Raw genomic sequence first — 56,020 nt, 5'->3', positions numbered from 1 at the left:
CAGCTCGCGGGTGCCCGCCTCGACCGCGTCGAGTACCGCCTCGGCCACGACCGACGGCTCGAGGCCCTGGGGCAGGCGCGGCGCCTCGCCCGAGAGGCCGCGCCCGACCAGCCCGGTCTCGGTGTGGGGCGGCCGCACGTCGATGACGTCGACGCCCGTGCGGCGCAGCTCCTTCACGAGGGCGCGGTCGGCCGCCGTCAGGGCGGCCTTGGTCGCCGAGTAGGCCGCCATCCCGGCCATCGGCTGCTCGGCCAGGACGGCGCTGAGGTTCACCAGGAAGCCCCGGCTCCGCGCGAGGGCGGGCACGACCCGGCGCGCGAGGAAGAGCGGGCCGACGACGTTGGTGAGGAAGAGCTCCTCGACGACGGCGTCCGGCGTGTCCACCAGCGCCCCGAAGGCCGCGACCCCGGCGGCGTTCACGACGCCGTCGAGGCGGCCGTGCGCGCGGGTGGCGGTCTCGACCAGCCGCTCGCCCAGGGTGGCGTCGGCGAGCTCGCCCACGACGACCTCCGCGCCGTCGAGCACCGCCCGCAGCCGCTGCCCGTCGCGCCCCACGAGGACGACGGAGGCGCCGCGGGCGGCGGCACCGCGCGCGAGGTGCGAGCCCAGCACCCCCGAGGCTCCGACCACGGCGACGACGGCTCCGGACAGCGGGTGTGCGCTCATGGGGCCACTCCATCGCGCGGCCGCCTCCCCCGAGCCCCGTACCGGCGGCTGGGCCGGCGCGCCGTCGAACCTGGACAGACGTTCGATTCCCCCGTACGGTGGGGGCATGGCCGTCCTCCAGGGCTCCCTCCTCGACCTCGCCGACGGGATCGAGGTGCGTCCCCTCGGCGCCACCGTCACCCGGCGCGATCTGACGCACGGCGCCTGGGTCGACCAGCGCACGGCCTGGGTGGGCGGCGCCGACGAGCTGTACGAGGCGCTGCGCCGTGACGTGCCGTGGTTCGCGGAGCGTCGCCAGATGTACGACTCCATCGTCGACGTGCCGCGGCTGCTCAGCTTCTACGGTGAGGGCGACCCGCTCCCGCACCTGGCGCTCGAGGAGTGCCGCGACGCCCTCTCGGCCCACTACGCGGCCGAGCTCGGCGAGCCGTTCGTCACCGCCGGGCTGTGCCTCTACCGCGACGGGCAGGACTCGGTGGCGTGGCACGGCGACCGCATCGGGCGCAGCCGTGAGCAGGACACGATGGTCGCCATCCTCTCGGTCGGCTCGCCCCGCGACCTTTTGCTGCGCCCGCGCGAGGGCGGGGAGTCGGTGCGGGTGCCGGCCGGGCACGGCGACCTGGTGGTGATGGGCGGCTCGTGCCAGCGCACCTGGGACCACTGCGTGCCGAAGACGGCCAGGTCGGTCGGCCCGCGCATCAGCATCCAGTTCCGCGTCCGCGGCGTCCGCTGACTCAGCGGTCGGCGAGCGCCCCGTCGCGCTGGGCCCGGTTGACCGCCGAGAGGATGGCGCGCAGCGAGGCCTTGACGATCGACTCGTGCAGCCCGACGCCCCACAGGACCCGCTCGCCGACGGCGCACTCGACGTAGGCCGCGGCACGGGCGTCACCGCCGGCCGACAGCGCGTGCTCGTGGTAGTCGAGCACCCGCACGTCGACCCCCAGCGTCGCCAGGGCCGCGGTGAAGGCGTCGATGGGGCCGTTGCCCCGGCCGCTGATGTCGGTCTCGACGCCGTCGACCAGCACCGTTGCCTCGATGCGGTCCATCCCGTCGTCGTTGCCGGTGATGGTCGAGCGCAGGGGCGCGAAGTGGGCCCAGCGCCGCTCGGAGTCCTCGGCGTGCAGGTACTCGTCTTCGAACATCTCCCAGATCTGCGGGCCGGTGAGCTCGCCGCCCTCGCTGTCGGTTCGGCGCTGGACCACTCCGCTGAACTCCACCTGGAGGCGGCGCGGCAGGTCGAGCCCGTGCTCGGCCTTGAGCAGGTACGAGACCCCGCCCTTGCCCGACTGGCTGTTGACCCGCACCACGGCCTCGTAGGAGCGGCCGATGTCGTGCGGGTCGATCGGCAGGTACGGCACGCCCCAGTCGAGGTCGTCGATACCGGTGCCGGCCGCCGCCGCCCGCTTCTCCATGTCCTCGAAGCCCTTCTTGATGGCGTCCTGGTGGGACCCCGAGAAGGCCGTGTAGACGAGATCGCCGCCCCACGGGTGCCGCTCGTGCACGGGCAGCTGGTTGCAGTGCTCGACGGTGCGCCGGATCCCGGCCATGTCGGAGAAGTCGATCTGCGGGTCGATGCCCTGGCTGAACAGGTTCATCCCCAAGGTCACGAGGCACACGTTGCCGGTGCGCTCGCCGTTGCCGAAGAGACAGCCCTCGATGCGGTCGGCGCCGGCCAGGTAGCCGAGCTCGGCCGCCGCCACGCCCTCACCGCGGTCGTTGTGCGGGTGCAGGCTCACCACCACCGACTCGCGCCGCTCGAGGTGGCGGATCATCCACTCGATGGAGTCGGCGTAGACGTTGGGGGTCGCCATCTCGACGGTCGCGGGGAGGTTGATGATCATCTTGTGGTCCGGCGTCGGGTCGATGACGTCGATGACCTCGTTGCAGATGCGCACGGCGAACTCGAGCTCGGTGCCGGTGCAGGACTCGGGCGAGTACTCGTAGTAGACGTCGGTGTCGGGGACGGTCTCCTCGAGCTTCCGGCACAGCCGCGCGGCCTGGAGGGCGATGTCGACGATGCCGTCCTGGTCCATCCCGAACACCACCCGGCGCTGCAGCACCGAGGTGGAGTTGTAGAAGTGCACGATCGCCTGCTTGCTCCCGCGGATGGCGTCGAAGGTGCGCTCGATGAGGTGGTCGCGGCTCTGGGTGAGCACCTGGATGGTCACGTCGTCGGGGATGTGGCCGCCCTCGATGAGCTCGCGGCAGAAGTCGAAGTCGGTCTGGCTGGCGCTGGGGAAGCCGACCTCGATCTCCTTGTAGCCCATCCGCACGAGCAGCTTGAACATCTGCATCTTGCGCTCGGAGTCCATGGGGTCGATGAGCGCCTGGTTGCCGTCGCGCAGGTCGACCGCGCACCAGCGCGGGGCCTGGGTCATGACCTTCTCGGGCCAGGTGCGGTCGGGGAGCTCGACCTGGATCTGCTGCTGGAACGGCACGTACTTCTGGGTCGGCATCCCGGAGGGCTGCTGGGGGTGGATCATCGCGTCTCGTCGCCTTCGTCTCGTCTGCGGGTGGGCCGACCTGGTGCAGCACGGACTCCGCGACGAGGGGCGGCCGGTGTCAGGCCCCGTCGCGGCAGCGAAGGAGGAGGCGAGTGGTTCGCACGGGTCGAGCATGCCACGCGCCCCGGACCGCGCCAACCCCGGGCGGGGGCCCGGCCACGATGCGGGACGGCGGTGCCGCAGGGGTCACCGGCCCGGCCACAGCGAGTGGTAGGCATTGATCGCGGGCTGGCCGCCGAGGTGGGCGTAGAGGACGGTGGAGTCCTTGGGGATGTCGGCGCTGCGGACGAGGTCGACCAGCCCGGCCAGCGACTTCCCCTCGTACACGGGGTCGGTGATCATCGCCTCCAGCTCGGCGCCGAGGCGGATGGCCTCCATCGTCGAGTCGACGGGGATGCCGTACCGGTCGCCGGCCCAGTCGGGCAGGAGGGTGAGCTCGTCCTCGCGCAGCTCACGGCCGAGCTCGATGACCTCGGCGGTGCGGCGGGCAATGCGCTCGAGCTGCGCACGGGTCTTCTCGAGGGTGGCCGAGGCGTCGATGCCGATGACGCGGCGACGCACGCCGATGAGGTCCTCGAGCGCCGCGAACCCGGCGACCATCCCCGCGTGGGTCGAGCACGTGACGGTGCAGACCACGATGGTGTCGAAGTGCACGCCGAGTGCCTTCTCCTGCTCGGCGACCTCGAAGGCCCAGTTCGCGAAACCCACTCCCCCGAGGGGGTGTTCACTGGCCCCGGCCGGGATGGCGTACGGGGTGCCGCCGGCCTCCTCGACCTCGCGGAGGGCGTCCTTCCACGAGTCGCGGATGCCGATGTCGAACCCGGCCGGGTCGAGCCGGGAGTCGGCGCCCATCATCCGGCTCAGCAGGATGTTGCCGACCTTGTCGTTGACCGGGTCGTCCCAGGGGACCCACTTCTCCTGCACCAGGCGGCACTTCAGGCCGAGGTGGGCGGCCACGGCGGCCACCTGGCGGGTGTGGTTCGACTGGTAGCCGCCGATGGAGACCAGGGTGTCGGCGCCGCTGGCGAGGACGTCGGGGACGATGTACTCGAGCTTGCGCACCTTGTTGCCGCCGAAGGCGAGGCCGCTGTTGACGTCCTCCCGCTTGGCCCAGACCTGCGCGCCGCCCAGGTGCTCGCTCAGCCGCTTCAGGGGATGCACCGGGCTGGGGCCGAAGGTGAGAGGGTACCGGGGGATCTCGGGCAGGCGCATGGTGCTGGTCTACCACCGGTAATGGGGATGCGGGGCCGGGCCGCCGTCCGCCACGCTGGTGCGCGTGAGCGACCCGACCCACGCGCTGAGCGACGCCCTGCCCGCCGGATACACCGCCCGTCCGCTCGGGCTCGCCGACCTCGACGCCGCGTACGCGGTCTACGCGGCGGCGCAGGTCGCGGACAGCGGGATGGTCGCGCTCGAGCGGGCCGACATCGAGGCCGACTGGTCGCGGCCGAGCATGGACCTGGCGCACGACACGGTGGGGGTGCTCGACGCCGCAGGGGTGCTGGTGGGGGCGGTCGAGGTGGCGCGGCGGGGGACGCGGGCCGAGGCGGCGGTGACGCGGGCCGCACGGGGGCTCGGGGTCGGGACGTGGCTGGCAGGGTGGGCCGAGCGTCGGTCGGCGGCGGTCGGCGCGGCCTCGGTGGGGCAGACCGTGCCCCGGGGCTCGGCCGGGCAGCGCCTGCTCGAGGGGCGCGGGTACCGACCCGGGTGGACGTCGTGGGTGCTCGAGCTGCCGGAAGGGGCCGAGATCACCGACCGCGCGCTGCCCGTGGGGTACTCGGTGCGCATGGCCGAGACGTCGCGCGACCTGGAGGGGGCGTACGAGGTCATCCAGACGGCGTTCGCGGAGTGGTCGGACCGCACCGGTGAGACGTTCGACGAGTGGGCCGCGGGGACGGTGCGCCGGCCGGGATTCGAGCCGTGGAACCTGCGGGTGGTGGTCGTCCAGGACGCGGTGGTGGGGGCCTGCTTCACCGTCGTCGACGAACGCGGGTGTGGCTTCATCGGCCAGGTGGCGGTGGCGCGCGAGCACCGGGGGCGCGGGCTCGCGCAGGCGCTGCTGGCCGACGGCTTCCGGGGCGCGCGCGAGCACGGCGCGGTGCGCAGTGAGCTGTCGACCGACAGCCGCACCGGGGCGTTGGGCCTCTACCAACGCGTGGGGATGCGGGTCGCGGCCACCTGGGTGCACCTGGTGCACGACCACGAGGCGGCGGACGGGCCCTCCCCCGCCTGACTAGGCCCGGGTGAGTCCCGCCACCAGGTCGACGTACCCGGCCCGAGCAGCCTCGGCGTCCATCCCGCGCACGCCGGCCCACGCGTCGTACTTGGCGCGGCCGACGAAGTCGATGAAGCCGGGACGGTCGCCGGTGACGTCGCCCTCGGTGGCCTGCTTGTAGAGCGCGTACAGGCGCAGCTTGGTGTCGTTGCCGGGGTCCTGGGTCAGCCCGGAGACCGACGCGACCGCAGCCCGGAACTCGTCCTCGGTGGTCATGCCGCCACTGTAGGCCCGCTCCCCTCGTCCCCTCAGGCGCCCAGGAGCGCCTCGAGATGTCGTTCCAGCGGTGACGGGGTCGGTGGGTCCGCTCCGCGCCGGGTCGGTGGTGGCGGGGCGTTCGTCGCGAGCTTCGGTGAGTCGCTGCCCCAGCCGAGCAGGGGCGGCGAGGTCGACCGGTAGCGGTGGCAGCTCGGGGTCACGGTCTCCAGGACCAGCGGCGACCCCCTTACCGGGCTCTTCACCACGCGCACGCGCCACCCGTCGGCCTCCTTGACCCCGTTGCAGCGGGCGCATCGGCCGCCGCCGTTGCCGAAGCTGGTCACACCACCCGCGCGGACCGGGTGCGTGTGGTCGGCGTGCACGATCGGCGCGTCACACCACGGGGTGCTGCACACGTCGTCACGCAGGACCAGCATCCGCCGCAGCAGACCGCCGAAGAGCCGCCGCCGCGAGTCCATCGCCACCAGATCCCGACCGCCCGGCGAGGTGTAGAGACGGCGCACCCAGACCGACGCCGGCCCGGCATCCCGCACCCACGACCGCGCCACCGGCGCCGGCACGCTCCCCTGCCCCGGGACCCGCGCCGGCTCGAACACCGACCTCGCACCGTCGCCGGTGCCCAGCAACGCCCGGTCGGTCATCACCAGCTGCACCTCCACCGGCTGCACCTGCCCCGGTGCCAGACCCGCCATCAGCCGCAGCGCCGTGTCGGCGGCCACCGCACCCACCCCGCGACCGTCCGCACCCTCGTCCTCGCACTGCCCCCCGACGACCGCCCGGGCCCGGGCCTGCACCGCGGCGTACGCCCCCACGACCTCCCGCAGCGGGCCCAGGACGGTCAGGTACGCCATCCCGTCGGGCGCCGGTCGCACCGACACCCGCCGCGAGCGCGCCGCCGTCTCCATCCGCCGCACCACGCTCGCCGCATCCAGCTCCGCGGCCACCCGGCGAGCAGCCCGCCCGGCGGCCCGCCACCCCAAGCGTGGCAGCACCCCCGCCAGCCGACGGTCGACCTCCACCCGGTCCTCCCGCGACAACGTCGCGGTCTCCCGCACCAGCTCCACCGCGTGCCGCTCCACGATCTCGCCCCGCCCCAGCGCCCCCAGCGTCTCGGGCATCTCCTCCACCAACGCCCGCGACACCCCCACGAACCGATCCCCCAGACTCGGCGACTCCCGCCGCGCGAGCGCCACCTCGGACCCCACCGACCTGCCCGCGTCCTGCGGAGACGACTCCTCGCGGGACACCCGGACCGCATCCGTGGCGCGCATCTGGCACGCGCTGGCGCTGCCCTTCAACCGCTCCAGCTCCGCCACCAACGCCAACCGGTCGTGGTCGCTCATCGTGCGGATGTCGATGTCCGCCAACGATTCCCGGAACCGCGCCACCTGCCCCACCGCGACGCACGTGGAACCCTCGACCGTCCCCCGGTCGAGCCCTGCGCTGCGGATCCCCTCCATGGACCAAACCTAGACGCGACCACCGACAGGGCCCCCGTGCCAGGCACGGGGGCCACCTCCCTCGTCAGACCGGGCGGTTGCTGCGGAAGAGTCCCGAGGGGTCGGTCTCGGCCTTCACCCGGCGCAGCCGCTCGCGGGCGGGTGCGCTGAAGGTGGAGCCGAGGTCGGACTCGTGCCCCAGGAAGTTGAAGAAGGCCCGTCCGGCGCGCTGTTCGCCGAGGGCGGCCCGCACGGTGTCGAAGGCGGCGTCGATCGCCTCCGGCAGGCCGGGCGCCACCGGGACGCCGAGGCAGAACACGGAGTACTCCTCCGGTACGGCCCCGTTGGGCCCGTCCTCCGTGGTGGCTCGCGCGAGCGCGCCACCGAGGTGGCGGATCTGCACGACGGCGAGGGGGAGCTCGACACCGGCACCCGCAGCGTCGACGAGGCGGTCCACGGTGGCGGCGTCCAGTGTCCGCAGCAGCTCGGAGTACTCCTGCGTCGGCATCGGGTCGACGGGTTCGGCCGCGATGCCGCCGAGCTCGGACAGCGGCACGCGGCCAACGGTGTCCAGGACGAGCACCGGCAGCTGCCGCAGGGGTGCGAGCAGGCCGTCGAGCTCCGCCGGCGCACCGAGGAAGGTCAGGTCCACCGAGATGAAGGCGCGACCGCGCAGCAGCTCGGGGAGCTCCGGCAACGGGGGGAAGCGGAACAGGTGCGCCCACAGGCTGAGCTCGTCGGGGGCTTCGGCGGTGATGCGCCGGAACGCCTGCAGCACCGGGCGGGCCATCTCCAGGGGCCACAGCAGGCGACCGCCGAGGAGCGGGCCGGCCTCGTGCAGCGCCACCTCGACGGCGAGGACGACGCCGAAGTCACCTCCGCCACCCCGCAGGGCCCAGAACAGGTCGGGGTCGCTGGCCGCCGAGATGCGTCGACGCACGCCCCGGGCGTCCACCAGGTCGAAGGCGACCGTGCTGTGCGCGCACAGCCCGAGCGCGCGGCTGAACCAGCTGAGCCCGCCGCCGAGGGTGAACCCGACCACGCTGGGGTCGGGGCTGCTGCCGGCCAGGGCCGTCAGGCCGGTGGGCTCCAGGGCGGCGAGCAGCGTGCCCCACTTGACCCCGGCACCCACGCGGGCGACGCGTCGCTCGACGTCGACGTCGAGGTCCTGCAGTGCGCCGGTACGCAGCAGGACGGTTCCGGTGAGGGCGGTCGTCGCTCCGTGCCCCACGGGCTGGGTGGAGACGCTGAGGCCGTGCCGGCCGGCGCACCGGACGGCGGCGACGACGTCCTCCGGGTCTTGCACGGTGACGACGGCCAGGGGCTGCTGGTCGACGTTGACGGCCCAGCCGCGGCGGGCCGACTCCCAGCCGGGGCCGCCCGGCCGGAGCACCTGCCCGGGCAGGACGGCCTCGAGCTCGCACAGCGCGGTCTCCGGCCCCGGGGCGGGGCCCCCCGCCGGCGGTCGGTCGGTCGTGAGGGATGGACGGGTGTCGATGTCGGTCATGGCGATGGCCTTTCTGAGGTCCGGATCGGGGTCGGTTGCGAGTTGGGGGTCGGATGAGAGGTCGGGATGAGGGGTCGGCTGCCGGTGCTCAGCAGTGGACCGAGGGGTTCCAGGGGGCGAACACGCCGTCCGGGTTGCTGTCGTAGAGCCAGACGTGCAGGTCGTAGTGGACGGGCATCATCGGGTCGTGCCCCGCCATCGGGCCGTTGAACGGCTGGCCGAACAGGCTCGGACGGTCGGCGTCGGTGCTGAGGTCCTGGTCCGCGTCCGCCTGGAACCACTCGGCACCCAGCAGGCGCAGGCCGCCGGTGCTCGTCGGGGCGTAGAGCAGGATGGCGGGACGGGCGGGGTCGGGCGCCTGAGCGGCGAGGGCGGGGTTGAGGTAGTGCACCCCCATGCCGCCGGCGTCGGAGACGGTGCACTCCGAGACGGGGATGAAGCCGGCCGCCGTCGCCGCGGTCACGTCCTGGTAGACGGCGAGGGACTTCTTCAGCGCCGCGAGCTGGGCGCCGGCCCCGTCGCGGGAGTGGGCGGAGGATCCGGTCGGCGTCGCCTCGGCGTCGTGCGCCATCGCCGGGACCCCGGCGACGGCGGAGGCCGCCAGCAGGGCGACACCGAGCGTGGACGCGACGGCCAGGCGCAGCAGGCCGGGGCGGGGGGTGGTGTGGGTCGTGCGGTTCATGGTGGGCTCCAGCGGTAGGTGGTTCGGATTCCCGAACCCTGGCCGCCCCCGCTTATCGACCTCTGTCCCTGTCGGGGCCCGTGCTTACCGTTCGCCAACCGGTGACCCCCCGGCGCCCGTCCGGTATCTTCGGCGCTCGTGACGAGCCTGTCCCTCTGTGTGCTGGGCCGGGTCTCGGTGCGGCAGGACGGCGTCGAGCAGGATCTGCGCGGACGCCGGGAACGCGCCGTCCTGGCCGTGCTCGTCGCGCTGCGAGGCCAGGTGGTCTCCGCCGAGAGGCTCATCGATGAGGTGTGGGGGGAGCGGCCGCCCGAGTCGGCGCGGGCCTCCCTGCAGGTCGCCGTCTCGCGGCTGCGCGCGGTGTTGGAACCGGGGCGCGCCACCGGCGCGCCGCCCACCGTCCTGGTGAGCTCGGCGAACGGCTACTGCCTCCGAGTCGGCCCGGAGGTGCTCGACGCCGGCCGGTTCGCCCTCCTCGTGGCCCAGGCCCTCGAGCTGGTGCGCGAAGGCGAGAGCGAGCGCGCTCTGCGAGCCTGCGACGAGGCGCTCGGCCTGTGGGCCGGCACGCCGTACGCCGAGGTCTCCGGGAGCGCCGTGGTCCAGGCCGCTGCCGCTCGGCTGGGCGAGCTGCGCTGGGCCCTCGTGGAGACACGGGCCGAGGCGATGCTGGCTCTGGGACGAGCTCCCCTGGTCACCGGTGAGCTCGAGACCCTGCTGGCCGAGCACCCGTTCCGGGAGGGCGCGTGGAAGCTGCTCGCCGTCGCCCTCTACCGCACCGGTCGGCAGGCCGACGCCCTCGCCGCGGTGCGCCGCGCCCGCGACGTCCTGGTCGGTGAGCTCGGTGTCGACCTCTCCCCCGAGCTGCAACAGCTGGAGCTCGACCTCCTGGCCCAGGCGCCGACCCTGGCCGGCCCCGCCGCACCCCTCGCGCAGGACCCGGCCGTGGCGGCGGAGGCGAGCGGTCTGGTCGGGAGGCAGGACGTCCTCGCGCTGGTCCGGGACCAGGTCGCCCTGCTGGCCGCTCGCCGGGGCTCCGTCGCCGTGGTCACCGGGGAGGCGGGGATCGGCAAGACCCGCGTCCTGCTCGCCGCGGCGGAGGAGGCCGAGCAGCTCGGCGTCCGCGTCCTCTGGGGGCGGTGTCACGAGGCGGACGTCTCTCCGGCCTACTGGCCCTGGGTCCCCGTGGTGCGGGCGCTCGCGGGCACCCATCCGTCACCGGAAGTGGCGGCCCTGCTGGGCACGGCGACGGTCGGGGCCACGACGGACGCCCCGTCGGCGGCCCTGCGCACCTACGACGCCGTCTGCCGGCTGATGGCCGACAGCGCCGACGAACAACCGCTGATGGTGATCCTCGAGGACCTGCACTGGGCGGACACCGCGTCCCTCCAGCTGCTGGCCTACGCCGGTGACGCACTGCGATCCGCTCGCGTCCTGCTGCTGGCCTCGGTGCGCATCCCCGAGGAGGCACCGCCCGGTCTGCGCGCCTGCCTCGCCGCGCTGGCCCGGTGCTCCGCGCGTCGCGTCCACCTCGAGGGGCTGGCTCCGCACCAGGTGCAGGCACTCGTCGCCGGGCTGGCCGGCCCGGAGATGACCGACGAGCTGGGCGCCGTCGTCGCGGACCGCACCGACGGCAACCCGTTCTTCGTCATCGAGTTGGTGCGGTTCCTGGACGCCGAGGGGACCCTGACCCCCGAGGCGGCACGCGAGATGTCCGTCCCCCACGGGGTCGAGGACGTGCTGCGCCTGCGCATCGCACGGTTCCCGGAGGGGTTGAGGGCACTGCTGGCCTACGCGTCGGTGTGCGGGCGGGAGTTCCGGCTCGACCAGGTCTCGACGGTGGCGGGAGTGGAGCCCGACGCCGCGCTCGAGCTCCTCGACCTCGCCCTGGAGGCACGGATCGTGGAGGAGCACGACGGGGCGGGCCGCTACCGGTTCATCCACGCGCTGGTGCGCGAGACGCTGTACACCGGGCTCAGCCAGACCCGCCGCGGGCGCCTGCACGGCGCCTGGGGCGAGGTCCTCGAGGGCCGCCTCGCCGCCGAACCGGACCTCGTCGCCGATGTCGCACACCACCTCTCGTTGGGCAGCGTGGTGCGCCCCGAGCTGGCGGCCGGCGCCATCCGGCACTCGGTGGCGGCGGCGCGCATCGCGGAGGGCCGCGGAGCCTTCGACCGTGCCCGCACCCACTGGGAAGAGGCCCTCGCGGCCGACGACCGAAGCCCCGAGCAGGACGAGCGGCGCCGGTTCGGTCTCCTCCTCGGACTGGCCATGGCCCGCTACCGCACCGGCGACGTCGTGGGGGCTCGCACGGCGCTGGACGCCGCCGTCGCCCTCGGGTCGGCGTTGGGCGACGTGGAGCTCGTGGCCGACGCCGCGACGAGTTTCCGGGGGGCCGGCGTCTGGCACTGGCGGGAGTTCGGGACCAGCGACCGCGACATGATCGCCACCCTCGTCGAGTGCCTCACGCAGCTCGGACCGGGCCCCCTGCAGGCCAAGGTGCTCGCGAGCCTGAGCCTCGAGATGGCCTACGAGTGGCGCCTGGCCGAGGCCGAGGGCTACTCCGCCCGCGCGGTCGAGGTGGCCCGCGGGGTGGGCGACCAGGACCTGCTCTCGTCGGTGATCGGGCTGCGCGAGCTGCTCATCTTCGGTCGGCCCGGGGCGGCCGCGGAGCGGATCGGCTTGGCCGAGGAGCTGCTCGCGCTCCCGCTGACGCAGGAGCAGGAGCTGCACGCCCGGTTCGGCGCCGCCGTGGCGCACCTGCAGGCCGGTGACGCCGACACCGCCGACCGCCAGATGGCGCGTGCGGTCGAGCTGGCCCGGCGGCTACGGCACACCGGCGTCGACGTCCCCATCGCGTGGTTCCTGTTCTACCGGGCCCTCTCGCGCGAGGGCCCCGAGGCCGCCGCGCTCGGGGAGCGAGCGGCGAGGGCGCACGCCCGCAGCTCGCTCGTGGGCCTCGACGAGCTCCTCGCCCTGGCGTCCCTGCGCAGCACCGGCCTCGGCGCAGCCGTACCGGACGACATCGTCCGGCTCGCCCAGGCGCACTCCAACACCGTGCTGCGCAACGTCGTCGCCCACGCGCTCGTGGAGTCCGGGGGCGAGCTCTCGGTGGCGCTGGCGCTGCTCGCCGACCCGGTCCCCGCCGGCGCGTGGCACTACGCGTCCCTCTACGGGGAGTGTCTGCAGCTCGAGGTCCTGGCCATGGTCGGGGACACCGAGGGGGCACGGGCCGTCCTGCAGCGCGTCGAGCCCTGGCAGGACGAGATCGTCAGCTACGGGTCCAATGACTGCGCCGGGTCGGTGGCCTACTTCGTCGGGCGTGGCCGTGAGGCCCTCGGCGAGCGCGAGGCGGCCGCGGCGGCGTACCGCCTGGCGGTCGAGACGAACCGACGCGCCGGCATCCTGCCGTGGCTGCGGCGGGCCGAGGAGCGCCTCGCGGGGCTGGCCCAGGACCTCCCTCGCGGAGGGTGACGTCAGCGGCGGGTGACGTCAGCGGCGGGTGACGTCAGCGGCGGGTGAGCAGCTCCTCGGCGATCTGGACCGCGTTCAGCGCGGCCCCCTTGCGCAGGTTGTCGCCCACGACGAACAGCACGAGGCCCTTGCCCTCGGGGGCGGCCTGGTCGGCGCGCACCCGCCCGACGAAGACCTCGTCGCGGCCCGCGGCCTGGAGCGGGTTGGGCACGTCGGTGACCACGACCCCGGGCGAGCGGCCCAGCATCTCGAGCGCCTCCTCGGGCGAGAGGTCACCGGAGAACTCGGCGTGGATGGCGAGGCTGTGCCCGGTGAACACCGGCACCCGCACGCACGTGCCCGAGACCCGCAGCTCGGGGATGTGCAGGATCTTGCGCGACTCGTTGCGCAGCTTCTGCTCCTCGTCGGTCTCGCCGCTGCCGTCGTCGACGATCGAGCCCGCGAGGGGGATGACGTTGAAGCCGACGGGGACGGCGTACACCTGCGGCGCCGGCAGCGTCAGGGCCGAGCCGTCGAGCGCGAGGTCCTTGGGGTCGCCGGACGCGTAGCCGCCGCGCAGCTGGCCGTCGAGCTCGGTCAGGCCCACCCCGCCCGAGCCGGACACCGCCTGGTAGCTGCTGACGTGCAGCCGCACCAGCCCGGCCAGGTCGTGCAGCGGCTTGAGCACCGGCATGGCGGCCATCGTGGTGCAGTTGGGGTTCGCGACAATGCCCTTGGGGAGGTCGTCGAGGTCACCGGCATTGACCTCCGAGACCACCAGCGGGACCTCGGGGTCGCGGCGCCAGGCGCTGGAGTTGTCGACGACGACCGCACCGGCGGCCGCCACCCGCGGCGCCCACTCCTTGGACGTCGCGCCGCCGTTGGAGAACAGCGCGACGTCGAGCCCCGAGAAGTCGGCGGTGGCGGTGTCCTCGACGGTGACGTCGCGCCCGGCCCAGGGCAGGGTCGTGCCGGCCGACCGGGCCGACGCGAAGTAGCGCATCTCCTCGACCGGGAACCCCCGTTCGTGCAGGAGGGTCCGCATGACGTTGCCGACCTGACCGGTCGCACCGAAGACTCCGACTCGCATGGGGACGAGTCTAGGGAACCGCCCGGATGCCGGGACCGCGGCTCACGATCCGGGCACCCGACCTGGCGTGGCCGGGCTGCTCCCACCCCTGGACAGCCTGCCCGGCCACGCCTGCCCTCCGCCCCGGAGTCCACGGCGTGCCGACGGCCACCTGGCCGCCGCGCGCCACCACAGTGCACTCCCGGGCGGGCGCCACGCCAGCGACATTGCGAGAACTCGCAAGAGGCCCGGCCGTCGGTGCTTCCCGTTACAGTGGCGGCCGGACCGCGCCGGGCGCGGAGCAGCCAGGAGGTCAGTGGTGTCGACGGCGCGTCAGGGGTCGCGGAGCGTGGACGCCGCGACGTTCCTCCACCGCGTGGCCGACCTCATGCTCGCCGGCGACGACCGCTTCCGGCTGCTCGGGTCGTCCGTCGACGCGAACGAGCTCATCCTGCGGAGGGCGAGCCAGGTGACCACGCGGGTGTGGAGCCTCCACACCGAGACGACGCTGAACGGCCTGCGGTCCGGGCGCGAGGCGGCCCGGCTCCACCCCGTCCCCGAGCACCGCCACGTCTTCTCGCCCCGCGCCGAGCGGCTGTGCCCGCTGCTCGCCAGCCTCGTCCCCGGCGCCCGGGTGGGCCCCGCGCCCGGACCCATGGTGATCACCGACGACCAGCACGCCTTCCTCACCGGCCCCCCCGGCTCCTGGCTCGCCCCCACCCTCTGGGAGACCACCGACCCCACGCTCGTCGCGTGCGCGCGGGAGGTGTTCCTCCTGTCCTGGCACGCCGCCCGCCCCGTCACCGACGTCACGACCCGCCCGCTGCTCACCGCCCGCCTGCTCGACGTCGCCCTGGCGCTGGCCGACGGCAGCAGCGACCGTGAGATCGCCGAGGAGCTCGGCATCGGGGCTCGCACCACGTCGGCCGAGGTCCGCCGGATCATCCAGTGGTGCGGGGCCCGCAGCCGGGGCCACGCCATCGCGGTGCTCGTCGGCGGCAGCGGATGAGCCCCGGCAGCACTGCGGCGACCCCCGGCAGCCAGCGCGACTTCTTCCGTTGGGTCCACGCCCGGCTGCTCGCCGGCGACGAGCGATTCGTCCGCCTCGGCTCGGTCCAGGAGTCCCTCACCGAGGGGGCCGAGGCCCTGGCCGCGTCCGTCCGTCGCAGCCTGTGGCACGTGACCCGGGTTCCGCACTGGCAGGAGGCGCGCGCAGCCCGCAGCCTGGCCGCTCTCGAGCGCCGTCGTGACCTCGACACCCGCTACGTCACCGACCCGCGCAGCCTGACCCGGCTGCCGATGCTGGCGGGCCTGCATCCGCAGGGACGGGTGGCCCACGTGGTCGGCCCCCTGCTCCTGGTCGACACCCGGCTGGTGTTCGTTGGCGCCCCGCACGGCGACCAGCAGGCCGGCCAGGTATGGCGCAGCACCTCCCCGGCGGTGGTCGGTGCTGCGGCCACCTGCTTCGAAGCCATGTGGGCCGAGTCCGCGGCGGTGCACGAGCCGGGCGAGGAGCCCACGTTCACTCCCCGCATGGTCGACATCGGCTTCCTGCTCACCGACGGTGCCACCGACGCCGAGATCGCCCGCGAGCTCGCCGTCTCGGCCCGCACCGTCTCGGCCGAGGTCGCCGAGATCGTCCGACGGCTCGGGGCCCGCAACCGGTCGCACGCCATCGCCCTCATCGGCGGCGGCACGCACTGACCCTGCGGGCCTCAGAACCCGAGGCGCTGCAGCTGCTTGGGGTCGCGCTGCCAGTCCTTGGCGACCTTGACGTGCAGGTCGAGGTGGACCCGCTGCCCCAGCAGCGCCTCGATGCCGTGCCGGGCGTTGGTGCCGACCTCGCGCAGCCGCGACCCGCCCCGGCCGATGACGATGGCCTTCTGGCTGTCGCGCTCGACGAAGACGTGCACCCGCACGTCGAGCAGGGGGTCGTCGGCCGGGCGCCCCTCACGCGGCACCATCTCGTCGACGACGACGGCCAGGCTGTGCGGCAGCTCGTCGCGCACGCCCTCGAGGGCGGCCTCGCGCACCAGCTCGGCGACCATGACGGCCTCGGGCTCGTCGGTGAGCACGCCGTCGGGGTAGAGCGGGCCGGGCGAGGGCGGCAGGTAGCCCGACAGCACCCGGGCGACGACGTCGACCTGGTCGTCCTGGGTCGCGGAGCACGGGACGATCGCGTCCCAGGTACCCAGCCGGTCGAGGGCGATGAGGTGCTCGGCCAGGCGCTGCTTCGACACGGTGTCGGACTTGGTGGCGAGCGCGACGACCGGGGTGCGCTTCGCCCGCTGCAGCTCGGCCAGCTCGGCCGCGATGTACTGGTCGCCCGGCCCCACCCGCTGGTCGGCCGGGAGGCAGAAACCGATGACGTCGACCTCGAGCAGCGTCGCGCGCACCAGGTCGTTGAGCCGCTCGCCCAGCAGGGTCCGCGGGCGGTGCAGCCCGGGGGTGTCGACCAGGATCAGCTGGCTGCCCGCGGTGCTGACGATGCCGCGGATGGTGTGCCGGGTCGTCTGGGGCTTGCTCGAGGTGATCGCGACCTTGTGCCCCACCAGGGCGTTGGTGAGGGTCGACTTGCCCGCGTTGGGGCGCCCCACCAGGCAGGCGAACCCCGCCAGGTAGCCGCTGCCTCCGGGGCCGTCGCCGACCGATGTGTCGTGGCTGCTCATCCGACCCGCTCCTCGAGCTCGTGGTTCTCGGCCGGCTCGGCCACGACGCGCTCGACGAGCACGGTCGCCACCCGGTGGCGCCGCCCGGACATCCGCTCGGCGGTGAGCCGCAGCCCCGCCACCTCGCAGGTGGAGCCCAGGATCGGCACTAGGCCGGTGGTCTTGCCGATGAGGCCGCCGACGGTGTCGACCTCGTCCTCGTCGAGGTCGACCCCGAACAGCTCGACGAGGTCGTCGACGTGCATCGTGGCCGCGACCCGGGTGCGGCCGTCGGGCAGCACCTCGACCTCGGGCGCCTCGCGGTCGTACTCGTCGGTGATCTCGCCGACGATCTCCTCGATGATGTCCTCGATCGTCACGATGCCGGCGGTGCCTCCGTACTCGTCGACGACGACGCCGAGGTGGGTCTGCTCGAGCTGCATCTCGCGCAGCAGTGCGTCGACGGGCTTGCTGTCCGGCACGAAGCGCGCCGGCCGCATCAGCTCGGTGACCGGCAGCGTCTCGGCCTCGGGGTCGGCGTTGGTGCGCTCGATGACGTCCTTGAGGTACAGGATGCCGACCACGTCGTCGACGCTCTCGCCGACCACGGGGATGCGCGAGAACCCCGAACGCAGGAATAGCCTCATCGCCTGGCGCAGCAGCCGGTCGTCCTCGATGGCGACCATGTCGGTGCGCGGCACCATGACCTCGCGGGTGTAGGTGTCGCCGAGCTCGAAGACGCTGTGGATCATGGCGCGCTCGTCGGCCTCGATGAGCCGGTTGTCGCGGGCGACGTCGACCAGGTCGCGCAGCTCGGACTCGCTCTCGAACGGCCCGTCACGGAAGCCCGTTCCGGGGGTGACGGCGTTGGTGAGGGCGATGAGGAGGCGCGAGAACGGCCCCAGCACGCGGCGCAGCCAGATGGCGACCGGCGCGGCCAGCAGCGCGACCCGCGTGCTGTGCTGGCGCCCCAGGGTGCCCGGCGAGACCCCGACGATCGCGAACGAGATCAGCGCCATGACGCCGATGGCTACCAGGAACGGCAGGGTCGTGCCCTCGACGGCGTCGACCGCCGCCAGCGTGACCATGACGGCCACCGTGGACTCGGCGATGACGCGCAGGAACGAGAGCACCGAGAGGTAGGCCGCGGTGTCGCCGACGACGCGCACCAGGGCGGTGGCACCGGGGCGTCCTTCGTCTTCGAGCTCCTCGGCGCGCACCCGCGACATCCGCTGGAAGGCCGACTCGGCCATCGAGATGAGGAAGGCCAGCACGGTGGCGAGCAGCGCCGCCAGGACGAAGCGGACCATCACGACGCGCTCAGGCGCCCGGGCGGCCGCGGGTGGCGAGGAAGGTGAGCAGGAGCTGGCGCTGCAGCTCGAACATCTCCTTCTCGTCGTCGGGCTCGGCGTGGTCGAAGCCCAGGAGGTGCAGGATGCCGTGCGTCGTCAGCAGCAGCAGCTCCTCTTCGGTGGCGTGGCCGGCCTCGCGGGCCTGTGCGGCCGCGACGCTGGGGCACAGCACGATGTCGCCGAGGACGCCCTCCTGCGGGGGGACGCCGTCGCGCCCCGGGCGCAGCTCGTCCATTGGGAAGCTCATGACGTCGGTGGGGCCGGGCAGGTCCATCCACTGCACGTGCAGGGTCTCCATGGCCGGCTCGTCGACCAGCCGCAGGCACAGCTCGGCCTGGGGGTGGACCTTCATCGACTCGAGCACGTACCGGGCACACGCCACGAGCTCGAGCTCGTCGAGGACGAACTCGGTCTCGTTGAGGACGTCGATGCTCACGCGTCGGGCCGGTCCTGCTCGGTGGACCGGGCGCGCGCCGGCAGCCGGCGGGGCTGGCCCTCGCGCGCACCGCGCCCGCTGTGCCGCTGCTGCACGGCGTCCCACCGGCCGTAGGCGTCGACGATGTCACCGACCAGGCGGTGGCGCACGACGTCGACGGCGGTGAGCTCGCAGAAGTGCACGTCGTCGATGTCGACCAGGATGTCGCGCACGACCCGCAGCCCGCTCTGCGTGCCGCCGGGCAGGTCGACCTGGGTGACGTCGCCGGTGACGACCATCTTGGAACCGAAGCCGAGGCGGGTGAGGAACATCTTCATCTGCTCGGGCGAGGTGTTCTGGGCCTCGTCGAGGATGATGAACGCGCCGTTGAGCGTGCGCCCGCGCATGTAGGCCAGCGGGGCGACCTCGATGGTGCCGGCCGCCAGCAGGCGCGGGATCGACTCGGGGTCGACCATGTCGTGCAGCGCGTCGTACAGCGGGCGCAGGTAGGGGTCGATCTTGTCGTTGAGGGTGCCGGGCAGGAAGCCCAGCCGCTCGCCGGCCTCGACCGCGGGGCGGGTGAGGATGATCCGGTTGACCTGCTTGGCCTGCAGGGCCGCCACGGCCTTGGCCATCGCCAGGTAGGTCTTGCCGGTGCCCGCGGGGCCGATGCCGAAGACGACGGTGTTGGCGTCGATGGCGTCGACGTACTGCTTCTGCCCGAGCGTCTTGGGACGAATGGTGCGCCCACGGTTGCTGACGATGTTCATCGTCAGCACGTCGGCGGGCCGCTCGACGGTCTGGGTGCGCAGCATCATGATCGAGCGCTCGACGGCGTCGCGGTTGAGCGGCTGGCCGCCGTCGAGGACGAGCAGCAGCTCGTCGAGCAGGCGCTCGACGAGGGCGACCTCGGCGCTCGGGCCCCCGATGTGGAACTCGTTGCCGCGCACGTGCAGCTGCACCAACGGGAACATCCGCTCCATGGTGCGCAGCAGCTCGTCGCGCGGGCCGAGGAGGGACACCATCGAGACGTCGGCCGGGATCGTGACGGTGTGCTGGGGCACGTGGGGCTGGGTGGAGCCGGCCGCCGCGGGGGACACGGGCTCGTGGGAGGAGGCGTCTGTCATCGTGCGCCCAGTCTACGGGGCGGCACCGACGCCGGACATCCGGGAAACGGCACGGTCAGCCGGGGGGCCAGGTGAGCTCCCGACCGCCCAGGACGTGCAGGTGGGCGTGGAAGACCGACTGCTGGGCCGCGGCTCCGGTGTTGGCGACGAGCCGGTAGCCCTCGAGCCCCTCCTCCGCGGCCACCCGCGCCGCGAGCGTGACGACGTCGGCGAGCTCGCGCGCCGACGCGGTGGCCAGCGAGACGGCGTCGGGCACGTGCCGGCGCGGGACGACCAGCACGTGCGTGGGGGCCTGGCCGTCGATGTCGCGGAAGGCGAGCGAGTGCTCAGTCTCGGCGACGACGGTGGCGGGGATCTGGCCCGCGACGATCCGGCAGAACAGGCAGTCGGCGACGGTCTCGGTCATCCCCCGACCCTAGGGCCCAGGAGGTGCCGCGCCACCCCGTGTCAACCGGATGTCCGCGCCACGCGTCTGTGGGGTATGACAATGGCAGCCGTGGACCAGCGCCGCGGGCTCGACCTCGCGATCGGCGACCTGTACGCCGCGCACGCGCGCGGCCTGGTCCGCCTCGCCTGGTTGCTGCTGCACGACGAGCAGGACGCCGAGGAGGTGGTGCAGGACGCCTACGTCTCGCTGCACCGGCGCTGGGGGCGCCTCGACGACCCGGCCGCGGCGGCGGCCTACCTGCGGCGCTCGGTGGTCAACGGTGCCCGGTCGGCCCTGCGCCGGCGCGGGGTCCGCCAGCGCTACGCCGCGGCCCTGGCGGCGGAGCGCGTCGTGCTGGCGCTCTCCCCGTCCGACACCGTGGTGGCCGCCGAGCAGCGCGACGAGCTCGTGGGCGCGCTGACCCGCCTGCCGCAGCGCCAGCGCGAGGTGCTCGTCCTGCGCTACTACCTCGACCTCTCCGAGGCCGAGATCGCCGACGCCCTGGGCATCTCGCCGGGCTCGGTCAAGACCCACGCCCACCGCGGCCTCGCCGCGCTGCGGGCCGGACAGGAGCGGTGATGGACCCGATGACCACCTCACGCGACGAGGAGCGGCTGCGCGCCGCGCTGCGCGGGCGGGCCCACCTGGTCGACCCGCCCGACCGCCTCGACGACGTGCTCGAGGTCGCACGCTCCCGGCGGGCTCGGCGGTGGGCCCCGCTCGTGGCCGCCGCCGCCGTGGCCGCGGTGGTCGGCGGGGTGTGGGTCGTGCACCCGTTCGGCACCGAGCGGGCGGCCACCCCCGCGATGCCGCTGCCGTCGGCATCGCCCCTGTCGTCGCCCGCACCGTCGGCCAGCACCACGTCGATCCCGACCGCCACGCCGAGCACCTCCCCGGCCCCGTCCGTCGTCGCTGCGGGCGGCCCCGTTCCCGTCTACGTGGTCGGCTCCGAGGTCGTCGACGTCCCCGACGGGCGCTTCGGCCTGCGCCGCGCCTGGGTCGCGACCGCCGCCACGGCAGCGGACCAGCGCGTCCGCGTCGCCGTCGACGCCGCGCTCGACGCCCCGGTCCCGCTCGTCGACACCCCGCCGTGGGAGGGCGTCGACGTCTCGCGGGTGCGGGTGACCGCGAGCGGCGTCACCGTCGACCTGAGCGGCCCCGCGCAACCCGTCTCGAGCGCCGTCGACTCCCTCGCCCTCGACCAGGTGGGGTGGACCGCCCAGGCGGTGCTCGGCCGCGGCAACCTCCCGGTCACGGTACGTGCAGGCGGGCAGGTGCTGCGGGTGGTCACCCGTCCCCCGGCCGACCAGTGGTGGACGGTCCTCGCCGACGTGTGGATCACCAGCCCGACCGCCGGGGCCGTCGTACCGGCGGGCCGCCCGGTCGTCGTCCGTGGTGAGGCCTCGGTCTTCGAGGCGTCCCTGTCGGTGACGGTGGTGCCGAACCACTCGCAGGCCTTCCCGCTGCCGCGACCCATCCCGGTCACGGCGTCGGCGGGGGCCCCCGCCCGCGGCACCTACTCGGTGGACCTCGGGCGGCTCGCGGCCGGGTCGTACTCCGTCCGGGTGGTCGCCCTCAGCCCGAAGGACGGCTCCGCCTCGGCCTCCGACGTCGTGTCCTTCACCGTGCGCTGACCGCGCCCCCGGCGCGCCGACTCAGCGCCAGCGGCCCATCCCGCTGAGGACCGCCAGCGCGGCCGGCCCCGCGCTCGACGCCCGCAGCACGGTAGCCCCCAGCCGCACGGCGCGTGCCCCGGCCGCCTCGAGCGCGGCCACCTCCTCGGGCGCGATGCCGCCCTCGGGCCCGACCACGAGGACCACGTCGCCCGTGGCGGGCAGCGCGACGCCGGCCAACGGCTCGCTGGCGTCCTCGTGCAGCACGTACGCCGCGGCGGCATCCCGCACCCGCTCGACCAGGTCGGCGGTCGACGCGGTGGCGGCCAGCACCGGCCGCCGGGCGCGGCGCGACTGCTTGGTGGCGGCGACCAGCACGGCGTCCCACCCGCGCCGGGCCTTCTCGCCCCGCTCGCCGCGCCACTGGACGATGCTGCGCGAGGCCTGCCAGGGCACGACCTCGTCGACCCCGCACTCGGTGGCCGCCTCGACCGCCTGGTCGTCGCGCCCACCCTTCGCGAGGGCCTGCACCAGCACGAACCGCGGGCTGGGCTCGGGCTCGTCGCGCACGGCATCCACCCGCAGGTCGAGCTCGTCACGGCCGACGGCCACCACCTCGCCCTCGACCGCCCGGCCGGCGCCGTCGGCGAGGACCAGCCGCTCCCCCACCCGGGTGCGCCGCACCGCGACGGCGTGCCGGCCCTCGGGGCCGTCGAGGCGCACCGTGTCACCGGCGTGCCGCCCGGCGAGCACGGCCGCGGGCACGAGGTGGACGGGCAGCGTCACGGCCGGGCCTCAGCGGGCCTTGAAGGCGTCGCGCAGCTTGCCGAACAGCGAGCCGTCGCCGGGGTTGGCGAGCCGGCCCTCCGGGCGCTCCTCGCCGCGCAGGGCCGCGAGCCGCCGCAGCAGCTCCTCCTGCTCGGCGTCGACCCTGGTGGGCGTCTGCACCATGGTGTGCACGATGACGTCGCCGCGCCCGCCGCCGCGCAGGTGGGTGACGCCCAGGCCGCGCAGGGTGATGGTGTCGCCCGACTGGGTGCCGCGCGCGATGTCGAGGTCCCGGCTGCCGTCGAGGGTCTCCATGGCGAGGTTCGCGCCCAGCGCGGCCGCGGTCATCGGCACCTCGATGGTCGCGTGCAGGTCGTCGCCGCGGCGCTGGAAGGTGGGGTGCTTGCGGACCGACACCTCGACGTAGAGGTCCCCCGCCGGGCCGGCGCCCTGGCCGACCTCGCCCTCACCGGCCAGCTGGATGCGGGTGCCGGTGTCGACGCCCGCCGGGACCTTGAGGGTCAGGGTGCGGCGGGTGCGGACCCGGCCGTCGCCCGAGCACTCGTAGCAGGGGTCGGTGATGACCTGGCCGAAGCCCTGGCAGGTCATGCAGGGCCGGCTGGTCATGACGTTGCCGAGGAAGCTGCGCTGCACCTGGCGGATCTCACCGCGGCCCTCGCACACGTCGCAGGTGCGGGTCGAGGTGCCGGGCTGCATCCCCTCGCCGTGGCAGGTGCCGCAGGCCACCGCGGTGTCGATGGTGAGCTGCTTCTCGGCCCCGAAGGCGGCGTCGGCGAGGTCGATGTCGAGGCGCACCAGGGCGTCCTGGCCGCGGGTCTGGCGCGACCGCGGGCCGGGCCCCCCGGGGCCGCCCTGGCCGCCGAAGAAGGCGTCCATGATGTCGCTGAACGAGAAGCCCTGGCCGAAGCCCGCAGCCGCCCCGGCGTAGGGGTCGGCGCCCAGGTCGTAGGCGCGGCGCTTCTCGGCGTCCGAGAGGACGTCGTAGGCCTGGGAGACCTTCTTGAACTGCTCCTCGGCCTCGGCGCCCGGGTTGACGTCGGGGTGCAGGCGCCGGGCGGCCTTGCGGTAGGCGCGCTTGATGTCCTCGGGGCTCGCGTCACGGGCGACCCCGAGGTCGGCGTAGTAGTCGTTCACGGGTGGTGGGTCCTCCGGCAGGGGTGGGTCGGTGGGCGGGGGGTCGCTCGCGGTCAGTCCGCGAGGATCCGGGAGACGTAGGTGGCGACGGCCCGCACGGAGGCCATGGCCCCCGCGTAGTCCATCCGGGTGGGGCCGACGACGCCCAGGCCGGCGACGAGGTCGCTGCCGGCGCCGTAGCCGGTGGTGACCATCGAGGTCGAGCGCAGCCCGGCGTAGGGGTTCTCGGCGCCGATGCGCACGGCCAGGGTGCCGCCCTGCTCGGCGACCGTGCCGAGCAGCTTCAGCAGGACCACGTGCTCCTCGAGGGCCTCGAGGACCGGCGCGATGCTGGCGGTGAAGTCGCCGCCGGACTTCACGAGGTTGGCGGTGCCGGCCAGCACCACGCGCTCCTCGCGCTCCTCGTCGAGCGACTCCTCGAGCGCGGCGGCCACGGCCCGGACGATCTCGCGGCGGCTGGGGTCGACCCGGTCGGGCACGGCGGCCAGCTCGGTGGACGCGTCGGCCAGGGTGCGGCCGGCGGTGGCGGCGTTGAGCTCGGTGCGCAGCGCGGCCAGGGTGGCCTCGCCGGCCTCGTCGAGGAGGTCGCAGCCGGCGTCGACCACGCGCTGCTCGACCCGCCCGGTGGTGGTGATGAGCACGACCAGCAGGCGCGGCCCCCCGATCGGGACGAGCTCGACGTGGCGCACCGACGAGCGCGACAGCGACGGGTACTGCACGACCGCGACCTGCCGGGTCAGCGAGGCCAGCAGCCGCACCGTGCGGTCGACGACGTCGTCGAGGTCGACCGCGCCCTCGAGGAAGTGGCCGATGGCGCGCTGCTCGGCGGGGGTCATCGGCTTGATCTGGCTGAGCCGGTCGACGAAGACGCGGTAGCCGGCGTCGGTGGGGATGCGGCCGGCGCTGGTGTGCGGTGCGGCGATGAGCCCCTCCTCCTCCAGGGCGGCCATGTCGTTGCGCACGGTGGCGGCCGAGACGCCGAGGTGGTGGCGCTCGAGGAGCGACTTGGAGCCCACGGGCTCGGAGGTCTCGACGTAGTCCTGCACGATGGCCCGGAGCACCCGGAGCCGGCGGTCCTCGGTCATCGGTGGGTACTCCTCCCGGTCGGGTCCGTCGGGGCTGGCGGGGCCTCGGGTGCGCGGCGGCACTCGCGTTGGCACTCTCGTGGCCCGAGTGCCAATCCTACGACTCCACCCCCGACAACGCGAAAGCCGTCGAGGAGCGCGTGCCGCTCCCCGGCGCCGACCCCGTCACGCACTAGCGTCGCCGCCGTGGTGGACAGGTACGGCTCCGACGTGCTCTCGGGCGACTGGAAGCGGCCCCCGCGCGGGCGCTCGGTCGAGCTCGCGGCCGAGCCCGGCACGGTCGTCGAGGACGTCGAGACGGGCTGGGTCGGGGCCGTGGTGCGCGTCGAGAAGGCCGGCGGGGTGCACGTGGTGCACCTCGAGGACCGGCGCGGCCGGCTCAAGGGCTTCCCCCTCGGGCCGGGCTTCCTGGTCGACGGCGCGCCCGTCAGGCTGGTGCCACCGCGGGTCGCCGCCGAGGCGCGGCTGGCCATCGCCCGGGCCGCGTCGGCCCGCACCGCCAGCGGCTCCGTGGCCGTCGCCGGGGCCCGGGCCCGGGTGGCTCGTGGGTCGCGCCTGTACGTCGAGGGCAGGCACGACGCCGAGCTGGTCGAGAAGGTCTGGGGCGACGACCTGCGGGTCGAGGGGGTGGTGGTCGAGATGCTCGACGGCGTCGACGACCTGGCCGCCGTCATCCGCGAGGTCGCGCCGGAGCCCGGCCGCCGGATGGGCGTGCTCGTCGACCACCTCGTACCGGGCACCAAGGAGTCGCGGGTCGTCGACGAGGCCCGCCGGGTACGGCCGTACGCCGACCACGTCCTGGTCGTCGGGCATCCCTACGTCGACGTGTGGCAGTCGGTGAAGCCGCAGCGGCTCGGGATGGACGCCTGGCCGGTCATCCCGCGCGGCACCTCGTGGAAGCACGGGATCTGCGCCCACCTGGGCTGGCCGCACCGCACCCAGGCCGACGTCGCGAGGGCGTGGCAGCGCATCCTGGCCTCGGTCGACTCCTACGCCGACCTCGAGCCCGAGCTGCTGGGTCGGGTCGAGGAGCTCATCGACTTCGTGACCGCCCCTGAGTAGGGGTCGGCCCTGACCCGACCCCGAGCCCGACCCCGACGCGCCCCCGGAACCGCCACCGGACGGTGCGCGTCGGGTGTGTGATGGGTCCAGACCCCTTCCAGGAGGAACACATGAGCGACACCACGCCGCACGACGACCGCCCCCAGGGCGAGCCCACCGAGGTCGTGACCCCGCCGCCCCCGCCCGTATCCGACCGGGTGGAGCTCGGCAAGACCACGGACACACCCCCGCCGCCGCCCTTCGCGGCGCCCACCGACGCCACCCCTCCCCCGCCGCCGTACCCGAGCGGCCAGCTCCCGCCCCCGCCGCCGGCCACGCCGCCGGCCTACGGCCCGCCCGCGGCCGCCCCGCTCTCCCCGCAGGAGGAGAAGACCTGGGGGATGCTCAGCCACGTCATCGGCGCCGTCGCGATGGTCGCCTCGGCCGGTTTCCTCGGGTTCGTCGGCAGCCTCGTCATCTACGTGATGTACAAGGACCGCGGCCCCTTCGTGCGGGCCCACGCGGCGAACTCGCTCAACGTGCAGATCGCGGCCTTCATCGGCTCGGTCATCGGCTGGATCCTCACGATCACGATCATCGGCGCCCTCATCGGCATCCCGATCCTGATCGTGGTCTTCGTCGGCGCGCTCATCCTGCACGTGCTCGGTGCGGTCAAGGCGAACAACGGCGAGTGGTGGAACCCGCCGCTGGTCCCGACGTTCGTGCGCTGACCGAGCGCTTCTCCGCACCGCCCCGTGCGCCGGCTGCCGACCCTCAGAGGCCGAGCAGCCGGCGCACGACGGTGTCGGCGAGCAGCCGGCCCCGCCGGGTCAGCACGGCGCGGCGGTCCCGCACGGCGGCCGCACCGTCGAGCAGGCCGTCGGCCACCAGCCCCGCCACGGCCAGGCGCCCCGCGTCCTCGAGCCGGGCCAGGTCGAGCCCTTCCCGCAGGCGCACCCCGAGCAGCACGTCCTCGTCGAGGCGCTGCTCGGCGGTCAGGACCTCGCGGCCCGCGGCCGGCGACTCCCCCGCGGCCAGCCGCGCGGCGTAGGCGCGCGGATGCTTGACGTTCCACCAGCGGACGCCGCCGACGTGGCCGTGCGCGCCGGGCCCGACGCCCCACCAGTCGCCGCCCCGCCAGTAGCCCTCGTTGTGGCGGCAGCGGTCGGCGGGGGTGCGGGCCCAGTTGCTGACCTCGTACCAGCCGTAGCCGGCCGCGGCCAGCAGCGTGTCGGCCAGCTCGTACTTCTCGGCCTCGTCGTCCCCGTCGGGCATCGGCAGCTCGCCGCGCCGCACCTGCACCGCCATCCGGGTGCCCTCCTCGACCACCAGCGCGTAGGCCGACACGTGGTCGGGCTCGTGCGCGAGGGCCGCCTCGAGGCTGGTGCGCCAGTCGTCGAGGGACTCCCCCGGCGTCCCGTAGATGAGGTCGAGGCTGGTCGCGAGCCCGGCGGCGCGGGCGGCGGCGACGGCGGCGCCGACCCGCGCCGGGTCGTGGGTGCGGTCGAGGGTGGCCAGCACGTGGGGCACGGCCGACTGCATCCCGATGCTCACCCGGGTGAAGCCGCCGGCGGCCAGGGTCTCGAGCGAGGCGGGCGCGACCGAGTCGGGGTTGGCCTCGGTGGTCACCTCGGCGCCGGGCGCGAGGCCGAACCGCTCGCGCACGCCGTCGAGCAGGCGGACCAGGTCGGCGGCGGCCAGCAGGGTGGGGGTGCCGCCCCCCACGAAGACGGTGTCGACGACCGGGGCGGCGTCGCCCAGCACCCGACGGGCGAGGTCGACCTCGCGCAGGGCGGTGTCGGCGAAGTCGTCGGTCGACGCGCCGGGGCCGAGCTCGGGGAGGGTGTAGGTGTTGAAGTCGCAGTAGCCGCAGCGCACGGCGCAGAAGGGCACGTGCAGGTAGATGCCGAAGGCGCCGTCGCCGAGCCGGGCGAGGGCGTCGGGCGGCAGCTCGCCGCTCAGCGGCGCGGGGTCGCCGTCGGGGAGTCGGGGCACCGTCCCATTGTCACGCCCGCCGCCGGACGTCCCGCGCCCGGCTCCTACCATGGAGCCCGTGACGGAACGCTGGATCGACCTCGACGGCCTCGTCAACATGCGCGACCTGGGGGGCCTGCCCACCCGCGGGGGCGGCACCGTGGTGCCCCGGCGCCTCATCCGCTCGGACAACCTGCAGGACCTCACCGACGCCGACGTCACCCGCGTCGTCGAGGAGCTCGGGGTCACCGACATCATCGACCTGCGCACCGAGACCGAGCTGCACCTCGAGGGCGAGGGCCCGCTGCGCCGCGTCGACGCGCTGACCCACCACCACCACTCGCTGCTGCCCCCACGCGCACCGGAGTCGGCCGACGAGATCGCCGCCCGGGCCCTGGCCCTGCCGGCGCGCGAGGAACAGGAGGCGCGCGACGCGACCTTCTGGGCACGGCACTACCTGGGCTACCTCGACCAGCGCCCCGACTCGGTGTCGGCGGCCCTCCGCGTGGTCGCGCAGGCGCGCGGCGCCGCCGTCGTGCACTGCGCGGCCGGCAAGGACCGCACCGGGACCGTGGTGGCGATGGCCCTCGACGTGGCCGGCGTGCCCCGCGAGGCGATCGTCGAGGACTACGCCCTCTCGGCCGAGCGCATCGAGGCGATCATCGCCCGCATCGCCGGTACCGACTCGCACGGCCCGTGGCTGGCCAAGCAGGCCGTGGCCGACCAGACCCCCCGGGCCGAGACCATGGAGGCCATCCTCGACGCCGTCGCCGACGGCTGGGGCGGGGCTCCGGGCTGGCTGCGCGACCAGGGCTGGAGCGAGGACGAGGTCGAGGGCCTGCGGGCCCGGCTCACCCGCCCCTGACGGCCCCCACCCGCACGCCGCGCAGCCAGGTGGCGCTGACGCGCACGGCGTCGAGGTCGCGGGGGTCGGCCACGGCGAAGGGGTCGCGGTCGAGGTGCACCAGGTCGGCGTCGTCGCCGACCCGCAGGGTGCCGGCCCGCCGGTCTGGCGCGAGCACGCGACGGCGATGCCCTCCAGGGGGTCGGCCGAGCTCACCGGCCAGTCGGACCCGAACGACAGGGCCGTGCCCAGCGCGGTGAGGGTGGCCCAGGGGTACTGCGCCGCGACCCGCTCGGCACCGAGGCGCGGCACGGTGAGGTCCTCCATCACGGCGTCGAGCTGCGCCCAGAGCGGCTCGGCGTTGGCGACGACCCCCAGCGCGGCCAGTCGCGGCCGGTCCTCCTCGGCGACGAGCTGGAGGTGGGCCAGCACCGGGCGCCGGTCCCGCGGCCCGTTGGCCCGCGCCGCGTGCTCGAGGGCGTCCAGGGCCACCCGCACCGCCCGGTCGCCGATGGTGTGCACGTGGGCCTGGAAGCCCTCGGCGTCGAGCGCCGTCACGACGGCGGCGAGCTCGTCGGGCGCCCAGACCAGCATCCCGGTGTGGGTACAGCCGGGCCCTACGTAGGGCTCGAGCAGCGCCGCGGTGCCGCCCTCGACGACCCCATCGGCGAAGAGCTTGACGGTCTCGGCCGTGAGCAGCGGGTCGCCGTGGGCCCGGACCCGCTCGCGCAGCCGCACCAGCGCCCCGACCTGGTCGAGGCCGCGCCGCGGGTCGGCGTAGAGCGCCAGGTTGACCGCGCAGTGCAGGGCGCCCCGCGCCGACGCCGCGAGGTAGGTCTCGACGTCGCCGGCCTCGACCCAGGCGTCCTGCACCCACGTGACGCCGAGCCCGGCCAGGTGCCGGGTGGCGCGCGCCAGCGCGCCCACCCGTACGTCGAGCGGGTGCCCCGGCGCGACGGCGGCCACCAGGTCGACGGCCCCCCACTCGCGCAGCGTGCCCAGCGGTGTGCCGTCGGGCCGGCGCGGGATCTCGCCGAGCTCGGGCTCGGGCGTGGTCGCGTCGATGCCGGCCAGCGTGAGGGCCCGGCTGTTGACCCACGCCGTGTGGTAGTCGCCGGCCCGCAGCATCACCGGCCGGTCGGGCACGGCGGCGTCGAGCCAGTGGGCGTCGAAGAGCCCGTCGGGGGCCAGGGTCGAGTCGTAGGACGCCGCCTGCACCCACGCCGCCTCGGGGTGCTCGGCCGCCCAGCGCGCGACCTCGGCCACCACGGCCTCGACGCTCGTGAGCCCGCTCACCGCCGGCCCCTCGGCCTCGAGCCCCCCGAACAGCGGATGGGCGTGGCCGTCGCCGAAGCCCGGCAGCAGGACCCCGTCGCCGACGTCGACGACCTCGACCCCGGGCTCACCGGCGCGTGCGGCCGCGGCATCCCCCACGGCGGCGATGCGGCCGTCCACCGCCAGCACGGCGCCGAGCCGGCCCTGCTCGGGGCACCAGGCCGGGCCGAGCCACAGGGTCTCGCGCATCTCGCGAGGCTAGCGTGTGGGCATGGCCACCCCTCCCCTGCCCGGGCAGCCAGGCTTCGTCGTCCCGGCGCCCGAGGACCGACAGCGGTTCGCCCGCCGCGCCGTCCGGGTCCTGGTGCTCGACGAGGACGACCGCCTGCTGCTCTTCCTCGACTCCGACCTGGGCCTGGACCCGGTCGCGCACTGGTGGGACACCCCCGGCGGCGGGGTCGACCCGGGCGAGGACGACCTCGACGCCGTGGTGCGCGAGCTGGCCGAGGAGACCGGGCAGCTCGTCGACCGCGCCGCCGTGCGCGGGCCGCTGCTGGAGCGCCAGGTGGTGCACGGCTACAGCGACAAGGTCGTCGACCAGACCGAGGTGTTCTTCGCGGTGCGCCTACCGCCGTTCGAGGTCGACAGCTCGGGCTACACCGAGGAGGAGCGGCTCTGCATCGCCGAGACGCGCTGGTGGACCCGGGCCGAGCTCGCCGGGACCACCGACGAGATCTGGCCCGCCGACGTGCTCGCGCTGCTCGACCTCGTGGAGCGACCGGAGGACTGGGCCGGCGGCGCGCTGCGCGGCCCGCGCGTCGAGGAGTCCTCGGTCCCCCTCTGAGCCCGCCACCGGGCGGTCACCGCTCGGGCGGCGCGCGTGACCCACCGGGTCCACACCCACCAGTAGGCGACGCCGAGGGTGAGCGAGCCGGCGAAGGCCGCGGCCGGATGCCCCCACAGCAGCTCGAGCGCCTGCCAGTGGATGACGTAGACGTAGAGCGACGCGGCCGCCAGCACCCGCACCACCGGGACCACCACGGCGGGGACCCGCGAGGTGGGCAGCCACAGCAGCGTCAGGACGACGGCGATGGTGAGCCCGTCGCGCAGGTGGTTGCCCGAGAAGGTGCCGACCATGAGCAGCACGACCGCGCTGCCCACCAGCCGCTGCCGCGGCCCGCGGGCTCGGGCCAGCGCCCAGCCGAGCAGGAACAGGTGCAGGACGACCAGGGCCGAGCCCTGCATCCGCGGCACCGGGAGCGGGACCCAGGGGATGCGGAACGCGACGAACGCAGCCCCGCAGAGGGCCAGCGGCAGGGCGAAGGGGAAGCGCGCGTCGAGCCGCGCGCCCACCCGGCTGCGGGCCAGCAGGGCCACCACGACGAGCGCGAAGACCAGTGCCTCGACGAACCAGAACCGCCAGGGGGGTCCCAGCCGCGCCTCGCCCAGCACCCAGTTGGCCAGCAGCAGGTTGCGCGGCTCGTAGTAGCCGCCGACGAAGTACGCCACCGCGATGACGACGAGGCTCGGCACCGCGACCCGCACCGCCGCCCCCAGCACCCGGCGCGAGCGGAGCACCGGGTCGGTACCCGCCAGCTGGAACCGGGCCAGCTGGAAGCCGGCCAGGACCAGCAGGGCGTTGGCCGTGCCCTGCATCGTGAACAGGTGGGCGTGGGTGCCGACGACCAGCACGATGGCCAGCGCCCGCAGCCAGATGCTGGTCTCGAGGGTCACCCAACGGCGGGGGCGCCGCGCGTCGTCGCGCAGCGCCTCGAGCTCGGTCACCGGCATCCGGTGCCACCCGGTCGGCAGCCGCCCGAGCAGCTCCTCGAGCCGGATGGACACCTCGACGTACGACAGCGAGTCGCCGCCCAGGGAGACGAAGGTGGCGCCCGGGCCCACCGGGCCGCCGAGCAGGTCGCCGTAGAGCGCGGCCACGCCGACGGCGTCGCCCCCGGCGGCGAGGCCGTCGGTGGACTCGGCCAGGCCGAGCAGGGCGGCGGCGTCGGGCTTGCCGTTCTCGAGCAGCGGCAGCTCCTCGACCGGCACGACCTGCACCGCGTCGCGCGGCACGCCCGAGCGCACCGAGGCTGCCCGGCGCACCCGCTCGGCCTCCGCGACCCCGCACACCCCACGGGCCCCCACGACCACCAGCCCGTCACGCCCGGCGCAGCGCGCGTCCATCCCGCCGTCGCGCAGCCGCTGCTCGAGGCAGTCGAGGTCGACCCGGTGGCCGAGCACCTTGACGAAGCGCGCCCGGCGACCGACGACCCGCAGCAGCCCCTCGGGGGTGCGCTCGCCCAGGTCGCCGGTGCGCAGCACCTCGACGGTGCGCCCGAGCGCGAGGTCGGCCGGGCTGTGCGCGTAACCGAGCATCACGTTGGGGCCGCGGAAGACGATCTCGCCGTCGTCGAGGTCGATGCTGGCGCCGGGCACGGGGTGACCCACGGTGTCGGGGTGGGACGCGGCCAGCGCGGGCGGCAGCACCGTCATCCGTGCCGTGGCCTCGCACTGGCCGTACATCACCACGAGGTCGAACCCGCGCCGGCGGCCGAGCTCGGCGAAGCGGCGCACCCGCTCGGGGTCCATCCGGCCCCCGGCCTGGGTGAGGGTCCGCAGCCGGGGCAGGTCGCGCTCGGCGAACCCGCTGCGCTCGAGCAGCTCGAAGGTGTGCGGCACACCCGGCAGCGTGGTGACCCCGGCGGCGGCCGCCGCCCGCCAGAAGCACTCGTCGACCACCGAGGTGTCGGTGAGCAGCAGGGAGGCCCCCGCGGCCAGGTGCGTGGTCAGGACGGACAGGCCGTAGCAGTAGGTCAGCGGCAGGGTGAGCGCGGCACAGTCGTCGGGGCGCACCCCGAGGGCCTCGGTGATCTGCTCGGTGTTGGCGACCAGGTTGGCCGCCGAGAGCCGCACCAGCTTGGCCGCGCCGGTGGACCCGCTGGTGCTCAGCAGCAGGGCGAGGTCGGGATGGAGGTCGTGGGCGGGCTCCGCCCGCAGCACCTCGACCTCGCCGGTGGCGCCCACCACGACGTCGGGCGGGTAGGCGGCGCGCAGGGCGGCGGCCGAGGCCCCGGGCGGGACCAGCAGCACCACGTGGCCCGCGGCCTGGGCCGCCAGGAGCGAGACCACTCCCGTGAGCGTGCCCGACCCCTCGACCAGCACGAGGCGGCGCGGGCCGGCCAGCCGCGCGGCCGCCGCGGCCACCCGTGCGGCCAGCTCGGCGTGCGTGACGGTGCCCGCCGGCGTGTGCAGGGCGGGGCGTGCGCCGTGAGCGGTCAGCCGGGCCACCCACGGCAGGGCCGGGGCACGCAGCGGGGCATCCACGGTCGCGGTCACGGAGGCAGTAAATAAGGTTAGGCACACCTAATGCAACTGCAGGACCCGGATGTGGCGCACCGGGCCGGGTGGGCTACCGTTGACCCAGGAGTTAGGCAAGCCTTCCCTTCGCCCTGTGACCCCGACCGGAGCCGGAGAACCTCGTGAGACGACGCACCACCCTGATCGCCGCGGCGGTGGCCGCCGCCACCCTCGGGCTCTCCGCCTGTGGTGACGGCAGCCTCGAGGCCACCGGCAGTCTCGACGGCTCGAAGCTGACGATCTACAGCGCGCAGCACAAGAACCTCACGCAGGCCTGGGGCGAGGAGTTCCAGAAGGAGACCGGCATCCAGGTGCAGATCCGCTACGGCAACGACTCCTCGATGGGCGCGCAGATCGTCGAGGAGGGCGCGGGCTCCCCCGCCGACGTCTTCCTGACCGAGAACTCCCCCGCGATGACCACCGTCGAGCAGGCCGGGCTGCTGGCGCCGGTCGACCCCGCCACGGTGGCCCAGGTCGGGGCCCGGTACGTGCCCTCGTCGAAGGACTGGGTCGGCATCGCGGCGCGCGCGACGGTGCTGGTCTACAACCCGGGCAAGATCAAGGAGGCCGACCTCCCGGCCTCGCTGATGGACCTCGCCGACCCCAGGTACGCCGGCCAGTGGGGTGCGGCCGCCGGGGGCGCCGACTTCCAGGCCATCGTCTCGGCCGTCCTGGCGCAGGAGGGCGAGCAGCGGACCGAGGCCTGGCTACGGGCCCTGAAGTCGAACGCGAAGGTCTACCAGAACAACATCGCGACCATGAAGGCCGTCAACGCCGGGCAGTCGGCGATGGGGGTCATCTACCACTACTACTGGTACCGCGACCAGGCCCTCCAGAAGAGCAGCAGCGGCAACACGAAGCTGCACTACTTCAAGAACCAGGACCCCGGCGCCTTCGTCAGCCTCAGCGGGGGCGGGGTCCTCAAGAGCAGCAAGCACGCCGCCGACGCCCAGAAGTTCCTCGCGTTCGTCACCGGCCCCCAGGGCCAGAAGATGCTGCGCACCACCGACGTCAAGGAGTACGCGGTGGGCAGGGGCTCGGCCTCCGACCCCGCCCTGCCTCCGCTGGACTCGCTCGAGGCGCCCGAGATCGACCCGTTCACCCTCAACGGCCCCAAGGTCATCGACCTGATGACCAAGGCGGGTCTGCTCTAGGTGACCGCGACCCCGACGACGACGGCGCCGGCCCCCCTCGGGACGGCGCCCTCGTCGGCGCCCACGAGGGCCCCTCGCGGCCCGCGCGCCCTGCAGGCGGCGGCCGTCGTGGTGGCGCTGCTGTGCCTGATGCCGCTGGTCGTGGTCCTGGTCAAGGCGCTGGAGTCCGGTGCCGGCGAGGCCTTCTCGCTGGTGTGGCGCCCGCGGGTCGGCGAGCTGATGCGCAACACCCTCTCGCTGGTCGCCCTCACCGGGGGGCTGTCGACCGTGCTCGGGGTCGGTGCCGCCTGGTTGGTCGAGCGCACCGCGGTGCCGTGGGCCGGGCTGTGGCGGGTGGCGTTCGTGGCCCCGCTGGCCGTGCCGGCCTTCGTCAACAGCTTCGCGTGGTCCTCGCTCGTCCCCGGGTTCGAGGGGCTGGCCGGCGCCGTCATCGTCACCACGCTGTCGTACTTCCCCTTCGTGTTCCTCCCGGTCGCGGCCCTGCTGCGCTCCACCGACCCCGGCCTCGAGGAGGCCTCACGGGCGCTGGGGCACGGGCCGTGGCGTACCTTCGCCCGGGTCGGCCTGGCGCAGGTCCGCCCGGCGCTGCTGGGCGGGGTCCTGCTCGTGTCGCTGCACCTGCTGGCCGAGTACGGTGCCCTCGAGATGCTGCGCTTCCCCACCTTCACGACGGCGATCCTCGACCAGTTCGAGGTCGCCTTCGACAGCCGCTCGGGCAGCGTGCTGGCGATGGTGCTCATCGGGCTGGCCACCCTGCTGCTCACCCTCGAGGTGCTGGCCCGGGGCCGCACCCGCTACGTCGCCGTCGGCTCCGGGGCGTCCCGCCGCCCGCCCCGCGCCCCGCTCGGCCGCGCCACCCTGCCGGCCCTGCTCGGCCTGGTCGCGCTGGCCGTGCTGGCCCTCGGGGTGCCGCTGTGGAGCATCGGCACGTGGCTGGGGCGCGCCGACCAGGCGCTCGAGCCGGTCGCCCTCGGCCCGGCCCTGCGCTCCACCCTGGCGCTCGGTGTCGGCGCCGCCCTGCTCACCACCGCCGCCACCCTCCCGGCCGCCTGGCTGGTGGCCCGCAGCCGGTCTCGGGTCGCGCTGCTGCTCGAGCGCGTCACCTACCTGGCCGCGTCCCTGCCGGGGGTCGTGGTCGCCCTGGCGCTCATCACGCTGACCATCGGCTTCGTGCGGCCGCTCTACCAGACCACCGCGGCCCTGGTCGTGGCCTACGTCGTGCTCTTCATCCCGCGCGCCATGGTGTCGACCCGCGCCGCCATCGCCGCCGTCCGCCCCGAGCTGGCCGACGCCGCCCGGGCCCTGGGCGACGGGCCGCTGCGCACCTTCGTGCGGGTGCAGGCTCCGTTGATGCTGCGCGGCACCCTGGCGGGGACGGCGCTGGTCTTCATCGCCGTCACCACCGAGCTCACCGCCACCCTCCTGCTGGCGCCCACCGGCACCCGCACCCTCGCCACGGCGTTCTGGGACGCCAGCGCCTCCCTCGACTACGCCGCCGCGGCGCCCTTCGCGGCCGCGCTCGTCCTCCTGTCCGCCCCCCTGACCTGGCTGCTGCTGCGCAGCGGCCACGAGGAGCCCCGCCCATGACCACCCTGCGGCTCGAGGGCATCAGCGCGTCCCACCCCCGGACGCCGGTGCTGCACGACATCGACCTCACCGTCGCGTCGGGCACGACCACGGCCGTGCTCGGCCCGTCGGGCTGCGGCAAGACGACGCTGCTGCGGGTCGTCGCCGGCTTCATGCGCCCCGACGCCGGCACGGTGCGGCTCGGCGACGAGGTCGTGGCGGGCCCCGGCACCTGGGTGCCGCCCGAGCGCCGCGGCTTCGGCTACGTGGCGCAGGAGGGCAACCTCTTCCCGCACCTCGACGTCGCCGCGAACATCTCCTACGGCCTGCCGCGGGCCGAGCGCCGCGGGCACGCCCGGGTGGCCGAGCTGCTCGAGGTCGTGGGCCTGCCCGCCGACCTCGGCCGCCGCCGCCCCGACCAGCTCTCGGGCGGGCAGCAGCAGCGGGTCGCGCTGGCCCGCTCGCTGGCCCGCCGCCCCCGCATCGTGCTGCTCGACGAGCCCTTCTCGGCCCTCGACCCCGAGCTGCGCGTCGCGACCCGCGACGCCGTCGCCACCGCGCTGCGCCACGAGCAGGCCACCGTCGTCCTGGTCACCCACGACCACGCCGAGGCCCTGTCCTTCGCCGACCAGGTGGCGGTGATGCACGGCGGCCGGCTGGTGCAGGTGGGCGCGCCCTCAGAGGTCTACACCACCCCGTCCGACCGCCGCTCGGCCGTGTCGCTCGGTGAGGCATGCTTCCTGCCCGGGGTCCTCGAGGACGGCGCGGTCCGCTGCGCCCTCGGCCGCCTCACCGCCCCCGGCGCTTCGGGGTCGGGGCCGTGCGAGGTCGTGCTGCGCCCCGAGCAGCTGGTCCTCGGCCCGGTGGCCCCCGGCACCGCGCACGGTGTCGTGACGCGCACGGAGTACTTCGGTCATGACGCCCTCGTCGAGCTGCGCCTCGACGGTGACGGGGCGCCGGTCCTGCGGGCCCGCCTCACCGGCACTTCACCGCCGGTGGCGGGCGAGGCCGTGTCGGTCACGGTGCGCGGCGACGCCCACCTACTGGCCGCGCCGGCCGCCGGCTGAGCGGACCGAGCCGGGCCCCCACCAGCACCGCGAGCCCGGTGGCCACCAGCCCCGCGCACACGGCGAACACGCCCGCGTAGCCGAGGCTCGTCATCCCGCCGACCGCCACCACCGGCCCGGCCACGACGGCCCCGACGCGGGTGGTGTTCATGAACAGCGCCGACGCCAGGCCGGGGCGTCCGATGACGTCCTGGAACAGCGTCAGCCCGACCCCCGACATGGTGGCGATGAAGGGGGCGTTCAGCACCTGGGCGGCGACCAGCAGCACCGGGCCGTGCACCACGGTCAGCAGGCCGTAGTAGCACACACCCGCCACGCTGCCCATGGCCACGAGGCGGCGCGGCCCGAAGCGGGCCACGAGCCGGCCGAGCGCGATGAGGATCGGGATCTCGAGGGCCGCGCAGGTGCCGAGGGCCACCCCGCTCCACTCGACCCCGAGCCCGAGGCGCTGGCTGACGAACAGCGGCATCGCCGAGACCTGGGCGCTGACCGCCGCCCCGAGCGCCACGAACGTGACCAGGAGCAGCACGACGTCGGGCCGGCGCAGGGCCACGGTCATCCGGTCGCCGCGCGGGGCTCCGGCCGAGGGGTGCGCGGAGCGGGCGTGCGCACGCACCAGGGCCCGGGTCAGCAGCAGCCCGACGACCCCGATGCCCGCCACCGCCCAGAGGATCGAGCGGCTGCCGAAGAAGCCCATCAGGAAGGCCGCGAGCGGCGGCCCGCCGACCCACGCGAACGAGACCACCGCCCGCGTCCGCATGATCTGGGAGGAGGTGGCGCCGGTGTAGCGCTGGTAGGCGAAGATCAGCCCGATCCCGACGCCGGCCGGGCCACCGAGGGCCACCAGGGCCAGCACCGCGAGCGGGAGCGTCGTCGCCAGCGCCAGGGCCGTGGTGAGCGCGATGGTGAAGGCCCCGCACCACATCAGCGGGCGGAGGTAGTCGCCCGAGCGGTCGGCCCGGGTGGGCACGACGAGCGTCGAGACCAGGCCGCTGGCGTTGTAGGCCGCCAGCGCCAGCCCCACCTGGACCGGCGTGGCGTCGTAGAGGGTGACCAGGAGCAGCCCGATCGCGGGGTTCAGGAAGGCGAACTGGGTGCCCCAGAGCAGGGCCGACCCCTGGAGCAGGCTCCGGGTCGGGGGTGCGTCGGCGATGACGGCGGTGGTGGGGGCCGCCGTCACTTCTTCGTGGCCTGGGCGCCGGCACCGTCGGAGGTGAGGGCGGCGATGAACGCCTCCGGAGGCACCTCGACCGAGCCGATGTTCTTCATCCGCTTCTTGCCCGCCTTCTGCTTCTCGAGCAGCTTGCGCTTGCGGCTGATGTCACCGCCGTAGCACTTGGCCAGGACGTCCTTGCGGATGGCGCGGATGTTCTCCCGGGCGATGATGCGCGCGCCGACGGCGGCCTGGATGGGCACCTCGAACTGCTGGCGCGGGATGAGCTCCTTGAGCTTGCCGGTCATCATGATCCCGTAGCCGTAGGCCTTGTCCTTGTGGACGATGGCCGAGAAGGCGTCGACGGTCTCGCCCTGGAGCAGGATGTCGACCTTCACGAGGTCGGCGGCCTGGTCGCCGTCGGGTTCGTAGTCGAGGCTCGCGTAACCGCGGGTGCGCGACTTCAGCTGGTCGAAGAAGTCGAAGACGACCTCGGCCAGCGGGAGCGTGTAGCGCATCTCGACGCGCTCCTCGGAGAGGTAGTCCATCCCGAGCAGGGTGCCGCGCTTGCCCTGGCAGAGCTCCATGATGGCGCCGATGAACTCGCTCGGGGTCAGGATGGTGGCGCGCACCTTGGGCTCGCGGACCTCGGACACCTTGCCGCCGGGGAACTCGCTGGGGTTGGTGACGACGATCTCGGCCCCGTCGTCCATCGAGACCTCGTAGACCACGTTGGGCTGGGTCGAGATGAGCTCGAGGTCGAACTCGCGCTCCAGCCGCTCCCGCACGATCTCGAGGTGCAGCAGGCCGAGGAAGCCGCAGCGGAAGCCGAAGCCCAGCGCCACCGAGGTCTCGGGCTCGTAGACCAGCGCGGCGTCGTTGAGCTTGAGCTTGTCGAGGGCCTCGCGCAGGTCGGGGTAGTCGGAGCCGTCGAGCGGGAAGAGGCCCGAGAACACCATCGGCTTCGGGTCGCGGTAGCCGCCGAGCGCCTCGGTGGCGGGCTTGCCGGCGTTGGTGACGGTGTCGCCGACCTTGGACTGGCGCACGTCCTTCACGCCGGTGATGAGGTAGCCGACCTCGCCGACCCCGAGGCCCTTGCCGGGCACCGGCTCGGGGCTGATGACGCCGATCTCGAGCAGCTCGTGGTGGGCCTTGGTCGACATCATGACGATGCGCTCGCGCGGGTTGAGGTTGCCGTCGATGACGCGCACGTAGGTGACGACGCCGCGGTAGGTGTCGTAGACCGAGTCGAAGATCATCGCCCGGGCCGGGGCGTCGGCGTCACCGGTGGGCGACGGGATCTGGGCCACGATGGCGTCGAGCAGCGGCTCGACCCCGACACCGGTCTTGCCCGACACCTGGAAGCAGTCCTCGGGCTCGCAGCTGATGAGCTTGGCCAGCTCCTCGGCGTACTTCTCGGGCTGCGCGGCCGGCAGGTCGATCTTGTTGAGCACCGGGATGATCGTGAGGTCGTTCTCCATCGCGAGGTAGAGGTTCGCGAGGGTCTGCGCCTCGATGCCCTGGGCGGCGTCGACGAGGAGGACGGCACCCTCGCACGCGGCCAGGCTGCGGCTGACCTCGTAGGTGAAGTCGACGTGGCCGGGGGTGTCGATCATGTTGAGGACGTGCGACGCGCCGCCGAGGTCCCACGGCATCCGCACGGCCTGGCTCTTGATGGTGATACCGCGCTCACGCTCGATGTCCATCCGGTCGAGGTACTGCGCGCGCATCGCCCGGTCGTCGACGACCCCGGTGATCTGCAGCATGCGGTCGGCCAGCGTCGACTTGCCGTGGTCGATGTGGGCGATGATGCAGAAGTTGCGGATCGCCTCCGGCGGCGTGGCGTGCGGCTGCAGCGCGATGCTGGCGCGGGGGGACACGGGTGACGGTTCCTCGGGATCGGGGCGGTCAGGGCACTGCCGGCCATTCTCCCACGACCGCGCCGCGTCCCCGAACCGCTCGGACCGCGCGTCAGTAGGGTCGGGGGATGAACTGGCAGCGCGTCCTGCGCCCCCTCGTCGAGACCGCCGTGCGCGAGGTCGGCCGCGCCCTGAGCCGGCAGGGCCGCCCCCGCGGAGGGACGGCGCGCGACACCGCCACCGCTCCGCCGGCCGGCGCCGACTACCCCGGCGACTGGACCGGGCCGCTCGAGCCCGTCTACGCCCCGCACCCCGACGGCCGCCCCGACCCGGGCGAGATCGTGTGGACCTGGGTGCCCTACGAGGAGGACCACACCCGCGGCAAGGACCGCCCGGTGCTGCTCGTCGGCCGCGACGGCCCCTGGCTGCTGGCGCTGCAGCTGACCAGCAAGGACCACGACCGCGACGCCGAGCAGGAGCGCCGCGCGGGGCGCCGCTGGGTCGAGGTCGGCTCCGGGCCGTGGGACTCGCGCGGGCGCCCGAGCGAGGTGCGCGTCAACCGCGTCATCCGGGTCGACCCCGCCGCCGTGCGCCGCGAGGGGGCGGTCCTGGCCCGCGAGCGCTTCGACGAGGTCGCCGCCGCGGTCCGCGGCGGCTGAGCCCGCACGCACGAGGGCCCGTCACCGGTGTGCGGTGACGGGCCCTCGGGGTGCGGCTCGGCTCAGAGCTGAGCGGCCTTCTTGGCCATCGCGGACTTCTTGTTCGCGGCCTGGTTCTTGTGGATGACGCCCTTGCTCACGGCCTTGTCGAGCTTGGTCGTCGCGGTCTTGAGGGCCGAGGCCACCTGGTCGGCGTCACCGGAGGCCGCGGCCTCGCGGAAGCGACGGATCGAGGTGCGGACCTCGGACTTGACCGCCTTGTTGCGCTCGGTCGCGAGCCGGTTGGTCTTGATGCGCTTGAGCTGGGACTTGATGTTCGCCACTGGTTCGTATGCCTTCGGTCGTCGGTTCGGTTGCCGTTAGAGGGCGGCAGTCGCGGGTCGGGACCGAGCGTGGGGGGCCCGTGGTTGACTCGCGCTGGGTGCTGCTCGTGCGCGCGCGACCACACGCGCATGCAATCGACAAAGGTACCAGCGCTCGCGGGGGCAGCCAAAACGGCGGGTCAGCCCTCGCGGTGGCGGCCGTGCTGGCGGGTCATGGTGAGGACCACGCGCTCGACCGCATAGACCGGGTCGCGGCCCCCACCCTTGACCTCGGCGTCGGCGGCGGCGAGCGCCTGGAGGCACACGGCGAGGGTCTCGCCGTTCCAGCCCGCGAGAGCCCGGCGGGCGCGGTCGACCTGCCAGGGCGCCATCCCCACGTCGCGGGCGATGTCGGCCGACCTCCCCCGCCCCGCGGACCCGACGCGGATGAGCTGGCGCACCTGCTGGGCCAGCACGGCGACGATGGGCACCGGGTCGACACCCACGCCGATGGCGTGCCGCAGCAGCCGCAGCGCCTCGGAGGTGTCGCCGGACAGGGCGGCGTCGGCCACCCGGAAGCCGGTCGCCTCCACCTTGCCCCCGTGGTAGGTGAGCACCGTGTTCTCGTCGATGACGCCGGTGGTGTCGTCGACCAGCTGCTGGCAGGCCGCCGCCAGCTCGCGCACGTCCTTGCCCACCGCCTCGACGAGGGCGTGCACGGCCTCCGGCGTGGCCTTGCGGCGCGCCCGGCGGAACTCGTGGGCGGCGAAGTCGGTCTTGTCGCGGTCGGTCTTGACGGCCGGGGCGTCGACGACGCGGGCCCGGGCGGCGCGCAGGGCGTCGAGGACCCGCTTGCCGCGCTGGCCGCTCCTGTGCAGCACGACGAGGGTGAGGTCGGGCTCGGGCGGGTCGGTGATGCAGGCCAGCAGGTCGGCCTGGAGCTCGTCGCTCGCCTCGTCGACGTCGTGGACCACCACGCACTTGGCGCCGCCGAAGAGCGAGGGGCTGGTGTGCAGCACCAGCTCGCCACCCTCGTAGGTGCCGGCGTAGAGGCGGATGACCTCGAGCCCCGGCTGGGCGACCCGGAGCCGGTCGAGCACCTCGGCCAGCCCGCGCTCGGCGAGGACGGACTCGGGGCCGGACACCAGGACGTAGGGCGGCACGCCGTGGGCGACGTCCACCAGGTCCTCGGTCATGGGCGCCATGCTGCCATCCCGCCCGGACAGCGCGCTCAGCCCCGCGGGCCCGACGGCTCGACCCGGCCGCCGCCCCAGGTCAGCGGCTCCCGGGGTGGCCGCGCCACGAGGTCGGCGCGGAACCCGCGACGCGACACCAGCACCAGCACCCCGGCCACGACGAACAGCCCGGCCGCCACCAGCCAGGTGGGCCGGAACCCCACGGCGCCCGCCATCGTGCCGAGCAGCAGGGGACCCGCCGCGCCCCCGACGAACGCCCCGGCCTGGATGACGCCGGACGCCTGCGCCGGGCTGTCGCGCCCCACCCGGGCCACGGCGAAGAGCAGCAGCCCCGGCCAGGACCAGCCCACCGCGAACGCCAGGAAGCCGAACACCACGACGGCCCAGGGCACCCCCCACGCCACGCCCACCAGGCAGAGCGCGCCGGCGAACATCTGGGCCGCCACCCGCGGCAGGTTGGCTCCGTGCCGCCGGTCGGCCCGCCATCCGGCGAAGACCCGTACGGCGATGGACGCGGCCGAACCGGCCGCCATGAGCAGGCCCGTCGCGGTGGTGGAGAGGCCGACCTCGAAGCCCCACGAGGCGATGAACGACCCGATGAAGTTGGCCGCCGCACTGGCGAACATGATGGCGACCCCGCTGACCAGCAGGGGCGCCCACGGCGGGCGGTCGACGGCCCCGGTGGCGGCCACCGGGGCAGCGCGCCCGGCCGGGACGCGCACCAGCGCCAGCGCCACCACCAGGGCCCCCACCGCGGCCGAGGTCGCGAAGGTGCTGCGCCAGCCCAGCCAGCGCCCCAGCGTCGGCACGGCGACGCCGCCGACCATGATCGCGAACTGCACCGCGGACTGCTTCACCCCGAAGCCGAGGCCACGCCGCGACGGCGCCAGCGCCCGCGCCATCGAGCTGTTCGACGCGCTCTGGCAGCAGGCGTTGCCGAGCCCGAGCACGACCATGGTCGCCAGCAGCGAGACGGGCCCGCGCACCAGCGCGGCCATCAGCCCGCCGCCGAGCGCCACGAACCCGCCGGCGGCCGCCACCGCGACGCGGCGCCCGGTGCGGTCGAAGACCGGGCCGGCCGCGAACGAGCCCAGCGCCGCGGCCGCGAAGAAGGTGCTGACGGCGGCCCCCAGCACCCCGAGGCCGATGCCGAGCTCGGGTCGTACCCGCACCGCCTGCGCCCCCAGCAGGAACGGCGGCAGCGCCCCGAGGGCGGTCAGCGCCGAGGCCGAGAGCATCAGTCGGGCGTCGCGGGCGCCCTCCGCCCCGAGCCGCCCGATCCGCACCCGCCGAGGCTACCCGGGCCGCCGCGGGACGTCAGTCGAAGGTGAGGGTGGGGCCGCGGCCGGCCTCGAGGCCGAGGCCCTTCAGCCGCGCCTGCACGACCTCACCGGGCAGCTCCATCGACTCGGCCAGCTCGGCGAGCGAGAGGCCGAGCTCGACGCCGTCGCGCAGCTCCTCGTCCTCCTGGGTCGTCCACGCGTGGCCCTGGGTGACCGCGGTGCGCGAGGACTCCGGGGGCGGCGGCGGGTGGGCGACCGGCCGCTCGTCCGGCGTCGGGGTGGCCTCGACCATGGTGGCGCCCGCGACCGCCCCGGTGAGCCCGCGCAGCGCCGGCTCGGCCACCGGCAGCGGCGGCGGCGCGGTCTCGTCGAGGCGCGCCAGCGCCCCGAGCACCATCGCGCGGTCGGCGGTGGGCCAGAACGGCGGCAGCGAGCGCTGCAGGAACCCGGCGTAGCGCGCCGACATCATCCGCGAGTCCAGGAACGCGACCACGCCGCGGTCGTCGGACCGGCGGATGAGCCGCCCGGCGCCCTGGGCCAGCCGCAGCGCCGCGTGGGTCGCCGAGACCGCCATGAAGCCGTTGCCGCCCATGCGGGCGATGGCCTGCGAGCGCGCCGAGGCCAGCGGGTCGTCGGGGCGCGGGAAGGGGATGCGGTCGATGATCACCAGCTGGCACGACGACCCGGGGACGTCGACGCCCTGCCAGAGCGACAGCGTGCCGAACAGGCAGGTGGCCGGGTCCTTGGCGAACTCGCGCACCAGCGTCGAGATCTGGTCCTCGCCCTGGCAGAGCACGACGATGTCGGTGTCCTCGAGGCGCTCGCGCATCACCTCGGTGGCCTCCTTCGCCGCCCGCATCGACGAGAACAGGCCGAGGGTGCGCCCGCCGGCGGCCCGCACCAGGGCCTCGATCTCGTCGAGGGTCTGCGGCGCGGTCCCGTCCCGGCCGGGGGGCGGCAGGTGGCTCGCCACGTAGGCGATCCCCTGCTTCGGGTAGTCGAAGGGACTGCCGACGTCGAGCCCGCGCCACGCCGGGGCCCCCTCGCCCCGCAGCCCGATGGTGCCGGCCACGGCGTCGAAGGTGCCGCCCAGCTCGAGGGTGGCCGAGGTGATGACGACCGTGCGGTCGTCGAAGACCTTGTCGCGCACCATCATCGCCACGCTCATCGGCGCCACCCGCAGCACCGGCCCGCGCCGGGGGTCCTTCGAGAGCCACACGACGTCGAGCTCGCGCTCCTCGAGCATCCGGGCCGCGCTCTCGAACAGCTCGTCGACCGCCGCCCGCGCGACCTGGCGGCCGGCGTCGGGCTCCTCGCCCTGCTGCGGCTTGAGCTCGGTCTGGGCCGCGCGGGCGACGTCGCGGATCCGGCCCAGCGCGGTGGCGAGGGCGTCGGGCACGCCGGTGAGCCGGCCCTCCGGCATCGGCTCGAGCACCGACTCCAGCAGGGTGGCGGCATCGTCGAGGGCGTCGGCGGCGTCGGCCTGGCGGCCCGCCCGCTTGGCCGCGGCGCGCACGGTGCCAGGGGTCAGCTCGTCGGTGATGGTCGAGGTGACGCGGTCGACCAGCTCGTGCCCCTCGTCGACCACCAGGACGTCGTGCTCGGGCAGCATCTGGCGGCCCTCGAAGGCGTCGATGGCCATGAAGGAGTGGTTGGTGACGATGACGTCGACGTCGCGCGCGGCCTCCCGTGAGCGCTCGACGAAGCACTCGGCCGCCATCGGGCAGCGCGACCCGAGGCACTCCTGGGCGCTCACCGACACCTGCCGCCAGGCGCGCTCGGAGACGCCGGGCACCAGCTCGTCGCGGTCGCCGGACTCGGTGGAGGCGGCCCACTCGCGCAGCCGTACGACCTCCTGGCCCAGGCGGGAGGCGGCCCGGTCGACGTCGCCCACCGTCATCAGGGTGTCGGCGTCGTCGTCGGGGAAGCCGCCCTCGAGCTTGTGCAGGCACACGTAGTTGCGCCGGCCCTTGACCAGCGCGTACGTCGGCCGGCGGCCGAGGACGGGGGTCAGGGCCTCGGCCAGGCGCGGCATGTCGCGGTCGACGATCTGGGCCTGCAGCGCCAGCGTCGCGGTGGCCACGACCGCCGGGCGGCCGGTGTCGATCGCGTGCTGCACCGCCGGCACGAGGTAGGCCAGCGACTTGCCGGTGCCGGTGCCGGCCTGCACCAGCAGGTGCTCGCCGCGTTCGACGGCGTCGGCCACGGCGTGGGCCATCTCGACCTGCCCCGGCCGCTCGGTGCCGCCCACCGAGGCCACCGCGGCGTGGAGCAGGTCGTCGAGGGAGGGCACCGGAGCAGCCTAGGCGTTCGGCCGTGTCGTCCTGCCCTCCGGCGTGCCGGGCGAGGGTGCACGATGGGGCGGTGACCTCCGACCTCGAGCGCACCCCGTTCCCCACCGACATCGAGATCGCCGAGGCGGCGGAGATCCTGCCGATCGCCGATCTCGCCCGCGACCGGCTCGGCATCCCCGCCGACGCGCTCGTGCCCTACGGCCACACCAAGGCCAAGGTCTCGCTGCCGTTCGTCGCCTCGCTGGCCGACCGGCCACAGGGCCGCCTGGTCCTGGTCACGGCGATGTCGCCGACGCCGGCCGGGGAGGGCAAGACGACCACCTCGGTGGGCCTGGCCGACGGGCTGTCGCGCCTCGGCGAGCGCACCGTGGTGGCCCTGCGCGAGCCGTCGATGGGCCCGGTCTTCGGCATCAAGGGGGGCGCGGCCGGCGGCGGCTACGCCCAGGTGGTGCCGATGACCGACATCAACCTGCACTTCACCGGTGACTTCGCGGCCATCGCGGCGGCCAACAACCTGCTGTCGGCGCTGCTCGACAACCACCTGCACCACGGCAACGCGCTCGACATCGACCCGCGCACCGTCACCTGGAAGCGGGTGCTCGACCTCAACGACCGGGCCCTGCGCGAGGTCGTCATCGGCCTCGGAGGCACCGGCAACGGCGTGCCCCGCGAGGACGGCTTCGACATCGTGGTGGCGTCCGAGGTGATGGCCATCCTCTGCCTCGCCTCGTCGCTGGCCGACCTCAAGCGCCGCCTCGGCGACGTCGTCGTGGCGCACACCCGCGCCGGCGCGCCCGTGACCGCGCGCGACCTCGGCGCCGAGGGCTCGATGACGGTGCTGCTGCGCGACGCCCTGGCGCCCAACCTGGTGCAGACCCTGGAGCACACCCCGGCCTTCGTGCACGGCGGGCCGTTCGCCAACATCGCCCACGGAGCCAACTCGGTGATGGCCACCCGGGCCGCGCTCGGGCTGGCCGACTGGGTCGTCACCGAGGCGGGCTTCGGTGCCGACCTGGGCGCCGAGAAGTTCGTCGACATCACCTGCCGGCTCTCGGGCCTGCGCCCCGACGTGGTGGTCGTCGTGGCCACCGTACGGGCGCTGAAGTACCACGGCGGTGTGGCGGTGGGCGACCTGGCCGTCGAGGACCTCGGCGCCCTCGAGAAGGGGATGGCCAACCTGCGCCGGCACCTGCACAACGTCCGCGACGTCTTCGGGCTCACCCCCGTGGTGGCGGTCAACCGCTTCCCCACCGACACCGACGCCGAGGTCGACGCCGTGGTCCGGATGTCCGGCGACGAGGGGGTCGCGGCCTACGCGGCCACCCACGTGGTCGACGGCGGCGCCGGAGCCGAGGCGCTGGCCCGCGGGGTGGTCGACGCCGTGGCCGCCGGGACCTCCGAGATGACCTTCGTCTACCCCGACGAGCTGCCGCTGGCCGACAAGGTCGAGGCCGTCGCCACGGCGGTGTACGGCGCCGACGGCGTCACCTTCGCCCCGGCCGCCCGCAAGGCGCTGGCCCGGATCGAGGCCGAGGGGCACGGGCGGCTGCCGGTGTGCATCGCCAAGACCCAGTCCTCGTTCTCGACCGACCCGACGCTGCGCGGCGCCCCCGAGGGGCACACCGTCGACGTGCGGGAGGTACGACTCTCGGCCGGTGCCGGGTTCGTCGTCGCCATCACCGGCAGCGTGCTGACGATGCCGGGGCTGCCCAGAGAGCCCGCCGCGAGCCGTATCGACGTCGACGACGACGGGCGGATCGTGGGGCTCAGCTGAGCGGGCGCCCGTCGAGCCGCCGCGCCATCCGGATCTCGTCACGCTCGTCGTCCTCGGACAGCCGGATGCCGCCGGGCAGGCGGCCCACCTCGGTGTACCCGAGGCCGGCGTAGAAGGCCTCGACCCCGGTGCCCCCGCGGACGGTGAGCTCGGCCAGGGCCACGCCGTCCTCGCGCCCGACCCGGTGCATCGCCGCCATGAGCAGGCGGCCCAGGTTGCGGCCCCGCCGTTGCGGGTCGGTCATCACGCGGTAGGCCGTGCGGCGGTGGGCCCGGAGCGGGTTGGCGTCGCCGCCCCACCAGGCGAGCGCGACGACGGAGCGGTCCGCGCCGCGCAGCAGCACTGCGACGGCGCGCCCGGCCCCCATCTGCTCCTCGTGGGCCGCCAGGGCGGCCGACACGGCGGACCGCGGGGCCCCGGGCACGAAGCCGACCGCGCCGCCGGCGTCGTTGGTGGCACACCAGAGGTCGAGGACCTGCTCGCGGGTCGGGGCGTCGAAGGGCTCGCGGTGCACCTCGACCGACGGCGCGAGCAGCACGACCGGGGCCGGGACGTCGGCCGGGTCGGCGGCGCGGGCCCGCTCGGCCACCGCGCGAGGGACGCCCGGGAAGACGACGTCGGGCTTGGCGGCGCCCAGCAGGGTCAGCCCCGCCCGTTCGGCGGTGCGGATGGAGGCGCGGTGGTCGGGGCGCGCGGTGGCGGTTATCGGGAGCCCGGGCCCGTGCTCGATGGCGTCGGCCACCAGGGCGCGGGCGACCTCGGGGCCGAGCCCGCGGCCGTGGTGCGGCCGGTCGAAGCGGTAGTAGAGGTTCAGGTGCTCGCGCTCGCGCCCGTGGATGAGGCCGGCGACGCCCAGGGCCTCGCCGCTCGCCCGGTCCTCGACGACGCCGTAGCCGAAGCCGTGCTCGGCCCAGTGCGTCAGCGCCCGCTCGAGCATCCCCTCGGCGGTCGCCGCGTCCGGGGCGACCGCCCACGGGGCGAAGGGGTACTGGGCCGGGTCGGTGTGCAGCCGGACCCAGAGGTCGTGGTCGGCGTCGGTCAGCGGGCGTACTCGGAGGCGGGCCGTGGTGACGGTGCGGGGGCTCGGTGCCATCCGGCCGGGGTCAGACGGCGTACGCCGACAGGTCGTCGGCCAGCTCGGCGTCGACCCGTGCGGTGAGCCGGGTGCCCTCCGCCACGTGCTCGCTGGTGAGGACCTCGCCGGTCTCGTGGACGCGGCTCACGAGGTCGCCGCGGTCGTAGGGCACCAGGACGTCGACGTCGATGTCGGGCTGCGGCAGCTCGTCGCCGATGAGGGCGCGCAGCTGCTCCATCCCCTCGCCGGTGCGGGCCGAGACGACGATCGAGTGCTTCTCGTGCCGCCGCAGCCGGTCGATGACCTCGGGGTCGGCCAGGTCGGCCTTGTTGATGACGATGACCTCCTTGACGTCGGTGGCCTCGACGTCGGCGAGGACGGACCGGACGGCGGAGATCTGGCCCTCGGGGTCGGGGTGCGAGCCGTCGACCACGTGCAGCAGCAGGTCGGCCTCGGCCACCTCCTCGAGGGTGGAGCGGAAGGCCTCGACCAGCTGATGCGGCAGCTGGCGGACGAACCCCACGGTGTCGGCCAGCGTGTAGAGGCGGCCGTCGGGGGTCTCGGCCCGGCGCACGGTGGGGTCCAGGGTCGCGAAGAGCTGGTTCTCGACCAGGACGCCGGCGCCGGTGAGCCGGTTCAGCAGGCTCGACTTGCCGGCGTTGGTGTAGCCCGCGATCGCGACGCTGGGCACCTGGTTGGCCTTGCGGCCGCCCCGCTTGGTGTCGCGGACGGTCTTCATGTCCTTGATCTCGCGGCGCAGCTTGGCCATCCGGGTGTTGATGCGGCGCCGGTCGAGCTCGATCTTGGTCTCACCGGGGCCACGCGAGCCCATGCCCTGGCCGCCGGCGGCCTGGCCACCGGCCTGGCGCGACATCGACTCGCCCCAGCCGCGCAGGCGGGGCAGCAGGTACTGCAGCTGGGCCAGCTCGACCTGGGCCTTGCCCTCGCGGCTCTTGGCGTGCTGCGCGAAGATGTCGAGGATCAGCGCGGTGCGGTCGATGACCTTGACCTTGACGACGTCCTCGAGGGCGCGGCGCTGGCTGGGGGCGAGCTCGGTGTCGCAGATGACGGTGTCGGCGCCCTCGGCGACGACGATGTCGCGCAGCTCGGCGGCCTTGCCCTTGCCCAGGTAGGTGGCGGGGTCGGGGTTGGCGCGCCGCTGGACGACGCCCGCGAGGACCTCGGAGCCGGCGGTCTCGGCCAGTGCCGCGAGCTCGCGCATCGAGTTCTCGGCGTCCTCGGCGGTGCCCTCGCACCACACGGCGGCGAGCACGACGCGCTCGAGCCGCAGCTGGCGGTACTCGACCTCGGTGACGTCCTCGAGCTCGGTGGAGAGCCCGGCGACGCGGCGCAGGGACGCGCGCTCCTCGCGGTCGAGCTGGTCACCGTCGTAGGCGAGGGGGTCGTCGTCCAGCACGAAGCCGGAGTCGTCGAGCGGGGCGTCGGCGAGCGCTTCGGCCCGCCCGGAGAGGAAGTCGCGTGCAGTCATGTTCTCCCTAGGGTCTCACTGGTCAACGCGCCGGGGCGACCGGATTCTTCCGTGAGCGAAGCTCGGGTCGGCGCCCGATAGCCTTCCGTGCGATGAGCGACCCCGACCACTACTTCACCGCCGCGCCGGCCAGCGACGGCGAGCGGCGCCCCCTGCGGGTGCGGCTCGCGGGGCGCACCGTCGAGGTCGAGGTGGCCCGCGGCGTCTTCTCCCCGGGGAGCATCGACAAGGGGACGGCGGTGCTGCTGGCGCAGGCCCCCGCTCCCCCGGCGTCGGGCACGTTCCTCGACCTCGGGTGCGGATGGGGCCCGGTGGCCCTGACCCTGGGGCTGCGCTCGCCCGGGGCCACGGTGTGGGCCGTCGACGTCAACGAGCGCGCCATCGACCTGTGCCGGCGCAACGCCGCCGCCCTCGGGCTCGACGGCGTGCGGGCGGGGGTCGCCGCTGACGTACCGGACGGGACGCGGTTCGACCTCATCTGGTCCAACCCCCCCATCCGCGTCGGCAAGGCGGCCCTGCACGAGCTGCTGGCGACCTGGCTCCCCCGGCTCGCGCCGGGGGGTGCGGCGTACCTGGTGGTGCAGAAGAACCTCGGGTCGGACTCGCTCCAGCGGTGGGTCGAGGCCGACCTCGGGATGCGGTGTGAGCGGCTGACGTCGGTCAAGGGCTTCCGCGTCCTCGCCGTGACCCACCACGGCTGAGGCACCCGCCGGTACGGGCTCGGTTCAGGCCGGGAGCGTGGCCAGGGGGAGCGTGCCGTCGGCGACCAGCACGGCCGGCCCGGCGAGCTCGACACCGTGGTCCGCCAGGAGCCGCACCGTGAGGCGCCCACCCGCGACGTCGACCGTCCACGTCGAGCCGGTGTCGAGGGAGCCCGCCCAGAAGCTGGTGGCCACCGCGGCGGCACAGGCACCGGTGCCACAGGACCGGGTCTCACCGACGCCCCGTTCGTGGACGCGCATCGCGATGTGCCCCGGCCCGATCGGACGGACGACCTCGACGTTGGTGCCGTGCGGGGGCTCGGGGCGCACCACCGGGGGGCGGCTGAGGTCGACGCTCTCGAGGTCGACCTCCTCGGGCAGGGCCACGACCGTGTGCGGGTTGCCGAGGTCGACCGACACCGCCGAGTACGGGTCGCCCTCGCCCAGGTGCACGAGGGCGTCGACGCCGTCGCGCTCGGAGGCGGCGGGGTCGGTCAGCCTCCAGGGGCCGAGCTCGACCGCCCAGCCGTCACCGTCGGCGCGCACCCGCTTGGCCCCGGCGCGGGTGGCGATCACGAACTCGTCGGCGCTCTCGAGCCCCTCGCGGCGCAGGTACGCGGCGAACACGCGGGTCCCGTTGCCGCACATCTCGGCCGCCGATCCGTCGGCGTTGCGGTAGTCCATGAACCAGCGGGCCTGCTCGGCCTGGGCCCGCACGTCGTCCTCGTCGGCGTGCGCGGTGGGCACGACGCGGATGACCCCGTCACCCCCGATGCCGGCGCGGCGGTCGGCGAGGAACGCCGCCCGGGCGGGCGACAGCCCGAGGGTGCCGTCGAGGTCGGGCACGAGGACGAAGTCGTTCTCGGTCCCGTGCCCCTTCGTGAACGCCAGCACGTCAGCCATGCGCCCCATCGTCCCATCCCGCCCGGCACCGGCCGCCATGGCCCGGACGGGTCGCGCCGGGCCGTCCGCGAGATGGCCCGTCAGGGCGATGCGGGTCCTCGGTGCCGTCCCCGAGCCTGGGAGCAGTCCCCGCAGCCGCGGCGGACACCGTCAGAAGGAGTGGGTCGACATGCCGTTCATCCAGGTCAAGGTGATCGAGAACGTGTTCAGCAGCGAGCAGAAGGGCCAGATCGTGCGCGAGCTCACCGACGCCATGGTCCGCGTCGAGGGTGAGGCGATGCGGCCCGTCACGTGGTGCGTCATCGAGGAGGTGCGCTCGGGGGACTGGGCCATCGCCGGCAACCCGCTGACGACCGCCGACGTCAAGGCACTGGCGGCCGGCGCCCAGGTCTAGTGCCGCGGGCGGGGACGGGCCACCATCGAGGTATGCGTCCGCCCCCGCCCGGCCCCCGCGCCCTCGCCGCCGCGCGTCGGGCGCTGGACGACGCGCAGTGGGCGCGGGCGCGGGACCTGCTGCGAGAACAGGTGGAGGTCGAGGGCGCCCCGGCGTGGGAGCTGCTGGCGGAGGCCGCCTGGTGGCTGGACGACGGCAGCGCCTGCCTGGCCGCGCGCGAGACGGCCTACCGCCTGCACCGGGAGTCCGGCGACGTGCGCGGTGCTGCCGCGGCCGCGACGGCCCTCGGCTACGACGCGGCCCTCTTCGGGCAGGGGGCGTCCGTCGCCTCCGGGTGGCTGGCCCGGGCCCGCCGGCTCCTCGCGGAGGTCGACGGACCGCTGCCCGAGCACGGCTGGCTGGCGGTGCGCGAGGCCGAGCTGGCCCTCCAGGTGACGCATCGGCCCGACACCGCCCACGAGGCCGCCACCGAGGCGGTCGCCGTGGCACGTTCCTTGGGACGCACCGACATCGAGCACGTCGGCCTGGGGCTGCTCGGCCTGGTCGAGGTCACCCGCGGCCGGGTCGACGAGGGGATGGAGCTGCTCGACGCCGCGGTGGCCGGCGCTTTGAGCGGCGAGGTCGGCGACGTCATGTGGGTGGGCAAGGTGTGCTGCTGGCTGGTGGGGGCCTGCCGCGAGGCCCAGGACCTGGCCCGGGCGGTCGAGTGGTGCGAGCGGGTCGACGCGCTGTGCCGCGAGCGTGACCTGGCACCCCTGTTCACGGCCTGCCGCATCCAGTACGCCTCGGTGCGGCTGGCCGGCGGCCACTGGCTCGACGCCGAGGTGGAGCTGGTCGCCGCGCTGGAGCGCATGCGCGACTCCCGGCGGGCGACTCGCACCGATGCGGTGGTCCAGCTGGGGCACCTGCGCCGGCGCCAGGGCCGCCTCCCCGAGGCGGAGGCGCTGTACGTGCAGGCCGGGTACGCCCCCGCCGCGCTGGTCGGCCGGGCCCTGGTCCGCCTGGCCCGGGGCGAGACCGCGCCGGCCTGGGCCCTGGTGGCGGACCTCCTCGAGGACGTCGCGCCGACCGACCTGATGACCCGGGCCGCCGTGCTGCTGCCGGTGGTGCGGTGCGCGGTCGCCGCCGGCCGGCCCGAGGAGGCCGAGCGGGGCGCCGCCGAGCTGGCCGAGCTCTCCGCACAGCTGGGGACCGAGGCGGCCCACGGGGCGGCCGCGGTGGCGCGCGCGCTCGTGGCGGCGTCGGGCGGGGCGAGCGGCCCGGCCGGAGCCGACGCGGCGCGCAGCGCGTGGCGGGCGGCGGCCCGGTCCTTCCACGCCGCGGCGCTGCCGGTCGAGGCCGCCGAGGCCCACCTCGCGCTGGCCCGGCTGCTGGCCGCGGACGAACCGGGGTCGGCGGCCGACGAGGTGCGCTGGGCCGTCACCACCCTCGAGGCGGTGGAGGCGCCGGAGCTGCTGGCGCAGGCACGGGGGATGCTGGGTGGCGGGGGACCCGCCGTCGACGGGTCGGCGCGCCCGACGCCGTCACCGGTGCTCACCCCCCGCGAGGTCGAGGTGCTGCGGCTGGTGGCCACCGGGGCCAGCAACGCCCGGATCGCGCGCGAGCTGGTCGTCAGTGAGCACACCGTGCACCGGCACGTGGCGAACATCCTGACCCGGCTCGGCGAACCGACCCGCGGGGCCGCCGCCCTGCGCGCGGTGCGCGACGGCCTGATCTAGCGAACAGCCGACGCGGCCGGGGGCGGCGGGTGCTCGGCGACGAAGGCGGCGGCCCGCTCGACCAGGTCGGGAGCGGCGGCGTCGACCCAGTGGATGCGGGGGTCGGGCCCGAACCACGACTCCTGCCGCCGGACCAGCCGCCGGGTGCGCTGCGCGGTGTCGGCCACCGCGTCGTCCACCCCCCACCGCCCGTCGATGACGCCGAGGGCCTGGGCGTACCCCACCGCCCGGCTGGCCGTGCGCCCCTCCCGCAGGCCGAGGTCGACCAGGGCCCGGGTCTCCTCGACCAGTCCGGCGTCGAACATGGCCCGGGTCCGGCGCTCGATGCGGCGGTCGAGGACGTCGCGCTCGAGCCGCAGCCCCACCAGCACCGTCGGGCGCAGGAGCTCGCGGGTGGGCATGGTGGCGCTGAACGGCCGCCCGGTGAGCTCGATGACCTCGAGGGCCCGCACGACGCGGCGGGTGTTGCCGGGCTCGATGGCGGCGGCGGCCACGGGGTCGGCCGCGGCCAGCTCACGGACCAGGACGGCCGGCCCGTCGTCGGCGAGACGGGCCTCGAGCCGGGCGCGCACCGCCGGGTCGGTGGGCGGGATCTCGAGGCGGTCGAGCAGCGCCCGCACGTAGAGGCCCGAGCCACCCGCGACGACGGGCACGCGGCCGCGGGCCAGCACGCCCTCGACGTCGGCCCGGGCGTGCCGCTGGTACGCGGCGACCGTCGCCTCCTCGGTCACCTCGAGGACGTCGATCTGGTGGTGCGGCACGCCGGCGCGCTCGGCCGGGGTGAGCTTGGCCGTGCCGATGTCCATCCCGGCGTAGAGCTGGGAGGCGTCGGCCCCCACCACCTCACCGTCGAACCGCCGGGCGAGCGCGACGGCGAGGTCGGACTTGCCGGTGGCGGTGGCCCCCACGACGGCGACGACGACCCCGGGCGCGGGCCGGGCCGGCCCCCGGCGGCTCTCCTGGAGCGGGTCCACGGGTGCGGCGCTCAGTCGGAGCGCTCGTCGTCGGGGGTCTCGTCGTCGTGCCCGAACGGGTCGCGGTCCTCGCCCGGCATCCAGGTCTGCCCGGGGGTGCCCCAGCCGTTGGCCCGGACGGCCTTCTTGGCCTTGCGCGCCCACTTGCCGTCGAGCCGGTCGACGTAGAGGAAGCCGTTGAGGTGGTCGTACTCGTGCTGGAGCATCCGGGCGAACCATCCCGTCGCCTCGTAGCGCAGCTCGTTGCCGCCGAGGTCCTGCCCGGTGAGGACGGCCGAGGCGCCACGGCGCAGCGGGAAGGACTCCCCCGGCACCGACAGGCAGCCCTCGGACTCCTCGTGCGGGTCGGGGTCGCCGACCAGGGGCTTGGCCGCGGCGACGTAGGGGTTGATGACGACCCCGCGCGGCGGGATGCCGTCGTCGTTCGCCAGCTGCCAGGTGAAGATCCGCAGGCCCACCCCCACCTGCGGGGCGGCCAGGCCCACGCCCCGGGCGGCGTCCATCGTCTCGAACATGTCGGCGACGAGCTCACGCACCGTGTCGTCGATGACCTCGACCGGCAGGGCGCGGCGGTGGAGGACGGGTTCCCCGGTGATCGTGATGGGACGGATGGCCATGGGCGGGATTCTTCCAGAACCGCCGAGCCGTCCGCCCCCGGGCACGGACCCACGAGAAAGGGGTGGCGCGGACGGCCCGACGGGTGTGGACTGGAGGCGCTCCCCCCGGGGAGCGGACCGACGTCCCCGAACCGAAGGAGGTGGCCGATGGGTTTTCTCGACAGTGCCAAGGACAAGCTCACCGAGCTCGCCGAGCAGCACCCGGACCAGGTCGAGTCGCTGAGCGACCAGGCCATCCAGCGCGGCGGAGACGCCGTCGACGGAGTGACGGGTGGTCAGTACGCCGACCAGGTCGACGGAGCCCAGCTCCGCGCCGACGAGGCGGTCGGCGAGCGCTGAGCGCGCCCCGGCACCGAGGCCCCCGACCGGACGACCGGTCGGGGGTCTCGTCCGTTCGGACACGATGCCGCCCGCGTTCGGCCCGGGCTCGCGGCGGGGCGGCGTTTCCGCTGCGGCCGGGGGCAGCGCGTCACTACGGTGACGGAATCTCGCACCGCTCCACCCGGAAGGACGAACCCGTGTCGCACTGGACCTCTGGGCTCCCCAAGCTCGACATCACCCCGTTCGACCCGACCCCGCTGTACGAGGCCGTCGAGCAGACCAACCGTGAGCGCCAGGAGATCGAGACGCGCCGCCGCACCTTCCTGCGTCCCATCCTCGCCGTCCTGGGCCTGGTCGCCCTCGCCGCGATGGTCATGGGCGCCCTGGCCCTCGCGGCCTGAGCCCCGCGCGCGCGGTCAGACCGCGCAGGACGGCGCCGACGGCGCCACCGCGGCGGGACGGCCCACCGCGGGCATCCCGAGCGACACGGCCGGCTTGCCCGGCACCGCCGCCCCCTGCAGCGACTCCCACGCCTCGCCGCCCCGGGTGCGTCGCACCTCGTAGGTCCCTCCCGTGACGCCACTGTCGGCGACCAGGTGGTGGGGAGCCCCGTAGGTGACGCCCACGGT

General features: G+C 74.8%; 50 protein-coding genes and 2 pseudogenes (2 of these 52 cut by a window edge). 21 read left to right on the top strand and 31 right to left on the bottom strand.

The window, feature by feature from the left end:
- Positions 1–666, bottom strand: the 5' portion of a protein-coding gene (locus tag ATL31_RS15215; protein ID WP_101396734.1) for an SDR family NAD(P)-dependent oxidoreductase. Its footprint begins 21 nt before the window's first position; the window shows 666 of its 687 coding nt (coding positions 1–666); its start codon is at positions 664–666; its stop codon lies off the left edge, out of view.
- A gap of 106 nt (positions 667–772) precedes the next feature.
- Between ATL31_RS15215 and ATL31_RS15210 the strand changes: the two genes are divergently transcribed.
- The gene (locus ATL31_RS15210; RefSeq protein ID WP_101396732.1) at positions 773–1,399 is read left to right on the top strand and encodes an alpha-ketoglutarate-dependent dioxygenase AlkB; all 627 of its coding nucleotides are present in this window, start codon (positions 773–775) and stop codon (positions 1,397–1,399) included.
- Between the two features lies 1 nt (position 1,400).
- On the opposite strand, the gene leuA is transcribed toward ATL31_RS15210, so the two are convergent.
- Together leuA and ATL31_RS15200 are read right to left on the bottom strand one after the other, a co-directional pair.
- Positions 1,401–3,149 (bottom strand): 2-isopropylmalate synthase, encoded by a 1,749-nt coding sequence (gene leuA, locus ATL31_RS15205; protein ID WP_101396730.1) that lies wholly within the window; start codon positions 3,147–3,149, stop codon positions 1,401–1,403.
- 207 nt (positions 3,150–3,356) lie between these two features.
- Positions 3,357–4,382, bottom strand: a complete 1,026-nt coding sequence (locus ATL31_RS15200) for a 1-aminocyclopropane-1-carboxylate deaminase (RefSeq protein ID WP_101396728.1) — start codon at positions 4,380–4,382, stop codon at positions 3,357–3,359.
- A 64-nt stretch (positions 4,383–4,446) separates the two neighbouring features.
- On the opposite strand from ATL31_RS15200, the gene ATL31_RS15195 reads away from it, so the two are divergent.
- Positions 4,447–5,403, top strand: coding sequence for a GNAT family N-acetyltransferase (locus ATL31_RS15195; protein WP_211284045.1), 957 nt, complete (start codon positions 4,447–4,449; stop codon positions 5,401–5,403).
- On the opposite strand, the gene ATL31_RS15190 is transcribed toward ATL31_RS15195, so the two are convergent.
- The 4 genes from ATL31_RS15190 to ATL31_RS15175 all read right to left on the bottom strand — a co-directional run bounded on the left by ATL31_RS15190 (position 5,404) and on the right by ATL31_RS15175 (position 9,292).
- The gene (locus ATL31_RS15190; RefSeq protein ID WP_101396726.1) at positions 5,404–5,661 is read right to left on the bottom strand and encodes an acyl-CoA-binding protein; all 258 of its coding nucleotides are present in this window, start codon (positions 5,659–5,661) and stop codon (positions 5,404–5,406) included.
- Positions 5,662–5,693: 32 nt separating this feature from the next.
- The gene (locus ATL31_RS15185; protein ID WP_101396724.1) at positions 5,694–7,124 is read right to left on the bottom strand and encodes a DUF222 domain-containing protein; all 1,431 of its coding nucleotides are present in this window, start codon (positions 7,122–7,124) and stop codon (positions 5,694–5,696) included.
- Between the two features lie 64 nt (positions 7,125–7,188).
- Entirely contained in the window at positions 7,189–8,610 is a 1,422-nt protein-coding gene (locus ATL31_RS15180) for an FAD-binding oxidoreductase (RefSeq protein ID WP_101396723.1), read from the bottom strand.
- 88 nt (positions 8,611–8,698) lie between these two features.
- Positions 8,699–9,292, bottom strand: coding sequence for a hypothetical protein (locus ATL31_RS15175; RefSeq protein WP_101396721.1), 594 nt, complete (start codon positions 9,290–9,292; stop codon positions 8,699–8,701).
- Between the two features lie 138 nt (positions 9,293–9,430).
- Here ATL31_RS15175 and ATL31_RS15170 point away from each other — a divergent pair, with 138 nt between their 5' ends.
- On the top strand, positions 9,431–12,763 hold the full coding sequence (locus tag ATL31_RS15170) for an ATP-binding protein (RefSeq protein WP_101396719.1): 3,333 nt from the start codon (positions 9,431–9,433) through the stop codon (positions 12,761–12,763).
- 34 nt (positions 12,764–12,797) lie between these two features.
- Here ATL31_RS15170 and ATL31_RS15165 read toward each other — a convergent pair whose 3' ends face one another.
- Positions 12,798–13,832, bottom strand: coding sequence for an aspartate-semialdehyde dehydrogenase (locus ATL31_RS15165; protein WP_101396717.1), 1,035 nt, complete (start codon positions 13,830–13,832; stop codon positions 12,798–12,800).
- Positions 13,833–14,160: 328 nt separating this feature from the next.
- Here ATL31_RS15165 and ATL31_RS15160 point away from each other — a divergent pair, with 328 nt between their 5' ends.
- Positions 14,161–14,820, top strand: a complete 660-nt coding sequence (locus ATL31_RS15160) for a response regulator transcription factor (protein WP_143598407.1) — start codon at positions 14,161–14,163, stop codon at positions 14,818–14,820.
- Positions 14,817–15,515, top strand: coding sequence for a helix-turn-helix transcriptional regulator (locus ATL31_RS15155; protein WP_101396713.1), 699 nt, complete (start codon positions 14,817–14,819; stop codon positions 15,513–15,515). The genes ATL31_RS15160 and ATL31_RS15155 overlap by 4 nt, the downstream gene beginning before the upstream one ends.
- Before the next feature lie 11 nt (positions 15,516–15,526).
- Here ATL31_RS15155 and era read toward each other — a convergent pair whose 3' ends face one another.
- Genes era through ATL31_RS15130 form a run of 5 tightly spaced genes read right to left on the bottom strand, consistent with a single transcriptional unit; the run spans position 15,527 to position 19,759 of the window.
- Positions 15,527–16,480, bottom strand: coding sequence for a GTPase Era (era, locus tag ATL31_RS15150; protein WP_101396711.1), 954 nt, complete (start codon positions 16,478–16,480; stop codon positions 15,527–15,529).
- A complete protein-coding gene (locus ATL31_RS15145) occupies positions 16,477–17,769 on the bottom strand; it encodes a hemolysin family protein (RefSeq protein WP_101396709.1) in 1,293 nt (430 codons plus the stop codon). The genes era and ATL31_RS15145 overlap by 4 nt, the downstream gene beginning before the upstream one ends.
- 10 nt (positions 17,770–17,779) lie before the next feature.
- A complete protein-coding gene (gene ybeY, locus ATL31_RS15140; RefSeq protein ID WP_101396707.1) occupies positions 17,780–18,247 on the bottom strand; it encodes an rRNA maturation RNase YbeY in 468 nt (155 codons plus the stop codon).
- Positions 18,244–19,353: a PhoH family protein gene (locus ATL31_RS15135; protein ID WP_101396705.1), complete on the bottom strand. Its 1,110-nt coding sequence runs from the start codon at positions 19,351–19,353 to the stop codon at positions 18,244–18,246. Before ATL31_RS15135 ends, ybeY begins: the two co-directional genes overlap by 4 nt.
- 55 nt (positions 19,354–19,408) lie before the next feature.
- On the bottom strand, positions 19,409–19,759 hold the full coding sequence (locus ATL31_RS15130; protein ID WP_101396704.1) for a histidine triad nucleotide-binding protein: 351 nt from the start codon (positions 19,757–19,759) through the stop codon (positions 19,409–19,411).
- 90 nt (positions 19,760–19,849) lie between these two features.
- Here ATL31_RS15130 and ATL31_RS15125 point away from each other — a divergent pair, with 90 nt between their 5' ends.
- Together ATL31_RS15125 and ATL31_RS15120 are read left to right on the top strand one after the other, a co-directional pair.
- Positions 19,850–20,359, top strand: coding sequence for an RNA polymerase sigma factor (locus ATL31_RS15125; RefSeq protein WP_245862530.1), 510 nt, complete (start codon positions 19,850–19,852; stop codon positions 20,357–20,359).
- Positions 20,359–21,414, top strand: a complete 1,056-nt coding sequence (locus ATL31_RS15120; protein WP_101396702.1) for a Gmad2 immunoglobulin-like domain-containing protein — start codon at positions 20,359–20,361, stop codon at positions 21,412–21,414. Before ATL31_RS15125 ends, ATL31_RS15120 begins: the two co-directional genes overlap by 1 nt.
- A 21-nt stretch (positions 21,415–21,435) precedes the next feature.
- On the opposite strand, the gene ATL31_RS15115 is transcribed toward ATL31_RS15120, so the two are convergent.
- Genes ATL31_RS15115 through hrcA form a run of 3 tightly spaced genes read right to left on the bottom strand, consistent with a single transcriptional unit; the run spans position 21,436 to position 24,401 of the window.
- The gene (locus ATL31_RS15115; protein ID WP_101396701.1) at positions 21,436–22,179 is read right to left on the bottom strand and encodes a 16S rRNA (uracil(1498)-N(3))-methyltransferase; all 744 of its coding nucleotides are present in this window, start codon (positions 22,177–22,179) and stop codon (positions 21,436–21,438) included.
- Positions 22,180–22,188: 9 nt separating this feature from the next.
- On the bottom strand, positions 22,189–23,316 hold the full coding sequence (gene dnaJ / locus ATL31_RS15110) for a molecular chaperone DnaJ (protein ID WP_101396700.1): 1,128 nt from the start codon (positions 23,314–23,316) through the stop codon (positions 22,189–22,191).
- A 53-nt stretch (positions 23,317–23,369) separates the two neighbouring features.
- On the bottom strand, positions 23,370–24,401 hold the full coding sequence (gene hrcA, locus ATL31_RS15105) for a heat-inducible transcriptional repressor HrcA (RefSeq protein WP_101396699.1): 1,032 nt from the start codon (positions 24,399–24,401) through the stop codon (positions 23,370–23,372).
- Positions 24,402–24,587: 186 nt separating this feature from the next.
- Between hrcA and ATL31_RS15100 the strand changes: the two genes are divergently transcribed.
- The gene (locus tag ATL31_RS15100) at positions 24,588–25,463 is read left to right on the top strand and encodes a DUF3097 family protein (protein ID WP_101396698.1); all 876 of its coding nucleotides are present in this window, start codon (positions 24,588–24,590) and stop codon (positions 25,461–25,463) included.
- Positions 25,464–25,573: 110 nt separating this feature from the next.
- Positions 25,574–26,173: a DUF4870 domain-containing protein gene (locus ATL31_RS17010; protein WP_245862527.1), complete on the top strand. Its 600-nt coding sequence runs from the start codon at positions 25,574–25,576 to the stop codon at positions 26,171–26,173.
- A gap of 43 nt (positions 26,174–26,216) precedes the next feature.
- Here the strand turns inward: ATL31_RS17010 and hemW are convergent, their stop codons facing one another.
- Positions 26,217–27,488 carry a radical SAM family heme chaperone HemW gene (gene hemW / locus ATL31_RS15090; protein WP_101396697.1) on the bottom strand — a complete coding sequence of 424 codons (1,272 nt, stop codon included), beginning with the start codon at positions 27,486–27,488 and terminating at the stop codon, positions 26,217–26,219.
- Between hemW and ATL31_RS15085 the strand changes: the two genes are divergently transcribed.
- The gene (locus ATL31_RS15085; protein ID WP_101396695.1) at positions 27,487–28,281 is read left to right on the top strand and encodes a tyrosine-protein phosphatase; all 795 of its coding nucleotides are present in this window, start codon (positions 27,487–27,489) and stop codon (positions 28,279–28,281) included. The two genes, hemW and ATL31_RS15085, sit on opposite strands and share 2 nt — an antisense overlap.
- On the opposite strand, the pseudogene ATL31_RS15080 reads toward ATL31_RS15085, so the two are convergent.
- A pseudogene (locus ATL31_RS15080) lies at positions 28,268–29,784 on the bottom strand (amidohydrolase). The gene ATL31_RS15085 and the pseudogene ATL31_RS15080 overlap by 14 nt on opposite strands.
- A gap of 22 nt (positions 29,785–29,806) precedes the next feature.
- On the opposite strand from ATL31_RS15080, the pseudogene ATL31_RS17005 reads away from it, so the two are divergent.
- Positions 29,807–30,232 (top strand): annotated as a pseudogene (locus ATL31_RS17005) (NUDIX hydrolase); the annotation flags it as partial.
- Here the strand turns inward: ATL31_RS17005 and ATL31_RS15070 are convergent.
- Positions 30,190–32,871, bottom strand: coding sequence for an AMP-binding protein (locus ATL31_RS15070; protein ID WP_101396691.1), 2,682 nt, complete (start codon positions 32,869–32,871; stop codon positions 30,190–30,192). The pseudogene ATL31_RS17005 and the gene ATL31_RS15070 sit on opposite strands and share 43 nt — an antisense overlap.
- Before the next feature lie 143 nt (positions 32,872–33,014).
- On the opposite strand from ATL31_RS15070, the gene ATL31_RS15065 reads away from it, so the two are divergent.
- The 3 genes from ATL31_RS15065 to ATL31_RS15055 are packed head-to-tail and all read left to right on the top strand — an operon-like array spanning position 33,015 to position 36,679.
- Positions 33,015–34,046 (top strand): iron ABC transporter substrate-binding protein, encoded by a 1,032-nt coding sequence (locus tag ATL31_RS15065; protein ID WP_101396689.1) that lies wholly within the window; start codon positions 33,015–33,017, stop codon positions 34,044–34,046.
- The gene (locus ATL31_RS15060) at positions 34,047–35,633 is read left to right on the top strand and encodes an ABC transporter permease (protein ID WP_101396687.1); all 1,587 of its coding nucleotides are present in this window, start codon (positions 34,047–34,049) and stop codon (positions 35,631–35,633) included.
- Positions 35,630–36,679, top strand: a complete 1,050-nt coding sequence (locus ATL31_RS15055) for an ABC transporter ATP-binding protein (protein ID WP_101396685.1) — start codon at positions 35,630–35,632, stop codon at positions 36,677–36,679. The genes ATL31_RS15060 and ATL31_RS15055 overlap by 4 nt, the downstream gene beginning before the upstream one ends.
- Here ATL31_RS15055 and ATL31_RS15050 read toward each other — a convergent pair.
- A complete protein-coding gene (locus tag ATL31_RS15050) occupies positions 36,630–37,859 on the bottom strand; it encodes an MFS transporter (RefSeq protein WP_101396683.1) in 1,230 nt (409 codons plus the stop codon). The two genes, ATL31_RS15055 and ATL31_RS15050, sit on opposite strands and share 50 nt — an antisense overlap.
- Positions 37,856–39,712: a translation elongation factor 4 gene (lepA, locus tag ATL31_RS15045; protein ID WP_101396681.1), complete on the bottom strand. Its 1,857-nt coding sequence runs from the start codon at positions 39,710–39,712 to the stop codon at positions 37,856–37,858. Before lepA ends, ATL31_RS15050 begins: the two co-directional genes overlap by 4 nt.
- Positions 39,713–39,819: 107 nt before the next feature.
- Here lepA and ATL31_RS15040 point away from each other — a divergent pair, with 107 nt between their 5' ends.
- Positions 39,820–40,350: a type II toxin-antitoxin system PemK/MazF family toxin gene (locus ATL31_RS15040; RefSeq protein WP_101396678.1), complete on the top strand. Its 531-nt coding sequence runs from the start codon at positions 39,820–39,822 to the stop codon at positions 40,348–40,350.
- Positions 40,351–40,412: 62 nt separating this feature from the next.
- On the opposite strand, the gene rpsT is transcribed toward ATL31_RS15040, so the two are convergent.
- The 4 genes from rpsT to ATL31_RS15020 form a co-directional block, all read right to left on the bottom strand.
- Positions 40,413–40,673, bottom strand: coding sequence for a 30S ribosomal protein S20 (gene rpsT / locus ATL31_RS15035; RefSeq protein WP_101396676.1), 261 nt, complete (start codon positions 40,671–40,673; stop codon positions 40,413–40,415).
- Between the two features lie 179 nt (positions 40,674–40,852).
- Complete coding sequence (holA, locus tag ATL31_RS15030) at positions 40,853–41,848, bottom strand: DNA polymerase III subunit delta (protein ID WP_101396674.1); 996 nt, start codon at positions 41,846–41,848, stop codon at positions 40,853–40,855.
- A 35-nt stretch (positions 41,849–41,883) separates the two neighbouring features.
- Positions 41,884–43,134: an MFS transporter gene (locus ATL31_RS15025; protein WP_101396672.1), complete on the bottom strand. Its 1,251-nt coding sequence runs from the start codon at positions 43,132–43,134 to the stop codon at positions 41,884–41,886.
- A 31-nt stretch (positions 43,135–43,165) separates the two neighbouring features.
- Complete coding sequence (locus ATL31_RS15020; protein ID WP_101396670.1) at positions 43,166–45,424, bottom strand: ATP-dependent DNA helicase; 2,259 nt, start codon at positions 45,422–45,424, stop codon at positions 43,166–43,168.
- Between the two features lie 71 nt (positions 45,425–45,495).
- Here ATL31_RS15020 and ATL31_RS15015 point away from each other — a divergent pair, with 71 nt between their 5' ends.
- Entirely contained in the window at positions 45,496–47,199 is a 1,704-nt protein-coding gene (locus ATL31_RS15015; protein ID WP_101396668.1) for a formate--tetrahydrofolate ligase, read from the top strand.
- Here the strand turns inward: ATL31_RS15015 and ATL31_RS15010 are convergent.
- The gene (locus tag ATL31_RS15010) at positions 47,192–48,292 is read right to left on the bottom strand and encodes a GNAT family N-acetyltransferase (RefSeq protein ID WP_101396666.1); all 1,101 of its coding nucleotides are present in this window, start codon (positions 48,290–48,292) and stop codon (positions 47,192–47,194) included. The genes ATL31_RS15015 and ATL31_RS15010 overlap by 8 nt on opposite strands.
- Positions 48,293–48,302: 10 nt before the next feature.
- Positions 48,303–49,763, bottom strand: coding sequence for a GTPase HflX (hflX, locus tag ATL31_RS15005; protein WP_101396664.1), 1,461 nt, complete (start codon positions 49,761–49,763; stop codon positions 48,303–48,305).
- A 92-nt stretch (positions 49,764–49,855) separates the two neighbouring features.
- On the opposite strand from hflX, the gene ATL31_RS15000 reads away from it, so the two are divergent.
- Positions 49,856–50,464, top strand: coding sequence for a class I SAM-dependent methyltransferase (locus tag ATL31_RS15000; protein WP_101396662.1), 609 nt, complete (start codon positions 49,856–49,858; stop codon positions 50,462–50,464).
- Between the two features lie 24 nt (positions 50,465–50,488).
- Here the strand turns inward: ATL31_RS15000 and dapF are convergent, their stop codons facing one another.
- Positions 50,489–51,367, bottom strand: a complete 879-nt coding sequence (gene dapF / locus ATL31_RS14995) for a diaminopimelate epimerase (protein ID WP_101396660.1) — start codon at positions 51,365–51,367, stop codon at positions 50,489–50,491.
- Between the two features lie 169 nt (positions 51,368–51,536).
- On the opposite strand from dapF, the gene ATL31_RS14990 reads away from it, so the two are divergent.
- Both ATL31_RS14990 and ATL31_RS14985 read left to right on the top strand, forming a co-directional pair.
- Positions 51,537–51,761 (top strand): tautomerase family protein, encoded by a 225-nt coding sequence (locus ATL31_RS14990; RefSeq protein WP_101396658.1) that lies wholly within the window; start codon positions 51,537–51,539, stop codon positions 51,759–51,761.
- 32 nt (positions 51,762–51,793) lie between these two features.
- A complete protein-coding gene (locus ATL31_RS14985; RefSeq protein ID WP_101396655.1) occupies positions 51,794–53,479 on the top strand; it encodes a helix-turn-helix domain-containing protein in 1,686 nt (561 codons plus the stop codon).
- On the opposite strand, the gene miaA is transcribed toward ATL31_RS14985, so the two are convergent.
- Both miaA and def read right to left on the bottom strand, forming a co-directional pair.
- On the bottom strand, positions 53,476–54,453 hold the full coding sequence (gene miaA, locus ATL31_RS14980) for a tRNA (adenosine(37)-N6)-dimethylallyltransferase MiaA (protein WP_101396653.1): 978 nt from the start codon (positions 54,451–54,453) through the stop codon (positions 53,476–53,478). The genes ATL31_RS14985 and miaA overlap by 4 nt on opposite strands.
- A gap of 11 nt (positions 54,454–54,464) precedes the next feature.
- Positions 54,465–55,070, bottom strand: a complete 606-nt coding sequence (gene def / locus ATL31_RS14975; RefSeq protein ID WP_101396651.1) for a peptide deformylase — start codon at positions 55,068–55,070, stop codon at positions 54,465–54,467.
- 147 nt (positions 55,071–55,217) lie between these two features.
- On the opposite strand from def, the gene ATL31_RS14970 reads away from it, so the two are divergent.
- Together ATL31_RS14970 and ATL31_RS14965 are read left to right on the top strand one after the other, a co-directional pair.
- Entirely contained in the window at positions 55,218–55,409 is a 192-nt protein-coding gene (locus ATL31_RS14970) for an antitoxin (RefSeq protein ID WP_101396649.1), read from the top strand.
- 179 nt (positions 55,410–55,588) lie between these two features.
- The gene (locus tag ATL31_RS14965) at positions 55,589–55,792 is read left to right on the top strand and encodes a hypothetical protein (RefSeq protein WP_101396647.1); all 204 of its coding nucleotides are present in this window, start codon (positions 55,589–55,591) and stop codon (positions 55,790–55,792) included.
- A 15-nt stretch (positions 55,793–55,807) separates the two neighbouring features.
- Here ATL31_RS14965 and miaB read toward each other — a convergent pair whose 3' ends face one another.
- On the bottom strand, positions 55,808–56,020 hold the final stretch of the coding sequence (gene miaB, locus ATL31_RS14960) for a tRNA (N6-isopentenyl adenosine(37)-C2)-methylthiotransferase MiaB (RefSeq protein ID WP_101396645.1). The gene runs 1,305 nt beyond the window's last position; the window shows 213 of its 1,518 coding nt (coding positions 1,306–1,518); its start codon lies off the right edge, out of view — the gene reads right to left on this strand; its stop codon occupies positions 55,808–55,810.

The sequence above is a fragment of the Phycicoccus duodecadis genome (assembly GCF_002846495.1).
Classification (GTDB): Bacteria; Actinomycetota; Actinomycetes; order Actinomycetales; family Dermatophilaceae; genus Phycicoccus; species Phycicoccus duodecadis.
This window is presented reverse-complemented; position numbering and strand designations above follow the sequence as displayed.

Excerpts from the sequence above, each read along its gene's own strand:
- ATL31_RS15210 (WP_101396732.1), top strand. The coding sequence starts at position 773 with ATGGCCGTCCTCCAGGGCTCCCTCCTCGACCTCGCCGACGGGATCGAG.
- leuA (WP_101396730.1), bottom strand. The coding sequence starts at position 3,149 with ATGATCCACCCCCAGCAGCCCTCCGGGATGCCGACCCAGAAGTACGTG.
- ATL31_RS15200 (WP_101396728.1), bottom strand. The coding sequence starts at position 4,382 with ATGCGCCTGCCCGAGATCCCCCGGTACCCTCTCACCTTCGGCCCCAGC.
- ATL31_RS15190 (WP_101396726.1), bottom strand. The coding sequence starts at position 5,661 with ATGACCACCGAGGACGAGTTCCGGGCTGCGGTCGCGTCGGTCTCCGGG.
- ATL31_RS15185 (WP_101396724.1), bottom strand. The coding sequence starts at position 7,124 with ATGGAGGGGATCCGCAGCGCAGGGCTCGACCGGGGGACGGTCGAGGGT.
- ATL31_RS15180 (WP_101396723.1), bottom strand. The coding sequence starts at position 8,610 with ATGACCGACATCGACACCCGTCCATCCCTCACGACCGACCGACCGCCG.
- ATL31_RS15175 (WP_101396721.1), bottom strand. The coding sequence starts at position 9,292 with ATGAACCGCACGACCCACACCACCCCCCGCCCCGGCCTGCTGCGCCTG.
- ATL31_RS15165 (WP_101396717.1), bottom strand. The coding sequence starts at position 13,832 with ATGCGAGTCGGAGTCTTCGGTGCGACCGGTCAGGTCGGCAACGTCATG.
- ATL31_RS15155 (WP_101396713.1), top strand. The coding sequence starts at position 14,817 with ATGAGCCCCGGCAGCACTGCGGCGACCCCCGGCAGCCAGCGCGACTTC.
- era (WP_101396711.1), bottom strand. The coding sequence starts at position 16,480 with ATGAGCAGCCACGACACATCGGTCGGCGACGGCCCCGGAGGCAGCGGC.
- ATL31_RS15145 (WP_101396709.1), bottom strand. The coding sequence starts at position 17,769 with ATGGTCCGCTTCGTCCTGGCGGCGCTGCTCGCCACCGTGCTGGCCTTC.
- ATL31_RS15135 (WP_101396705.1), bottom strand. The coding sequence starts at position 19,353 with ATGACAGACGCCTCCTCCCACGAGCCCGTGTCCCCCGCGGCGGCCGGC.
- ATL31_RS15130 (WP_101396704.1), bottom strand. The coding sequence starts at position 19,759 with ATGACCGAGACCGTCGCCGACTGCCTGTTCTGCCGGATCGTCGCGGGC.
- ATL31_RS15120 (WP_101396702.1), top strand. The coding sequence starts at position 20,359 with ATGGACCCGATGACCACCTCACGCGACGAGGAGCGGCTGCGCGCCGCG.
- hrcA (WP_101396699.1), bottom strand. The coding sequence starts at position 24,401 with ATGACCGAGGACCGCCGGCTCCGGGTGCTCCGGGCCATCGTGCAGGAC.
- ATL31_RS17010 (WP_245862527.1), top strand. The coding sequence starts at position 25,574 with ATGAGCGACACCACGCCGCACGACGACCGCCCCCAGGGCGAGCCCACC.
- ATL31_RS15085 (WP_101396695.1), top strand. The coding sequence starts at position 27,487 with ATGGAGCCCGTGACGGAACGCTGGATCGACCTCGACGGCCTCGTCAAC.
- hemW (WP_101396697.1), bottom strand. The coding sequence starts at position 27,488 with ATGGTAGGAGCCGGGCGCGGGACGTCCGGCGGCGGGCGTGACAATGGG.
- ATL31_RS15055 (WP_101396685.1), top strand. The coding sequence starts at position 35,630 with ATGACCACCCTGCGGCTCGAGGGCATCAGCGCGTCCCACCCCCGGACG.
- ATL31_RS15040 (WP_101396678.1), top strand. The coding sequence starts at position 39,820 with ATGAACTGGCAGCGCGTCCTGCGCCCCCTCGTCGAGACCGCCGTGCGC.
- holA (WP_101396674.1), bottom strand. The coding sequence starts at position 41,848 with ATGACCGAGGACCTGGTGGACGTCGCCCACGGCGTGCCGCCCTACGTC.
- ATL31_RS15010 (WP_101396666.1), bottom strand. The coding sequence starts at position 48,292 with ATGGCACCGAGCCCCCGCACCGTCACCACGGCCCGCCTCCGAGTACGC.
- hflX (WP_101396664.1), bottom strand. The coding sequence starts at position 49,763 with ATGACTGCACGCGACTTCCTCTCCGGGCGGGCCGAAGCGCTCGCCGAC.
- ATL31_RS15000 (WP_101396662.1), top strand. The coding sequence starts at position 49,856 with ATGAGCGACCCCGACCACTACTTCACCGCCGCGCCGGCCAGCGACGGC.
- dapF (WP_101396660.1), bottom strand. The coding sequence starts at position 51,367 with ATGGCTGACGTGCTGGCGTTCACGAAGGGGCACGGGACCGAGAACGAC.
- ATL31_RS14990 (WP_101396658.1), top strand. The coding sequence starts at position 51,537 with ATGCCGTTCATCCAGGTCAAGGTGATCGAGAACGTGTTCAGCAGCGAG.
- ATL31_RS14985 (WP_101396655.1), top strand. The coding sequence starts at position 51,794 with ATGCGTCCGCCCCCGCCCGGCCCCCGCGCCCTCGCCGCCGCGCGTCGG.
- def (WP_101396651.1), bottom strand. The coding sequence starts at position 55,070 with ATGGCCATCCGTCCCATCACGATCACCGGGGAACCCGTCCTCCACCGC.
- ATL31_RS14970 (WP_101396649.1), top strand. The coding sequence starts at position 55,218 with ATGGGTTTTCTCGACAGTGCCAAGGACAAGCTCACCGAGCTCGCCGAG.